The organism is Streptomyces gobitricini, assembly GCF_039532985.1.
Taxonomy (GTDB): domain Bacteria; phylum Actinomycetota; class Actinomycetes; order Streptomycetales; family Streptomycetaceae; genus Streptomyces; species Streptomyces gobitricini.
Window position 1 is genome coordinate 202,240 of sequence record NZ_BAAASR010000021.1, and the last position, 41,754, is coordinate 243,993.

General features: G+C 72.7%; 39 protein-coding genes. 17 read left to right on the forward strand and 22 right to left on the reverse strand.

Annotated elements, in window-relative coordinates; genetic code table 11:
• Positions 1-156: 156 nt before the first annotated feature.
• Positions 157-846, reverse strand: a complete 690-nt coding sequence (locus tag ABD347_RS20345) for a histidine phosphatase family protein (RefSeq protein WP_344363336.1) — start codon at positions 844-846, stop codon at positions 157-159.
• Positions 843-2,150, reverse strand: coding sequence for a glutamate-1-semialdehyde 2,1-aminomutase (hemL, locus tag ABD347_RS20350; protein WP_344363340.1), 1,308 nt, complete (start codon positions 2,148-2,150; stop codon positions 843-845). Before hemL ends, ABD347_RS20345 begins: the two co-directional genes overlap by 4 nt.
• 303 nt (positions 2,151-2,453) lie before the next feature.
• On the opposite strand from hemL, the gene ABD347_RS20355 reads away from it, so the two are divergent.
• From ABD347_RS20355 to ABD347_RS20365, 3 genes are all read left to right on the forward strand, one after another.
• Positions 2,454-3,026: a hypothetical protein gene (locus ABD347_RS20355; RefSeq protein ID WP_344363342.1), complete on the forward strand. Its 573-nt coding sequence runs from the start codon at positions 2,454-2,456 to the stop codon at positions 3,024-3,026.
• 124 nt (positions 3,027-3,150) lie between these two features.
• The gene (locus tag ABD347_RS20360; protein ID WP_344363345.1) at positions 3,151-3,678 is read left to right on the forward strand and encodes a GNAT family N-acetyltransferase; all 528 of its coding nucleotides are present in this window, start codon (positions 3,151-3,153) and stop codon (positions 3,676-3,678) included.
• A 99-nt stretch (positions 3,679-3,777) separates the two neighbouring features.
• Positions 3,778-4,512, forward strand: a complete 735-nt coding sequence (locus tag ABD347_RS20365) for a Mut7-C RNAse domain-containing protein (protein ID WP_344363347.1) — start codon at positions 3,778-3,780, stop codon at positions 4,510-4,512.
• 348 nt (positions 4,513-4,860) lie between these two features.
• Here the strand turns inward: ABD347_RS20365 and ABD347_RS20370 are convergent, their stop codons facing one another.
• Complete coding sequence (locus ABD347_RS20370) at positions 4,861-5,421, reverse strand: TetR/AcrR family transcriptional regulator (RefSeq protein ID WP_344363350.1); 561 nt, start codon at positions 5,419-5,421, stop codon at positions 4,861-4,863.
• 126 nt (positions 5,422-5,547) lie between these two features.
• On the opposite strand from ABD347_RS20370, the gene ABD347_RS20375 reads away from it, so the two are divergent.
• On the forward strand, positions 5,548-6,966 hold the full coding sequence (locus ABD347_RS20375; protein ID WP_344363353.1) for an FAD-dependent oxidoreductase: 1,419 nt from the start codon (positions 5,548-5,550) through the stop codon (positions 6,964-6,966).
• A 357-nt stretch (positions 6,967-7,323) separates the two neighbouring features.
• Here the strand turns inward: ABD347_RS20375 and ABD347_RS20380 are convergent, their stop codons facing one another.
• Positions 7,324-7,800: a hypothetical protein gene (locus ABD347_RS20380; RefSeq protein WP_344363355.1), complete on the reverse strand. Its 477-nt coding sequence runs from the start codon at positions 7,798-7,800 to the stop codon at positions 7,324-7,326.
• 121 nt (positions 7,801-7,921) lie between these two features.
• Here ABD347_RS20380 and ABD347_RS20385 point away from each other — a divergent pair, with 121 nt between their 5' ends.
• Entirely contained in the window at positions 7,922-8,725 is an 804-nt protein-coding gene (locus ABD347_RS20385; protein ID WP_344363358.1) for an SDR family NAD(P)-dependent oxidoreductase, read from the forward strand.
• A gap of 79 nt (positions 8,726-8,804) precedes the next feature.
• Here ABD347_RS20385 and ABD347_RS20390 read toward each other — a convergent pair whose 3' ends face one another.
• A complete protein-coding gene (locus ABD347_RS20390; RefSeq protein WP_344363360.1) occupies positions 8,805-9,998 on the reverse strand; it encodes an RtcB family protein in 1,194 nt (397 codons plus the stop codon).
• Positions 9,999-10,205: 207 nt separating this feature from the next.
• Between ABD347_RS20390 and ABD347_RS20395 the strand changes: the two genes are divergently transcribed.
• The 3 genes from ABD347_RS20395 to ABD347_RS20405 all read left to right on the forward strand — a co-directional run bounded on the left by ABD347_RS20395 (position 10,206) and on the right by ABD347_RS20405 (position 13,480).
• Complete coding sequence (locus ABD347_RS20395) at positions 10,206-11,087, forward strand: DUF3558 domain-containing protein (protein ID WP_344363362.1); 882 nt, start codon at positions 10,206-10,208, stop codon at positions 11,085-11,087.
• 145 nt (positions 11,088-11,232) lie between these two features.
• Positions 11,233-11,970: a DUF3558 family protein gene (locus ABD347_RS20400; RefSeq protein ID WP_344363364.1), complete on the forward strand. Its 738-nt coding sequence runs from the start codon at positions 11,233-11,235 to the stop codon at positions 11,968-11,970.
• Positions 11,971-12,085: 115 nt separating this feature from the next.
• The gene (locus ABD347_RS20405) at positions 12,086-13,480 is read left to right on the forward strand and encodes a DUF2637 domain-containing protein (protein ID WP_344363366.1); all 1,395 of its coding nucleotides are present in this window, start codon (positions 12,086-12,088) and stop codon (positions 13,478-13,480) included.
• A gap of 15 nt (positions 13,481-13,495) precedes the next feature.
• Here ABD347_RS20405 and ABD347_RS20410 read toward each other — a convergent pair whose 3' ends face one another.
• Together ABD347_RS20410 and lysS are read right to left on the reverse strand one after the other, a co-directional pair.
• Complete coding sequence (locus ABD347_RS20410; RefSeq protein ID WP_344363369.1) at positions 13,496-13,699, reverse strand: hypothetical protein; 204 nt, start codon at positions 13,697-13,699, stop codon at positions 13,496-13,498.
• 147 nt (positions 13,700-13,846) lie between these two features.
• Positions 13,847-15,589 (reverse strand): lysine--tRNA ligase, encoded by a 1,743-nt coding sequence (gene lysS, locus ABD347_RS20415; RefSeq protein ID WP_344363372.1) that lies wholly within the window; start codon positions 15,587-15,589, stop codon positions 13,847-13,849.
• Between the two features lie 172 nt (positions 15,590-15,761).
• Between lysS and argS the strand changes: the two genes are divergently transcribed.
• The gene (argS, locus tag ABD347_RS20420) at positions 15,762-17,519 is read left to right on the forward strand and encodes an arginine--tRNA ligase (RefSeq protein WP_344363374.1); all 1,758 of its coding nucleotides are present in this window, start codon (positions 15,762-15,764) and stop codon (positions 17,517-17,519) included.
• Positions 17,520-17,577: 58 nt separating this feature from the next.
• Here argS and ABD347_RS20425 read toward each other — a convergent pair whose 3' ends face one another.
• Positions 17,578-19,083 carry a helix-turn-helix domain-containing protein gene (locus ABD347_RS20425; RefSeq protein WP_344363376.1) on the reverse strand — a complete coding sequence of 502 codons (1,506 nt, stop codon included), beginning with the start codon at positions 19,081-19,083 and terminating at the stop codon, positions 17,578-17,580.
• Positions 19,084-19,377: 294 nt separating this feature from the next.
• Here ABD347_RS20425 and ABD347_RS20430 point away from each other — a divergent pair, with 294 nt between their 5' ends.
• The 4 genes from ABD347_RS20430 (at position 19,378) to ABD347_RS20445 (ending at position 22,838) form a co-directional block, all read left to right on the forward strand.
• Complete coding sequence (locus tag ABD347_RS20430; RefSeq protein WP_344363379.1) at positions 19,378-20,100, forward strand: DUF4232 domain-containing protein; 723 nt, start codon at positions 19,378-19,380, stop codon at positions 20,098-20,100.
• A 211-nt stretch (positions 20,101-20,311) separates the two neighbouring features.
• Positions 20,312-21,199 (forward strand): NAD(P)-dependent oxidoreductase, encoded by an 888-nt coding sequence (locus ABD347_RS20435; protein WP_344363381.1) that lies wholly within the window; start codon positions 20,312-20,314, stop codon positions 21,197-21,199.
• Positions 21,200-21,304: 105 nt separating this feature from the next.
• The gene (locus tag ABD347_RS20440; RefSeq protein ID WP_344363383.1) at positions 21,305-22,084 is read left to right on the forward strand and encodes a hypothetical protein; all 780 of its coding nucleotides are present in this window, start codon (positions 21,305-21,307) and stop codon (positions 22,082-22,084) included.
• 40 nt (positions 22,085-22,124) lie between these two features.
• Positions 22,125-22,838 (forward strand): DUF4253 domain-containing protein, encoded by a 714-nt coding sequence (locus ABD347_RS20445; protein WP_344363385.1) that lies wholly within the window; start codon positions 22,125-22,127, stop codon positions 22,836-22,838.
• A 76-nt stretch (positions 22,839-22,914) separates the two neighbouring features.
• On the opposite strand, the gene hemB is transcribed toward ABD347_RS20445, so the two are convergent.
• Positions 22,915-23,913, reverse strand: a complete 999-nt coding sequence (gene hemB / locus ABD347_RS20450; protein ID WP_344363386.1) for a porphobilinogen synthase — start codon at positions 23,911-23,913, stop codon at positions 22,915-22,917.
• A gap of 433 nt (positions 23,914-24,346) precedes the next feature.
• On the opposite strand from hemB, the gene ABD347_RS20455 reads away from it, so the two are divergent.
• Positions 24,347-24,832, forward strand: a complete 486-nt coding sequence (locus tag ABD347_RS20455) for an SMI1/KNR4 family protein (protein WP_425575718.1) — start codon at positions 24,347-24,349, stop codon at positions 24,830-24,832.
• Between the two features lie 331 nt (positions 24,833-25,163).
• Here the strand turns inward: ABD347_RS20455 and ABD347_RS20460 are convergent, their stop codons facing one another.
• The 5 genes from ABD347_RS20460 to ABD347_RS20480 form a co-directional block, all read right to left on the reverse strand.
• On the reverse strand, positions 25,164-26,831 hold the full coding sequence (locus tag ABD347_RS20460) for a bifunctional uroporphyrinogen-III C-methyltransferase/uroporphyrinogen-III synthase (RefSeq protein ID WP_344363390.1): 1,668 nt from the start codon (positions 26,829-26,831) through the stop codon (positions 25,164-25,166).
• A complete protein-coding gene (gene hemC, locus ABD347_RS20465) occupies positions 26,828-27,787 on the reverse strand; it encodes a hydroxymethylbilane synthase (protein WP_344363391.1) in 960 nt (319 codons plus the stop codon). Before hemC ends, ABD347_RS20460 begins: the two co-directional genes overlap by 4 nt.
• Entirely contained in the window at positions 27,784-29,130 is a 1,347-nt protein-coding gene (locus tag ABD347_RS20470) for a glutamyl-tRNA reductase (RefSeq protein ID WP_344363394.1), read from the reverse strand. The genes hemC and ABD347_RS20470 overlap by 4 nt, the downstream gene beginning before the upstream one ends.
• Complete coding sequence (locus ABD347_RS20475; RefSeq protein WP_344363395.1) at positions 29,127-29,909, reverse strand: redox-sensing transcriptional repressor Rex; 783 nt, start codon at positions 29,907-29,909, stop codon at positions 29,127-29,129. The genes ABD347_RS20470 and ABD347_RS20475 overlap by 4 nt, the downstream gene beginning before the upstream one ends.
• Positions 29,910-30,824: 915 nt before the next feature.
• Positions 30,825-31,091, reverse strand: a complete 267-nt coding sequence (locus ABD347_RS20480; protein WP_344363398.1) for a glutaredoxin family protein — start codon at positions 31,089-31,091, stop codon at positions 30,825-30,827.
• A gap of 101 nt (positions 31,092-31,192) precedes the next feature.
• Here ABD347_RS20480 and ABD347_RS20485 point away from each other — a divergent pair, with 101 nt between their 5' ends.
• The 3 genes from ABD347_RS20485 to ABD347_RS20495 all read left to right on the forward strand — a co-directional run bounded on the left by ABD347_RS20485 (position 31,193) and on the right by ABD347_RS20495 (position 34,667).
• Positions 31,193-32,098 carry an HAD family hydrolase gene (locus ABD347_RS20485; RefSeq protein WP_344363400.1) on the forward strand — a complete coding sequence of 302 codons (906 nt, stop codon included), beginning with the start codon at positions 31,193-31,195 and terminating at the stop codon, positions 32,096-32,098.
• 357 nt (positions 32,099-32,455) lie between these two features.
• Positions 32,456-33,235, forward strand: a complete 780-nt coding sequence (locus tag ABD347_RS20490) for an ECF subfamily RNA polymerase sigma factor, BldN family (RefSeq protein ID WP_344363402.1) — start codon at positions 32,456-32,458, stop codon at positions 33,233-33,235.
• 223 nt (positions 33,236-33,458) lie between these two features.
• Positions 33,459-34,667, forward strand: coding sequence for a DUF5667 domain-containing protein (locus tag ABD347_RS20495; RefSeq protein WP_344363403.1), 1,209 nt, complete (start codon positions 33,459-33,461; stop codon positions 34,665-34,667).
• Positions 34,668-34,722: 55 nt separating this feature from the next.
• Here the strand turns inward: ABD347_RS20495 and ABD347_RS20500 are convergent, their stop codons facing one another.
• From ABD347_RS20500 to ABD347_RS20535, 8 genes are all read right to left on the reverse strand, one after another.
• Entirely contained in the window at positions 34,723-35,781 is a 1,059-nt protein-coding gene (locus ABD347_RS20500; RefSeq protein ID WP_344363406.1) for a lysophospholipid acyltransferase family protein, read from the reverse strand.
• 17 nt (positions 35,782-35,798) lie between these two features.
• Entirely contained in the window at positions 35,799-36,866 is a 1,068-nt protein-coding gene (locus ABD347_RS20505; RefSeq protein ID WP_344363408.1) for an NAD-dependent epimerase/dehydratase family protein, read from the reverse strand.
• A 180-nt stretch (positions 36,867-37,046) separates the two neighbouring features.
• On the reverse strand, positions 37,047-37,145 hold the full coding sequence (locus ABD347_RS20510) for a 30S ribosomal protein bS22 (protein WP_003948845.1): 99 nt from the start codon (positions 37,143-37,145) through the stop codon (positions 37,047-37,049).
• 151 nt (positions 37,146-37,296) lie between these two features.
• On the reverse strand, positions 37,297-37,509 hold the full coding sequence (locus tag ABD347_RS20515; protein ID WP_064070100.1) for a helix-turn-helix domain-containing protein: 213 nt from the start codon (positions 37,507-37,509) through the stop codon (positions 37,297-37,299).
• A 128-nt stretch (positions 37,510-37,637) separates the two neighbouring features.
• A complete protein-coding gene (locus ABD347_RS20520; protein ID WP_344363410.1) occupies positions 37,638-38,453 on the reverse strand; it encodes a phosphatase in 816 nt (271 codons plus the stop codon).
• Between the two features lie 204 nt (positions 38,454-38,657).
• Positions 38,658-39,833 (reverse strand): acetoin utilization protein AcuC, encoded by a 1,176-nt coding sequence (locus tag ABD347_RS20525; RefSeq protein ID WP_344363413.1) that lies wholly within the window; start codon positions 39,831-39,833, stop codon positions 38,658-38,660.
• A complete protein-coding gene (locus tag ABD347_RS20530; protein ID WP_344363414.1) occupies positions 39,802-40,968 on the reverse strand; it encodes an MFS transporter in 1,167 nt (388 codons plus the stop codon). The genes ABD347_RS20525 and ABD347_RS20530 overlap by 32 nt, the downstream gene beginning before the upstream one ends.
• Before the next feature lie 43 nt (positions 40,969-41,011).
• Complete coding sequence (locus ABD347_RS20535) at positions 41,012-41,656, reverse strand: HAD family hydrolase (RefSeq protein WP_344363416.1); 645 nt, start codon at positions 41,654-41,656, stop codon at positions 41,012-41,014.
• Positions 41,657-41,754 lie beyond the last annotated feature (98 nt).

A 41,754-nucleotide genomic window follows, 5' to 3' on the forward strand; every position in this document is an offset into this window, starting at 1 on the left:
GGGTTCGGGGCGGGGGGCGGGGCGGGGCGGGGCGGGGCGGGGGTGCAGGTCGGGGGCCCGGCGGGCGGGTGCGGGCCGGGCCTGAGTGCCGGTCGGGGGCCGGGCCCGACGGGGCCGGGGCGGGACCCGACGGGCCCGGCACCGGCCCCGTCGCGGTCAGGCGCCGAAGGCCTTGGACTTGCCCTTCACGGGCTTGGCACCGGCCAGCAGGTGCGGGGGGACCAGGTCACGGGCGGGCTCGCTGTAGCCGACCGAGACGATCCGGTCGCCGTGGTACGTGAAGGTGGTCAGGGACGCCAGCGTGCACTGCCGGCGGCGCGGGTCGTGCCACAGCCGCCGCCGCTCCACGAAGCTCCGGACGATCCAGATCGGCAGCTGGTGGCTGACACAGACCGCCTCGTGACCCCGCGCCGCGTCACGCGCCGCGTTCAGGGCCCCCATCATCCGTACGACCTGGTCGATGTACGGCTCGCCCCACGACGGCCGGAACGGGTTGGTCAGGTGCCGCCAGTTCGCGGGCCGGCGCAGCGCGCCGTCTCCCACCCCGAACGTCTTGCCCTCGAAGACGTTGCCCGCCTCGATCAGCCGCTCGTCGGTGGCGAGGTCCAGCCCGTGCGACTTGGCGATCGGCTGGGCGGTCTCCTGCGCGCGTTCCAGCGGAGAGGCCACCACGTGCGTGACGTCCCGGCCCGCCAGGTGCTCGGCGACGCGATCGGCCATCTGCCGGCCCAGCTCCGACAGGTGGTAGCCCGCCCGCCGCCCGTACAGGACGCCGTCGGGGTTGTGCACCTCGCCGTGGCGCATGAGGTGGACGACGGTGGTCTCGTCGCTGCCGGTGGTGCTCATGCCGTGGCCTCCGCGGCGGCACGCGCGGCGGCGGGCAGCGCGGCCGCGATCCGCTCCACCGCGCGCTCGTCGTGCGCCGTGGAGACGAACCACGACTCGAACGCGGACGGGGGCAGGTACACGCCCTGCGCCAGCATGGAGTGGAAGAACGCGGTGAAGCGGAACGCCTCCTGCTGCTTCGCGTCGTCGTAGTCCGCGACCTCGGCGTCGGTGAAGAAGACGGAGAACATGTTGCTCGCCGTCTGGAGGCGGTGGGCCACGCCCTCCTTGGCCAGCGCCCCGGTCACCAGCCCCTGGATCTCGCGCGAGACGGCGTTCACCTTCTCGTACGCCGCCTCGTCCAGCAGCCGCAGCTGGGCGAGGCCCGCGGCGGTGGCGACGGGGTTACCGGACAGGGTGCCCGCCTGGTAGACCGGGCCGGCCGGGGCGAGGTGCGCCATGACGTCGGCACGGCCACCGAACGCGGCGGCCGGGAAGCCACCGCCCATGACCTTGCCGAAGGTCATCAGGTCGGGCGTGACGCCGTCGACGCCGTACCAGCCGGCCTTCGACGTACGGAAGCCGGTCATGACCTCGTCGGAGATGTACAGCGCGCCGTTCTCGGCGCACAGGTCCCTCAGCCCCTGGTTGAACCCCTCGCGGGGCGGGACCACGCCCATGTTGCCGGGCGACGCCTCGGTGATCACGCAGGCGATCTCACCGGGCCGCGCGGCGAACGCCCGGCGCACGGCGTCGAGGTCGTTGTACGGCAGGACGATCGTGTCGCCCGCCTGCGCACCGGTGACGCCCGGTGTGTCCGGCAGGCCGAGCGTGGCGACCCCGGAGCCGGCGGCGGCCAGCAGCGCGTCCACGTGCCCGTGGTAGCAGCCGGCGAACTTCACGACCTTGGCGCGGCCGGTGAAGCCCCGGGCCAGCCGGATCGCGGACATGGTGGCCTCGGTGCCCGACGAGACCAGTCGCACCTGCTCGACCGGCGCGATCCGGGCCACGATCTCCTCGGCGAGCGCGACCTCGCCCTCACCGGGCGTGCCGAAGGAGGTGCCCCGGGAGACCGCGTCCTGGACCGCGGAGATCACCTCGGGGTGCGAGTGGCCGAGAATCATCGGCCCCCACGAGCAGACGAGATCGACGTACTCGCGCCCGTCCGCGTCCGTGAGGTACGGACCCGTACCGGACACCATGAACCGGGGCGTACCGCCCACGGCCCGGAAGGCACGTACGGGAGAGTTCACGCCGCCGGGCGTCACGAGGGACGCGCGGTCGAAAAGCGTCTGTGAGACTGGGGCTTCGTATGAATACGGCACGTTGGTCCTGACCTGCGAGAACGAGTTGACGGCAGCAATGCTCGGGCATGGCGGCCGGGGCGAGGGGAGTGGGCCCTCCTTGAACGGCCCGCCTGTCCGCGACGTTGTTTACGACGAGGCGCCGGACCTCCGGGTCTGCGAAACTGGGGCGTCATAGGGAATGCTCACGGAATCCATGGTGTCAGAGGCCCGGACGTTCTTGCGGACAGGTGTTTCACCGCACGTTCGTGGGGGAGGTCACTGTCACGATGATCGGGTTGCGCGGCGGGGGCTGTGTTGCCTAAAAAGCAGTCGGGTGGAGATATGCATCGCGGTGGCGGACTGGGCGAGGGGACCGACGACCTGGGTCCTGAGCGTGCCCGGCGGGGGAAGCACCGGCGCGAGCAGGACAGAGCCTCCCTGGGTCCGGTCGGGAGCGGAAGCGGGGGTGGCCGGGGCATGGGGGTGACCTACAAGTACTTCGGCGCGCCCAACGGCGCCACCGCCGCCCGCGTCCCGATCTCGATGCGGCCCGAGGAACTGGGCGGCGACGAGCTGGGCATGGGCGGCATGTTCACCAAGATCAAGCCGGAGACCATAGCCGCGATGGTGCTCACCGGCATCCAGGGAATGCCGCTGAACAAGGTGCCGCCCCTGGAGCTGGTGGTGCTGCACCCCGACTACGCGGTGGTCAAGCTGCCCACGACGGTGGTCGACCCGCTGCGGGGCGTGGGCGAGGAGTCGGTGGGCGCGGCGGCGTTCATATGGTCGACCGTCCCCGACCGCGGCGGACCGCGGGACGCGTTCAACGTGTACCAGCTGCTGCACGAGTGGCAGGACTTCTCGGTACGCCTGCACGAGGCGGGGCACCAGCCGTACTGCCTGGTGTGGCCCTGAGGCCCGTCCCGCCGCCACCCCGCCCGTCCCACCCCGCCCCGTCCGGTCCCGGGGCTGCGTCGGCTCGCCCCGCGCCCTGAGCGCACGCCGAAGGGCTGTCGGAGGCCCGCCCTAGAGTTCCGGTATGGGACGTGACGTGTCACCGGTGCGGATCGAGGCGTGGTCGGAGCGGGACCTCGGCCTGCTCCGGGCGGTCAACGCGCCGGAGCTGATGGAGCACCTGGGAGGTCCGGAGCCCGAGGAGCAGCTGGTCAAGCGCCACCAGCGGTACGTCGACCTGAGCGGGGACCGGACGGGCGCGGGGCGGATGTTCCGGATCGTCCTGGAGCCGGAGGAGGTGCCGGTGGGGGTGATCGGCTTCTGGGAGCAGACCTGGGACGGCGTACGGGTGTACGAGACCGGCTGGACGGTGCTGGGCGGCTTCCAGGGGCGGGGCGTGGCGACGGCGGCGGCGGCCGCCGTGGCGGCCGGGGCCCGTGCGGCCCGCAAGCACCGGTATCTGCACGCCTTCCCGTCCGTGGACAACGCCGCGTCGAACGCGGTGTGCCGGAAGGGGGGTTTCGAGCTGCTGGGCGAGCGCGACTTCGAGTACCCGCCGGGACGTCTGCTGCGTACCAACGACTGGCGGCTGGACCTGGAAGCCGGCCACTGACGGACGGCGGCGGCCGGCGCCGGGGCGGGCGGTGCCGGGGCGGGCGGGGGCCCGGAAATGTCCTGGCTGGTCCGGCGCGCCCAGTGGCATGCTGACCACGTGAACGGACCGGAGATCCACATCAGCTTCGCGCCCGGCCTGGGGCTGTTCGTCGCCGCCCGGCACCGTGCCGGAGGCTCCGTCGTGGCCACCGACGGGGTGTCCACCCTCGGCCATGTCGTCGAGTCGCTCGGCGTACCTCTCACGGAGGCGGGCCGGTTGCTGGTCGACGGCCGGCCGGTGACGCCCGCGCACATCCCGGCGGCCGGCGAGCACGTCCGGGTGCTGGGCGTCGAGCGGCCGCAGCCGGTGCCGGGGGCGCCGCTCCGGTTCCTGCTCGACGTCCATCTCGGCACCCTGGCCCGCCGGCTGCGGTTGCTCGGCGTGGACGCGGCGTACGAGAGCGAGGACATCGGCGACGCGGCGCTGGCCAGGCGCTCGGCGGAGGAGCGGCGCGTGATGCTCTCGCGCGACCGGGGACTGCTGCGGCGCCGGGAGCTGTGGGCCGGGGCGTACGTCTACAGCGACCGGCCGGACGACCAGTTGCGGGACGTTCTGGAGCGGTTCGCCCCGCCGCTCGCCCCGTGGAAACGCTGCACGGCCTGCAACGGCCCGCTCACGGACGCCGACAAGGACGCGGTGCGCGAACAACTGGAACAGGGCACGCAGCGGACGTACGACGTCTTCGCACGGTGCACGGAGTGCGGCCGGGTGTACTGGCGCGGTGCGCACCACGCCCGCCTGGAGGCGATCGTCGAGGACGCCCTGCGCGAGTTCGGCGGCGCGGCCGCCTAGCCGGGGACGCCTCCGCGCGGAGGCCCCCGATCCGCGCGGCGCCGACCGCGACGGGCGGGGGGCCGACCGCGACAGGGCGCGGCGCCGGCCGCGACGGGCGGGGCGCTCACGCGGACGCATCCGGCGCGCTCTGCGTCGGTCGACGGGCCGGGTCGCGGACCGGGCGGTGAGTCCGGCCGGCTCGGCCGCAGGGCCGGCGGCGGCCGAGGGTGGCCGGTGAGGACCTGCTCCTACCGGGCGGCCGGATGGCGGCGGGTCCCGCCGGACAGGGCGGCCACCAGCCGCTTCCCGTGCGCCGTGCGCCGTGCGCCGTGCGCCGTGCGGGGAGCGTACGGGCGGGCCGGGGGTCTACGGCTCCTCCGCGGTCAGATACCGCTGCACGGTCGGCGCGAGCCAGGCGACCACCTCCTCGCGCGACATCTCGACGGCCGGCGGCAGCCGCAGCACGTACCGGGCCAGCGCCATGCCGAGTATCTGCGAGGCGGCGAGGGCCGCCCGGCGCGGGGCGTCGGCCGGGTCGGGGCAGACCCCGGCCGCGATGGGGCCGAGCTGCGCCCGGAAGACGCTCCGCATCCGCTCGGCGCCCGCTTCGTTGGTGACGCCGACCCGCAGCATGCCGGTCAGCACGTCGTCCTGCTCCCAGCGGTCGAGGAAGTGCGACACCAGAACGGCGCCCATGTGCGTGGCGGGCAGCGCCCCGAGGTCGGGCAGGCGCAGGTCGATCTCGGAGGCGGCGGCGAACAGCCCCTCCTTGTTGCCGTAGTACCGCATCACCATCGACGGGTCGATGCCCGCGTCGCGAGCGATGGAGCGGATGGTGGCGCGCTCGTACCCCTCGGCGGCGAACCGCTCCCGGGCGGCCTCGAGGATGGCGGCGCGGGTGGCGTCCGAGCGGCGGGGCACTGTCATGCCAACAAGTGTAGGCCAACAGGCGTTGACACACCAGCGCCGACCGGGCTACCGTTGCCAACAAGCGTTGACCAACAGATGTTGACCTGGCGCCGCGGCCATGCGCTCGGCACCGAGGAGGCAGCCATGAACGGCACGGCCGGCACGGAGACCGACGTCATCGTCGTGGGCGCGGGGCCCACGGGACTACTGCTCGCCGGAGACCTCGCCTCCGCGGGCCTGAGGGTGACGGTCGTCGAGCGGCGACCGCACGGGATCAGCAACATGACGCGGGCGTTCGGCGTGCATGCCCGCACTCTCGAACTGCTCGACGCCCGGTCCCTCGCCGACGAGCTCGTGCGGACGGGCGCTCCCGTCACCCGGCTGCGGCTCTTCGGCAGGCTGACGCTCGACCTGTCGCGGCTGCGCTCCCGGTTCCCCTTCGTGCTCATCACCCCGCAGTACGAGGTCGAGCGCCTGCTGGAGCGCCGCGCCACCGCCGCGGGCGTGGACTTCCGGTACGGCACGGAGCTGCGCGCCCTGCGCCAGGACGCCGACGCGGTGATCGCCGACGTCACGGCGGCGGACGGCACGGACGCCGCGCTGCGGGCCCGCTACCTCGTCGGCGCCGACGGCCACCGCAGCGCCGTGCGCCGCGAGCTGGCCCTGCCGTTCCCCGGCCGCTCGGTCATCCGCTCGATCGTGCTCGCCGACGTCCGCCTGGCCGAGGAGCCCGAAGAGCTGGTCACGGTCGGCGGCACCGGCGACACCTTCGCCTTCATCGCCCCGTTCGGCGACGGCTGGTACCGGGTCATGGGCTGGAACCGGCACCGTCAGGTGGCCGACAGCGAGCCGGTCGGCCTCGACGAGGTGCGCGAGATCGCCCGCCTCGGCCTCGGCTCGGACTTCGGGATGCGCGACGCCCGGTGGATCTCCCGCTTCCACAGCGACGAGCGCCAGGTCCCCGCCTACCGGACCGGCCGCGTCTTCCTCGCCGGGGACGCGGCGCACGTCCACTCCCCGGCCGGCGGCCAGGGCCTGAACACCGGCCTCCAGGACGCGGCCAACCTCTCCTGGAAGCTCGCCTCCGTACTGCGCGGGGAGGCGCACGACCCCGAGGCGCTGCTCGACAGCTACCACTCCGAGCGGCACCCCGTCGGCGCGACGGTGCTGCGCAGCAGCGGCGCCCTGATCCGCCTCGCCATGGCCCGTGGCCCCCTCCAGCGGGCCGCCCGCGCCCTCGGCGCAGGCTTCCTCGACACGGTCCGGCCGGCGGCCACGAAGGCGATGGGCCAGATCACCGGCATCGGCATCGCCTACGGCGCGGGGCGCGGCGCTCACCGCCTCACCGGGCGACGCGCCCCGGACCTGCGCCTCGCCGAAGGACGGCTCTACGAGCTGCTCCGCCGGGGGGAGTTCGTCCTCGTCGCCCCGCCGGGCGCCGCCCCTCAGGGGCCCCACACCCCCGTTCCGGGCCGCGTCATACGGGCGAGCTGGGCGAACCGCGCCCGCCACGACACCCTTCTGGTCCGCCCCGACGGCTACATCGCCTGGGCCACGGACTGAGCCCGGTCCGTGCCCGTCGCCGATGAGGACCGCCTGCCGGTGACATCGCTCCGGGCACACCGGGGCCCCGGCTTACCGCGCCCGGCGCCCGTCGGCCCACGCCGGGCGGCTCGGGGCGGGGTCCGTCGCGACAAGCGCTCGTCGAGCAGCCGCACCGCGCTGTTCGCCGCCGCCGGCGGGCGGGGGCGAGGGGCGGGTGAGGCCTTCCGGCTCCGGACGGCCCTCCGATCCCGGACGGCCCTCCGATCCCGGGCGGACGGGGGGCCTCCGCCCGGGACCGGGCGCCGGAAAGCCTTCCGCAGGGCAGGGCGGCCGGATCGTCTGCGGGCGTCCTGGTCCCGGTGGGGAGCGCGGACCTCAGAAGGCGTAGGGGTCACCGGTGGCGAGGACCAGCACCCGGTGGTCGTTGTCGGCCGGTTCCGGGTCGGCCGCCCCGCCGTTCCACGCGGTGGCCACCCGCATCGTCAGCTCCTGCGTCACACCGGCGGTCCGCAGGCTCAGCGCCGTCTCACGCAGCGCGCCGTCCGCCCGCAGCGGCCCCGTGGAGCACAGCACCTCCCGGTCACCGCCCCACACGCAGCCGCCCGGCAGCCCGTGTCCCGCGGCCAGCGGCGCCGAGAACGCCAGCCGGACGGTCGTGTCCTCGAGCGCCGACGGCCCCCGGTTCCCGCTCAGCAGCACCACGTCGAGCCGCCCGTCCCAGTAAGTGACGTGGCCGTGGTGCGACACGTCCGCCTCCGGGGCCACCGTTCCCGCGGCGCCACCGCCCGCGCCCCCCACCACCGCCGCCACGGCGACGGCCATCACCAGCAAACCCCTGCACATGGCAAACATGACCAGAACATACCGATATGGCCAGATCTGATTCGTCTCCCCCGCCGCTCGGACGGGATCTTCATGGCCCATATGCTGGCCGCGTACCGGCCGTTCGCCCACCCGCGCGAGGAGTACCGCCATGACCGCCGCCGCCACCCCCGCCGGCCCCCGGGACCTCCCCGGTCGGCCCGTCGCCGTCGTCACCGGGGCGAGCAGCGGAATCGGCGCCGCCACGGCACGGCGGCTCGCCGCGGCCGGCCACCATGTCGTCCTCACCGCCCGCCGCAAGGACCGCGTCGAGACCCTCGCCGCCGAACTCACCGCCGCCGGCCATGAGGCCACGGCGTACGCCCTCGACGTCACCGACCGTGCGGCCGTCGACGCCTTCGCCGGGAGCCTCGACCGCTTCCCCTCCGTCGACGTACTCGTCAACAACGCGGGCGGCGCCCTCGGCGCGGACCCCGTCGCCTCCGGCGACCCCGCCGACTGGCGCCAGATGTACGAGGTCAACGTGATCGGGACGCTCCACATGACCCAGGCCCTGCTCCCCGCCCTCACCGCGAGCGGCGCGGGCACGGTGGTGGTCGTCTCCTCCACCGCCGGCCATGCCACCTACGAGGGCGGCGGGGGTTATGTCGCCGCCAAGAACGGCGCCCGCGTCCTCGCCGAGACGCTCCGCCTCGAAATCGTCGGCACCCCGGTCCGCGTCATCGAGATCGCCCCCGGCATGGTCAAGACCGAGGAGTTCGCGACCACCCGCTTCCGCGGCGATGCCGAGAAGGCCGCCAAGGTCTACGCGGGCGTCCCCGACCCCCTCAGCGCCGACGACGTCGCCGACACCATCACCTGGGCGGTCACCCGTCCCGCCCACGTCAACATCGACCTGCTGGTCGTCCGCCCCCGCGCCCAGGCCTCCAACAGCAAGGTCCACCGGGAGGTGTGAGCCCGCGGCACGGTGGAGGGCCCCGGCGCCGGCCCGCCGGGTCCCTCCGCCTCCGGGGCGCCGCCCCTCATGCCCGTACTCAGCCCTTCACGCACACCACCTGCTTGAGCTTCGCCACCACCCGCACCAGGTCGCGCTGCTGGTCGATGACCTTCTCGATCGGCTTGTACGCGCCCGGGATCTCGTCCACGACACCGGAGTCCTTGCGGCACTCCACACCCCGCGTCTGGTCCTCCAGGTCCCGCGCCGTGAACCGCCGCTTGGCGGCGCTGCGGCTCATCTTCCGGCCGGCGCCGTGCGAGGCCGAGTTGAAGGACGCCTCGTTGCCGAGGCCCTTGACGATGTACGAACCGGTTCCCATCGAGCCCGGGATGATGCCGAAGTCACCTGATCCGGCACGGATCGCGCCCTTCCGCGTGACCAGCAGGTCCATCCCGTCGTACCGCTCCTCCGCCACGTAGTTGTGGTGGCAGGAGATGACACGGTCGAAGGCCACCCTGGCCTTCTTGAACTCCTTGCGGACCACGTCCTGGAAGAGCGCCATCATGATCGCGCGGTTGTACCGGGCGTACTCCTGCGCCCAGAACAGGTCGTTGCGGTACGCCGCCATCTGCGGGGTGTCCGCGACGAAGACGGCGAGATCACGGTCGACCAGCCCCTGGTTGTGCGGCAGCTTCCGCGCCTCGCCGATGTGGTGCTCGGCCAGCTCCTTGCCGATGTTCCGGGATCCGGAGTGCAGCATCAGCCAGACCGATCCCGACTCGTCGAGACAGAACTCGATGAAGTGGTTCCCGCCTCCGAGCGACCCCATCTGCTTCACCGCCCGGTCCCGGCGGAACCTGACCGCGTCGGCCACCCCTTCGAACCGCGACCAGAAGTCGTCCCAGCCCGCCGTCGGGAAGCCGTGCAGCCGGCCGGGGTCGACCATCTCGTCGTGCATGCCGCGACCGACCGGAATGGCCTGCTCGATCTTCGAACGCAGCCGCGAGAGGTCGCCGGGCAGGTCGTTCGCCGTCAGCGACGTCTTCACCGCCGACATGCCACAGCCGATGTCCACCCCGACAGCCGCCGGGCAGACCGCCCCGTGCATCGCGATCACGGAGCCGACCGTCGCGCCCTTGCCGTAGTGCACGTCGGGCATGACGGCCAGGCCCTTGATCCACGGCAGGGTGGCGACGTTCTGCAACTGCCGCATCGCCCCGTCCTCCACCGTCGCGGGATCGGTCCACATCCGGATCGGCACATTCGCCCCCGGCATCTCTACGTACGACATAACCCCTCAATTCCCCCGATAAGCAAGAAAGCGCAAAACCGGCGCCAAGGCCCGCGAAACAGACAGCGGACCGGCATCGACGGCGGCGCGTGCGATACACATTGTGTCCATCGGCCGACGACGAGCGGCAACCTGTTTTCCTCGGGAAGAGCCGACAGCCGGCACCGGCCGTACCGGCCGGCACCAGAGCGAAAGGAGCCCGGGACCGTGCAGCGAAGGGCGTACGTACCCGGTGTGGCCGCACTCCTCGCGGCGCTCACCGCCGGCGTCACCGGCCTCACCGGCTGCAGCGCCGGCTCCGGGCCGGACGGCGCCACCACCGACTCCAAGGCCGGGGGCCCCGCGGGCACCGCCGTCCAGCCGGGCAAGTACCGCACGCTCCTCGAGCCCTGCGGCTCCGTCCTGCGCTCCACCCTCAAGGACCTGCTCCCCGGCGCCGCGCAGTTGCCCGAGCAGCAGCGCGAGGAGGTCTACCGCGGCACCGCCGCCGTCACGTACGACACCGACCGCCGAGCCGGCTGCAGTTGGAAGACCGACGGCCCCGACGCCTCCCACCAGCTGACCGTCGACTTCGAGCGCGTCGTCTCCTACGACCCCACCGTCAGCGACGACGACCGCGCCCAGCAGGTGTACACGGACAAGGAAGCCGCCGCCGACCTCCCCGCGCCCGCCGCGCCCGACGCACCCGACGCGCCCGCCCCGACCGCCACGGCCTCCGCCGGCAAGGCGCCTATGTCCCCGCCCCCGGCCGGCCCCGCCACCGGGGCGACCACCACCGGGGCCCCCGCGTCCGCCACCGGGGCGAGCACCCCCACGCCCGGCGCCACCGGCAGCGTCGCACCCGAGGGCCTGGAACCGCGCGTACTGGCCGACCTCGCCGACGCCGCGTTCCTCGACGACGTCCTCACCCGCGCCGGCTCGACCGCGCAGCACCGCACCGTGAGCGTGGTGTTCCGCACATCGAACGTCATCGTGACCATCCGGTACGGCGAACAGCCCGCCCGCGTCACCGACGTACCCGACAGCAAGGAACTCCAGGAAAAGGCCCAGGGTCTGGCCCGGAACCTCGCCGAGAGGTTCGAGGAGTAGCCACCCCCCGGCGGGCCCCCGGGCCCGGTGGCGACCGCCCGTCCGTCGCCGGGGGGCACCCCCGCGGACGTATCGACTCGGGCTACCGTGTCGGGACCGTAGACCGTAGGACCGCCGGACCGTACGACAAGCGACTGAAGGAACCATGCACCGATCAGCCCCGCGACTCACCCGCATACTCGCCTGCGCAGCCGTACCGGTGATGCTCGTCGTCGCCGGCTGCTCGTCGGACTCCGACAGCAAGGGCGGCAAGAGCGACGACGCGACCGCGCAGTCGCCGTCCGCCGCCTCCTCACCGCAGGCGCCCGTGAAGCCCACCCCGACCGTCGCTCCCGCGAAGTACACCAAGCTCCCCGACGCCTGCAAGGCGATCACCGCGGAGACCGTCGAGGACCTGGTGCCGGAGGTGAAGAACGAGAAGGGCACGCCCGGCAAGTCCAGCGACACCGACAGCCGCGGCAGTTGCGCGTGGAACGGCCTGGACGACAACGGCGTCAAGGGCTCGCAGTACCGCTGGCTCGACGTCTCCCTCCTGCGGTACGAGTCCGACCCCTCGCTCGGCAGCGGCGAGCAGCGCGCCCGGGGCAACTACGACAAGGAGGTCGCCAAGGTGAAGGCGACCGAGGGCGCCACCAGCATCAAGACCTCGGGTGCCGGGGGCGTCGGCGACGAGGCGACGGCCGTCAGCTACGGCCTCAAGAAGACCGACGAGGACTTCAAGTACGCGGCGATCGTGACCCGTACGGAGAACGTGCTGATCACCGTCTCCTACAACGGCGCGGGCTACGCGGGCGCCAAGACCCCGACCCCGTCCGACCTGATGGACGACGCGGTCAAGGCCGCCAAGGAAGCGGTGGCCGCGGTCGCGGCGGCCAACAAGTAGCCGTTCCCCGACCGTTTGCGGAGTCCGGGCCTCCCCCGCGATCCGGGCTCCGCACACGTGTGCCAGGCTTTGCCCGCTCGGATTCGTCAACGTGAGGGGGCCGCGGGTGGCCGCGATGCAGCTGACACGCACGCACCGCATACTCATCGGCGTCGTCATCGCCGGTGCGGTGATCATCGCCGCCATCGGTTTCGCCGGCTCCTACGCGGCGGTGCGCGAGCTCGCCGAGGAGAAAGGATTCGGCGACTTCTCGCTCGTCTTCCCCATCGGCATCGACGCCGGCATCTGTGTCCTGCTCGCCCTGGACCTGCTGCTGACCTGGCTGCGCATCCCCTTCCCCCTGCTGCGCCAGACGGCATGGCTGCTGACCGCCGCCACGATCGCCTTCAACGGCGCGGCCTCCTGGCCCGACCCCCTCGGCGTGGGCATGCACGCCGTGATCCCGGTCCTGTTCGTGGTCGCGGTGGAGGCGGCACGGCACGCGATCGGCCGGATCGCCGACATCACGGCCGACAAGCACATGGAGGGTGTACGGCTCACCCGGTGGCTGCTCTCCCCCGTCCCCACCTTCCGGCTCTGGCGCCGGATGAAGCTGTGGGAGCTGCGCTCCTACGAGCAGGTCATCAAGCTCGAACAGGACCGGCTGATCTACCAGGCGCGCCTCCAGGCCCGCTTCGGCCGGGCCTGGCGCCGCAAGGCACCGGTGGAGGCGCTGATGCCGCTGCGGCTGGCCAAGTACGGCGTGCCGCTCGCCGAGACGGCCCCGGCGGGCCTGGCCGCGGCGGGCATCGACCCGGTCCTGCTGCCGCCGAACCCCGCCCAGCAGGCGAAGGCCACGCCCGAGCTGCCCCAGCCCGTGCCCCAGTCCTTGCCGCAGTCCCAGGCCCAGCCCCACACCCGGCGCCGGACCCCCGACGAGCACGACCCGCTGCAGGCACAGGAGCACCCGCGGCTCCAGCCGGACGACCCGGACCCGGAGCCGCAGCCGAAACAGCAGCCCCACCAGCCCGAACCGGAACGTCAGGCCCAGCCGGAACAGCATCCCCACCAGGCCCAACAGGACCAGCAACCCCAGCCGGACCAGCAGCTCCAGCCCGAACTCCCCATCCCCGCCAACCACGTGAGCCCCTGGTTCACCGCCCCTCAGCTGCCACAGGACACCCACACGCACGAACGGGCCTACGCCCCCACCTACGCCGAGGGCCCGGTGCACGTCGTCCCGCCCGGCACCGGCGGCCCCGGCCCCGGCGAGCAGCCGCTGTCCGCGGAGCCGGCCGGCCCGGCCGACCCCGCCGACCCGGACGCCGAGGAGTTCGGCCGCCTCGCGTACCCGGTGTTCAAGCAGTACGTCGACGAGTACAACGACTGGCCGAGCGTGGAGGTCCTCGACATCCACCTCGCCGACGCCCACGGCATCCGCCACCCGCTCAGCGCCGTCCTGCTGCGCCGCCTGCTGCCCGAGTTCAAGAACAGCTACCAGGCACAGCTGGCCGCCGACCACATCGCGTGACGACGGCCGCCGGCCTCACCGCTTCGCGCGGAGCTTCGCCGTCTCCCCGTACACGGCGAGGGCGGCTCCGAGGACCGCGATCACGGCGTACCCCGCCGTAGGGATCTCCCACCACTGGTGCAGCAGACCCCAGGGCCCGTCCCCGAAGGTCCGTCCCGCCACGCCGAGCGCGCCCTGGATGCCGGTGACCCAACCGATGATCGCCACGATCTCCCTCATGGCTCCACGGTCCCGCGCCCGGCGCCCGGAGTCGTCCTGCTCCGGACCGAGACCGGGGTCGTCCGAAGGATGCAGAGAAGCATCCGGAGAACGCCCGGAGGGCTCCCCCCTCCTGGGAAGAGCCCTCCGTCCGTCACACGGCACGCACTACGCGCCGAGCAGCTTGCGCACCCGGTCGGCACCGACCGCCAGCAGCAGGGTGGGCAGCCGCGGCCCGGTGTCCCGGCCCACGAGCAACCGGTACAGCAGCGCGAAGAAGGTGCGCTGGGCGACCTTCAGCTCCGGCGTCGGCCTGGCCTCCGGGTCGAGGCCGGCCATCACCTTCGGCACGCCGTAGACCAGCGTGGTGAGCCCGTCCAGCGACCAGTGGCTGTCCAGTCCCTCCAGCAGCAGGCGCAGCGACTCGCGCCCCTCGTCGTCCAGGGAGCCGAGCAGCTCGGTGTCGGGCTTGGAGCGGACGATGGTGCGCTGGTCGGCCGGGACCTGGGTGGAGATCCAGCTCTCGGCGCGGTCCAGTCGCGGCCGGGCCTCGTCGAGCGAGGAGAGCGGGTTCGCCGGGTCCAGCTCGCTCAGGATCCGCAGCGTCTGCTCGTCGTGCCCCGCGGTGATGTCGACCACCGAGGCGAGCGTCCGGTACGGCAGCGGGCGCGGGGTACGCGGCAGCTCACCGGCGGCCGTGCGCACCGCGCGGGAGTGGGCGGCGGCGTCGGCGGGCAGGACGCTGCCGTCGGCGACCTTCGCCTCCAGCTTGTCCCACTCGTCGTACAGCCGCTGGATCTCCTGGTCGAAGGCGATCTTGAAGGCCTGGTTGGGCCTGCGGCGCGCGTACAGCCAGCGCAGCAGCGGAGCCTCCATGATCTGCAGCGCGTCGGCCGGGGTCGGCACGCCGCCCTTGGAGGACGACATCTTCGCCATGCCGGAGATGCCCACGAACGCGTACATGGGACCGATCGGCTGGACGCCGTCGAACACCTCGCGCACGATCTGCCCGCCCACCACGAACGACGAACCGGGCGAGGAGTGGTCGACGCCGCTGGGCTCGAAGATCACGCCCTCGTACGCCCAGCGCATCGGCCAGTCGACCTTCCAGACCAGCTTGCCGCGGTTGAACTCGCCGAGCTTCACCGTCTCGGAGAAACCGCAGGCGCAGGTGTAGGCCATCTCCGTCGACCCGTCGTCGTAGGAGGTGACGGTGGTCAGGTCCTTGCCGCACTGCCCGCAGTACGGCTTGTACGGGAAGTAGCCCCCGGCGCCGCCGGAGCCGTCGTCCTCGCCGGCCGCGCCGGAGCCCTCGGCGGCCTCCAGCTCGGCCTCGTCGACCGGCTTCTGCTGCTGCTTCTTCGGCTTGCCGGTCGCCTTGTCCTTCGTCCGGTACCGGTCGAGGATCGCGTCGATCGCCCCGCGGTGCCGCATCGCGTGCAGGATCTGCTCGCGGTACGCGCCGGACGTGTACTGCTCGGTCTGGCTGATGCCGTCGTACTCGACGCCCAGCTCGGCCAGCGACTCGATCATCCCGGCCTTGAAGTGCTCCGCCCAGTTCGGGTGCGAGGAGCCGGCCGGGGCGGGGACCGAGGTCAGCGGCTTGCCGATGTGCTCGCCCCACGACTCGTCAACACCCGGGATGCCGACCGGCACCTTGCGGTAGCGGTCGTAGTCGTCCCAGGAGATCAGGTGACGGACCTCGTACCCCCGGCGCCGGATCTCGTCGGCGACCAGGTGCGGGGTCATGACCTCACGGAGGTTGCCCAGGTGGATGGGGCCCGAGGGCGACAGGCCGGAGGCGACCACGACCGGTTTCCCAGGCGCACGTCGCTCCGATTCGGCGATGACCTCGTCCGCGAAACGGGAGACCCAGTCGGTCTCGGTGCTGCTCTGAGCCACGATCGGCACGTCCTTGATTCCTTGGGATTCTCGAAGGCTGGCGTAAGACATTCTCCCAGACGGAACAACGTCCCCCGAGGTTGTCCACAGGCCGGGCGAAGCCACGACAAAGAGCTTGCTGACCCATGGGACACTTGACAACCGGAATAGGCATTCACCACCTCGACAGGAACGGAAGCTCATGGCCTCGGTCCCTTCCCTCGCTTCGACCGTGCAGCAGCGCCTCGCGGACGCCCTCTCGGCAGCCCTGCCGGAGGCCGGCTCCGCCGACCCGCTGCTGCGACGAAGCGACCGGGCCGACTTCCAGGCCAACGGCATCCTGGCGCTGGCCAAGAAGCTCAAGGGCAACCCGCGCGAGCTGGCGGCCAAGGTCGTCGAGGCGATCGGCGCCGACGACGTGCTGAAGGACATCGAGGTCTCCGGCCCCGGCTTCCTCAACGTCACGATCAGCGACAAGGCGATCGTCGAGACCCTCGCCGCCCGCGCCGCCGACGACCGCCTCGGCGTTCCGTACGCCGCCAACGCCGGCACGACGGTCATCGACTACGCCCAGCCCAACGTGGCGAAGGAGATGCACGTCGGGCACCTCCGCTCCGCCGTCATCGGCGACGCCATGGTCAAGATCATGGAGTTCGCGGGCGAGAAGGTGATCCGCCGCCACCACATCGGCGACTGGGGCACCCAGTTCGGCATGCTCATCCAGTACCTGATCGAGCACCCGCACGAGCTGGACCACGAGGACGCGGACGTCTCCGGCGAGGAGGCGATGTCCAACCTCAACCGCCTCTACAAGGCGGCCCGCGCCCTGTTCGACTCCGACGAGGAGTTCAAGGCCCGCTCGCGCGACCGCGTGGTGGCCCTCCAGTCCGGCGACGAGGAGACCCTCGCGCTCTGGCAGCGGTTCGTCGACGAGTCGAAGATCTACTTCTACTCGGTCTTCAACAAGCTCGACATGGACATCGACGACCCCGACGTGGTCGGCGAGTCCGGATACAACGACATGCTCGACGAGACGTGCCGCCTGCTGGAGGAGTCCGGCGTCGCGGTCCGCTCCGAGGGCGCCCTGTGCGTGTTCTTCGACGACGTGAAGGGCCCGGACGGCAACCCGGTCCCGCTGATCGTCAGGAAGTCCAACGGCGGCTACGGCTACGCGGCCACCGACCTGTCGGCCATCCGCGACCGCGTCCAGAAGCTGGGCGCCGACACGTTGGTGTACGTCGTGGACGCCCGCCAGTCGCTGCACTTCAAGATGGTCTTCGAGACCGCCCGCCGCGCGGGCTGGCTGAACGACCGGGTCCACGCCGTCCAGCTCGCCTTCGGCACGGTCCTCGGCAAGGACGGCAAGCCCTTCAAGACCCGTGAGGGCGAGACGGTCCGGCTGGTCGACCTGCTGGACGAGGCGATCGACCGGGCGGCCGCCGTGGTCCGCGAGAAGGCCCAGGACCTGACGGAGGACGAGATCGCCGAGCGCGCCGCCCAGGTCGGCATCGGCGCCATCAAGTACGCGGACCTGTCCACGTCCGCGTCCCGGGACTACAAGTTCGACCTGGACCAGATGGTGTCGCTCAACGGCGACACGTCCGTCTACCTCCAGTACGCGTACGCCCGTATCAAGTCGATCATCCGCAAGGCGGGCGACACCCGGCCCGCCGCCCACCCGGAGCTGGCCCTGGCGCCGGCCGAGCGCGCCCTGGGCCTGCACCTCGACCAGTTCGCGGAGGTGCTGACCGAGGTCGCCTCCTCGTACGAACCGCACAAGCTGGCCGCCTACCTGTACCAGTTGGCGTCCCACTACACGACGTTCTACTCGGAGTGCCCGGTCCTCAAGGCGGACACCCCGGAACAGGTCGAGAACCGCCTCTTCCTGTGCGAACTCACCGCGCGCACCCTGCACAAGGGCATGGCGCTGCTCGGCATCCGCACCCCCGAGCGCCTCTGACCCGGGCCGCACCCGGTCGCCGCACCGCACGGGTGCGGCGACCGGAACAGCCCGGCGCTCAGCCCCCGTCCGGCACGTGCGGGATCCACCCGCTGCCGCCGAGGGGGTAGTCGTAGGCCGGCCGGCCGGCGACGGCGCTCGTGGCGAACGGCCGCCCGTGGTCGTCGACCCGCAGCGTCCCGTGCCGGCCCCCGCTGCTCCACTCCAGCTCCAGGTACCAGCGCACGGCGTGCCCGGCCGTGTGCGCGGTGACCCGCAGCATCTGCGGATCGCTCGCGGACACCTTGTACGGGAAGTCGACCGCCGGGATCTCCCGGTCGCCCTGCCGCCCCGCGACCGGTACGGTGCGCGGCCGCGCCGCGTCCAGGTTGACGTCGAAACTCCGTGGCGTCATCTCGCCACCGCACCCCACGCCCATCGTGTACGCGTTCCACGCCAGCGGCGGGTCCTTCGCCACCACCCGTACGCGCAGCGCGTGGAGCACCACCGTCTCCTCGCCGGTGCCCTGCACCGCGAGGTCCATCATCATGTCGCCGCCGGGCGCCCCGCCCAGCGCGGTCACCCAGCCCCGCGCCTCCTGCTCCGACGGCGGCGGCGGCACCCGCTCGGGCGGCCGGTCCACCACGTACACCTGACTGCACGGGTCCCGCCAGACGTACGGGCGTACGTCCACGGTCAGCGGTACGCCTCCGCCGCGCCGGCCGGGTGGGGCCCCCTCGGGCGGCGCGGCCCCGGACGGCGCGGCGGAGGGCGGAGCGGGCGCCCCGGCGGTCGCGGCAGGCTCGCCGGGCGGGGCGGACGGTAACGGTGCCGCGGGGGTGGACGTACCGGGGCTCGGTCCCGGGCGCGGGGAGCCGGACGGGCCCGCGGCACCGGACGCCGCGGCACGCTCGGCCGGGCGCGCCGCGGCGTCGGGGCTCTGCGGGCGGCCGGCGTTCAGGGTCACGGCGAGCGCGGTGGAGCCGATCAGCACGACGACGGCAGCCGCGGCGGCGACGAGCCTGCCCCGCAGCCGCGAACGGTTCGCACCGGGTGCCTCGGGATGCCCGGGTGCGAGCACGGCCACGGGGCGGTCACCGGGCTCCTCGGCCCGCCGCTCCCCCGGACCGCCCCCGTCCGCCGAACCCTCCAGACCGACCGGGTCGGCCCCGTCCGCCGAACCAGCCCCGTCCGCCCGACCAGCCCCGTCCGCCGGACCGGCCCCGTCCCCCTCCACCGAACCCGCCTTCCCGGCCGCCGCCGGCTCGGCCCGTACGGAACCCACCCGGCCCGGTCGCCGCTCCACGGGCGAGGCCTCCGGCACGGTGGCGCGTCCGCGCCGGCGGGCGTCGTCGGCGACGATCCAGCACCGGTGCAGCGCCACCATCTCCTCCCGCGACGCCCGGCAGATCCGCGCGAGCCGGTCCACAGGGGCGAACTCCGTCGGCACGGCGTCCCCGTTGCAGTACCGGTGCAGCGTCGAGGTGCTCATGTGCGCCCGCTTGGCGAGCGCGCCGTAACTGAGCCCGGAGCGCTCCTTGAGCCCGCGCAGCGCCTCCGCGAAGCCTTCCGTCCCGGTCCCCATCCAGCCGTCCCTCCACCGAACCGTCCCAGGAAGGCGTTCCAGGGACCCAACGAACCGGCAGGCCAGAGCTGTTCCGGCATTCCAGCGTTCCTCATTGTCCCGTGCCGATTGCCCGTGGATCACGCCGCCCGGCACGGTGTGTCCGGCACCACCGGAGAGGGGAAAGCCGATGCGGCCCCGCCGCCTCCACCTCATCGACGCCTGCGCCGTCGCCGTGCTGATCGCCTGCGCGGCGGTCGTCATCGCACTGATCCACCGTCAATGACCGCACATCCACGGGGAGAACGAACCACCATGGGCACCTTCCGCACCCGCACCACCACCGTCGCCGTGACCGCCCTCCTGGCCGCGCTGTCGCTCACCGCCTGCCAGAACGACGACACCTCCGGCGCAGCCGGCCCCTCCGCCCCCGCCTCGGCCGCGCTGGCGGCCGCGACCCCCGACCGCGCGACCAGCGGTACGACCGGCCGGCCGGCCACGCACGACCCCGGCTCCGCGACCGGCGGCACGACGGGCAGCACCGACTCCACCTCGACGCCCACCCGCAGCCCCGCCAAGAGCACCCCGGCGGCCCCGTCCGACGACGTCCCCGTCACCGAGCCCTGCGGAGCCCACGTCAAGGTCACCCACACCCCCGTGACCCGCCCCCTGAACCACGCCCTGCTCACCCTGACCAACACCGGCTCCCAGGCCTGCAACGCCTACCACGCGCCGCTGCTCCGCTTCGACGACGGGCAGGCGGCCACGCCCGTCGACGACAGCAGCAGGCCGCAGGCCGTGGTCACCCTCTCGCCCGGTGAGTCGGCCTACGCCTCCGTCACGCTGTCCGCCGCCGACGGAAGCGGCAGCGACGGGCGCACGGCCCGCAAGCTCGCGGTGCACTTCGCCCCGCGCAGCGGCGAGGGCTCGACGGACGCCGCCCCGGCCGTGATCGCACTGCCGGCCGGCACGTACACCGACACGTCGGCGACCGTCACCCACTGGCAGAGCTCCATGGACGACGCCCTCACGCACTGAACCCGCCCCACGCGACGCGGGCCACGCGACCCGGGCCACGGGCGCCGGGCCACGCGACCCCGGCCACGTGCGCCGGCGCGCGGCAGGACCTCGCGGCGCCCAATACTCACCATGAGGTAAGTACCTGACCAAATAGTGGGTACTTGCCGACAGTTCAGCGGCGGACGAGGATCAGGACATCCCACCGGACAGCCCTTCCAGGAGCACACTCATGTCCACGTCCTCCCCTCCCTCGTCCGCCGCCCCCGTCTCCGTGCTGGGCCTCGGCATGATGGGCACCGCCCTCGCCACCGCGCTCCTCGACGCCGGACACCCGGTCACCGTCTGGAACCGCACACCCGCCAAGGCGGGGCCGCTCGTCGCCCGGGGCGCCCTCCCGGCCGGGACACCCGCCGACGCGGTCGCCGCGAACCCCCTCGTCGTCCTGTGCCTCCTCGGCAACACCCACGTCCAGGAGGTCTTCGACACCCTCGGCGACGCGGTCGCCGGCCGGACCGTCGTCAACCTCACCAACGGCACCCCGGCCCAGGCCCGCGAACTGGCCGCGTGGGCTTCCGAACACGGCGCCCACTACATCGACGGCGGCATCATGGCCGTACCCCAGATGATCGCCGGACCGCACGCGTACGTCGTCTACAGCGGCGACGAGCAGGCCTTCCGGACCCACCGGCCCACCCTCGCCGCCTTCGGCGGCACCAAGTGGACCGGTACGGACCCCGGCCTCGCCGCCGTCCACGACCTCGCCCTGCTCACCGGCATGTACGGCATGGTCATCGGCGTCCTCCAGGCCTTCGCCCTCGTCCGTACGGAGAACATCCCGGCCACCGGCTTCGCCGAGCCGCTCGTCGCCTGGATCCAGGCCATGCTCACCGGCGTCCCCGAGTGGGCCGGGGCCGTCGACTCCGGTGAGCACCTCACCGACGTCTCCAGCATCGCCGTCAACCAGTCCGCCTTCCCCAACTTCCTCACCGCCTACCGCGACCAGGGCATCAGCGGCGAACTCTTCGAGCCGTTCCAGGCGCTCCTCGACCGGGCCATGGCCGAGGGCCACGCCTCCGACGGCCTCTCCCGCCTCGCGGACCTGCTCCGCGCAAACTGAGCCACCTGTGCCCCGCCTGCCCCCATGCGCCCCCGCCGCGCCCACCGCCGGGGGCGCCGGGCAGGACAGGATGCCTGCGGCGAACCCGGCCGGCAGGAGGAACTGATGAAGGGCATGACCAGCTTCGGCGACATCTACGACCGCCCCGACCCGCGCGCGTACTTCACCCGCCTGGCGCCGCTGTCGTACGAGATCCCCCACCACGCCCAGGCGGTCTTCCGCCGCACCGTCGCCGAACGCGCGGAGGCCGACCCCACCGTCCTCGACCTGTGCTGCTCGTACGGCATCAACGCCGCCCTGCTCAACCACGACCTGACCCTCGCCGACCTCTACGCCCACTACACCGGCCCCGAGGCGGCGAACCTGACGACCGCCGAACTCATCGAGCGGGACAAGGAGTTCTACGCTGCCAGGCGCCGCCCCGACGCGGTGCGCGTCATCGGTCTCGACATCGCCCGCAACGCCTTGGACTACGCCCGGGCCGTCGGTCTCCTCGACGCCGTCCACCCCGACAACCTCGAAGAGCACACGCCCTCCCCGGCGCTGAGCGCCGCGATGGCCGACGTCGGCCTCATCACCCTCACCGGCGGCAGCTCCTTCCTCAGCCGCCGCACCTTCGCCGCGCTGCTGGAATGCGCCCGCCGCCCGGTCGGGGTCAGCGCGTTCGTCCTGCGCACCGTGCCCTACGCGCCCATCGCCTCCTGTCTGGCGGGCTTCGGCCTCACCACCCGCTCGGACCCGGAACGCACCTACCCGCAAAGGGCCTTCACGGGCGCACAGGAGCGTCGCGCCACCGTCTCCGCCGTACGTCTCGCGGGCCTGGACCCCACCGGCCGTGAGGCGGACGGCCGTCTTCACGCCGTCCTGTACGAGTCGCGTCCCTGAGTCCCTGAGCGTTGTCAGTGGCGGCACCTAAGGTCGTTCCATGGTCATCAACCCGAACGCGCTGGGCCTGGACCTGCCACCCGGCACCCCGCGCGTCCAGCCGTCGCTCTGGTACGCGGACGAGCCCGCCACGCCCGGCACCTGGGCCCGCCTCCTCCCCGCCCGGGAAGCCACCGGGATGCTGCCGGTGCTGCTCACCGAGACCCAGTACTTCCACCCGAGCCAGGTGGCCGACCCCGACGACCACGACCCGGCCACGACGCTGTCCGACCTGTGGCGGCTCGTCCAGGAGGAGGACGACGGGACCCCGCCCGATCCGTGGCCGGGCCTCGCCCCGCCCGCCGAGGGCGGCATCGACCCCGACGACGCCGCCGCCCGCACGGCGGCCGAACTCGCCGGGAACGAGGACTGGTTGAAGGGCGCTCGTGGGGCCCTGGTCCCGGCCCGCCGCAGCGCCGACATCCCGGCGGTCCTCGGCTGGGGCGGCGCCGCCGACCACGCCGACGCCGTCCAGCTCTCCACCGTCCTGCGCTCCTGGGAGGACCGGTTCGGCATACGGGTCGTCGGCCTCGGCCCCGACCTCCTCACCGTCTCCGTCGCGGCCCCGCCCCGCACCCCGGAGGACGCCCTCGCGGTGGCGGCCGAGCACTGCGCCTTCTGCCCCGACACCGTCTGGGACGGCTACGAAACGCTCCGCGCCTACGCCGCCGAGGAGGTGCTCGACCGTCAGGACTGGACGTTCTGGTGGGACTGACCCGCCCGTGGTGTCATCCGGGCCCGCCGGCGAGGCCGCCGGGACCGCCCGGCCGGGGCGCCGGCGGTGCGGGCCTCTAGCCCCGGCCGAGCCGCTGGGCGACCTCGGTCGCCCAGTAGGTGAGGATCATCTGAGCGCCCGCCCGCTTGATGCCGGTCAGGGACTCCAGGATCGCCTTGTCGCGCTCGATCCAGCCCCTCTCCGCGGCGGCCTCGATCATCGCGTACTCACCGCTGATCTGGTACGCCGCGACCGGCACGTCCACCGCGTCCGCGACCTTCGCCAGCACGTCCAGGTAGGGCCCGGCGGGCTTGACCATCACCATGTCGGCGCCCTCCTCCAGGTCCAGCGCCAGCTCCCGCATCGACTCGCGCGTGTTGGCCGCGTCCTGCTGGTACGTCTTGCGGTCGCCCCTCAACGACGACCCGACCGCCTCACGGAACGGCCCGTAGAACGCGGAGGCGTACTTCGCCGTGTAGGCGAGCACCGCCACGTCCTCCTTGCCGATGGTGTCCAGGGCGTCCCGGATCACCCCGACCTGCCCGTCCATCATCCCGCTGGGCCCCACCACGTGGACGCCCGCGTCCGCCTGGACCTGCGCCATCTCGGCGTACCGCTCCAGGGTCGCGTCATTGTCGACGCGCCCCTCCTGGTCCAGCACACCGCAGTGCCCGTGATCGGTGTACTCGTCGAGACACAGATCGGACATCACCACGAGATCGTCCCCGACCTCGGCCCGCACGTCACGGATGGCGACCTGCAGAATCCCGTCCGGATCGGTACCCGCGGTCCCGGCGGCGTCCTTCTTCGCGTCCTCCGGCACACCGAAGAGCATGATCCCGGACACCCCGGCCTCGGCCGCCTCCACGGCCGCCTTCCGCAGCGTGTCCCGGCTGTGCTGCACGACGCCCGGCATCGCCGAGATCGGCACCGGCTCGCTCACGCCCTCCCGCACGAACGCGGGCAGGATCAGGTCGGCCGGGTGGAGCCGCGTCTCCGCGACCATCCGCCGCATCACGGGGGTCGTCCGCAGCCGCCGCGGCCGCGCACCGGGGAAGGATCCGTACGAAGTCATACGCCCACGCTACGCCCGCGCCGCACGTGCCTTTGCCGACGCCGAGTCGGTGCGCCACCGCGCTCCGCCGCCCCGGGGCCTTCGCCCGGGCAGGCCCCTCGTGCGCCCCGCCGCACCCCCGCCCCCGCGCACGCCGCCCGCACCACCGCGCGGGCCCCCACCGGCCGGGGCCGCCGCCGGATACCGTGTCCCGGCCGCGACCACAGCGCCGTCGGGAGAGACAGACCGTGCGCAGCGCGGCCGTGACGGCCGCCGGGGTGGCGGCGGTCCCCGCCCGCGGCCACCACCTCATGCTGGACAGCCCCGGGGCGTTCGCCCGGGACGTGGCGGAGGCGCTGCCCGCGTGAGGCGGTTGTCGGTGCGGGTGGTTAGCCTGGCGCGGGTGACGCAGACGCCCGACAACGACCGCGGTCTTCCGCCCGCCCTCGCCGACATGGCCCGCGTGGGCTTCGACTACGACGGGGGCGACGGCGTCGACTTCGAGCCGTACGACGCCTTCGACTCCGCCGAGGAGACCACCGACTGGTTCCGCCACTGGACGGGCAACCACGACCTGGACGGTGACGCCTACCGCGTCTTCGGCCAGGACGGCTCCGGCGGTCTCGCGGCCGTCTGGTACGGGCGGCCGGGGCGCCCCCTCGCCGAGCAGCCGGTGGTGTTCCTGGGCTCGGAGGGCGAGAGCGGCGTGGTCGCCGGGAACGTCTCCGACTTCCTGTGGGTGCTGGCCGACGGCGTCGGACCGCTGGAGTCCGTGCTGTACGGGGTCCCCGAGCCCCGTCCGAGCGCGCCCCGCACCGCGCTGACGGAGGTCGCCGAGCGGCATGCGACCACCCCGCGCCGCCCGGCCCGCGACATCATCGCCGAGGCTCGCGCGGAGTTCCCCACCTTCACCGAGGACATCGACACCCTGTGCCGCTGATGTCCCGCTGACGGCCTTCGGCCCTCAGGCCGCGCGGGCGCCGACGCCGACGCCGACCCGCCGAATCCCGCGAACACCGGCGCCGGTTGCGGTCACTCAGCCGGCCGGACGTCCAGCACGGCCCACACCGCGCCGGGCAGCGACCGCCCTGCGCCCAGGAGGGAACGCGAGCCGGCCGCACCAGACCCGCTCCGCCCTGTTTGCGCCCCCGTCTCACCCTCGACCCGCCACCTGGGGACCTTCCCGCCGTACGCCTCCGGCGCCTCACGGCGGCAGGAACGCGTGTGGCCCGCACCCGACTGCGCGGGTGCGGGCCGACGTGACAGGCCGATCAGGTCGTCGTACGCCTCCGGCGCGCGCCCGGACGGCGCTCGCTGGGCCGCGTGACCGGGTCGCCGGCCTCCAGCGCGGCCGTGCGGCGCCGGAGCCCGAACTCGGCCAGCGCCTCGGCCAGCTTGTGCACGGACGGCTCGGGCGACAGGACGTCCACCCGCAGCCCGTGCTCCTCCGCCGTCTTCGCGGTGGCGGGCCCGATGCAGGCGATGACCGTCACGTTGTGCGGCTTGCCCGCGATGCCCACCAGATTCCGCACCGTCGACGACGACGTGAACAGCACCGCGTCGAACCCACCGCCCTTGATGGCCTCCCGCGTCTCGGCCGGCGGCGGCGACGCCCGCACGGTCCGGTAGGCGGTGACGTCGTCCACCTCCCACCCGAGCTCGATCAGCCCGGCCACCAGCGTCTCGGTGGCGATGTCGGCGCGCGGCAGGAACACCCGGTCGATCGGGTCGAAGACCGGGTCGTACGGCGGCCAGTCCTCCAGCAGCCCCGCGGCCGACTGCTCACCGCTCGGCACGAGGTCGGGCTTCACGCCGAACTCGACCAGCGCGGCAGCGGTCTGCTCGCCCACCGCCGCGACCTTGATCCCGGCGAAGGCGCGGGCGTCGAGTCCGTACTCCTCGAACTTCTCCCGCACCGCCTTCACCGCGTTCACCGAGGTGAAGGCGATCCACTCGTACCGCCCGGTCACGAGCCCCTTGACGGCCCGCTCCATCTGCTGCGGCGTACGCGGCGGCTCGACGGCGATGGTCGGGACCTCGCTCGGCACCGCCCCGTAGGACCGCAGCTGGTCGGAGAGCGACGCCGCCTGCTCCTTGGTGCGCGGCACGAGGACCTTCCAGCCGAACAGCGGCTTGGACTCGAACCACGCGAGCTGGTCGCGCTGGGCGGCGGCGCTGCGCTCACCGACCACGGCTATGACCGGCCGGTGCCCCTCGGGCGACGGCAGGACCTTCGCCTGCTTCAGCACCTGCGCGATGGAGCCCAGCGTCGCGGTCCAGGTCCGCTGCCGGGTCGTGGTACCGGCGACCGTGACGGTCAGCGGGGTGTCGGGCTTACGGCCCGCCGACACCAGCTCACCGGCGGCGGCGGCCACGGAGTCCAGGGTCGTCGACACGACCACCGTCCCGTCCGACGCCCCCACCTCCGTCCAGCACCGCTCGCTCGCGGTCCGGGCGTCCACGAAGCGCACGTCCGCGCCCTCCGCGTCCCGCAGCGGCACACCCGCGTATGCGGGCACACCGACAGCCGCGGCGATACCGGGCACGACCTCGAAGGGGATCCCCTCGGCGGCGCACGCGAGCATCTCGGCGCCCGCGTTGCCGTCGAGTCCCGGGTCACCGCTCACCGCACGGACGACCCGCTTGCCGCCCCGCGCGGCCTCCATGACAAGATTGGTCGCATCCCTCAACACGGGGACCCCGGCGGGCATTGACGCATCGTCAACGACCGTCAGCTCAGGCGTGCTCACGCCCGCCCGCGCATGGCCGCGCACGACGTCGAGCACATCCGGCTCGGCGATCAGTACGTCAGCGCCCGACAGGGCCTCGACGGCGCGCAGTGTCAGCAGCCCCGGGTCACCGGGCCCGGCGCCCAGGAAGGTGACGTGCCCGCACGCGGAGTACGCGGAGGAAGCCTTGGATGCAGTGGTGGGGCTCAAAGTGCTCGCTCCCCCATAAGACCGGCCGCACCCTTGGCGAGCATCTCGGACGCGAGCTCGCGACCGAGCGCGACAGCGTCGCCGCGCGACGTGGGTACGGGACCGGTGGTGGACAACTGCACCAGCGTGGAGCCGTCGGTCGAGCCGACGACGCCCCGCAGGCGCATCTCATGAACAACCTGCCCATCGGCCTGGAGGTCGGCCAGGGCACCCACGGGTGCGCTGCAGCCGGCCTCCAGGGCGGCGAGCAGGGACCGCTCGGCGGTCACGGCGGCCCGGGTGTACGGGTCGTCGAGCTCGGCGAGCGCGGCGGCGAGATCGGTGTTCGCCGCCGTGCACTCGACCGCCAGGGCTCCCTGACCGGGAGCGGGCAGAACCGTGTCGACCGACAGGAAGTCGGTGACCTCCTCACCACGTCCGATGCGGTTGAGTCCGGCCGCGGCGAGTACCACCGCGTCCAGCTCCCCGTTCCGTACGTAGCCGATGCGCGTGTCGACGTTCCCCCGAATGGCGACGCACTCGATCTCCATGCCGTGGGCGCGCGCGTACGCGTTGAGCTGCGCCATGCGCCGCGGCGAACCGGTGCCCACGCGGGACCCGGCCGGAAGCTCCTCGAACCGCAGCCCGTCGCGGGCGACCAGCACGTCGCGCGGGTCCTCGCGCCGCGGGATCGCCGCGACCACCAGGTCGTCGGGCTGCGCGGTCGGCAGGTCCTTCAGCGAGTGCACCGCGAAGTCGACCTCACCCGCGAGCAGCGCGTCGCGCAGCGCCGTGACGAACACGCCGGTGCCCCCGATCTGCGCGAGGTGCTCGCGGGAGGTGTCACCGTACGTGGTGATCTCCACGAGCTCCACCGGCCGCCCGGTCACCCGCCGCACCGCCTCCGCGACATGCCCGGACTGGGCCATGGCGAGCTTGCTGCGCCTGGTCCCGAGCCTCAATGCCCTCTCGGTCATACTCGCCCTCTATTCGGGTCGTTCATGTCGGCCCGGCTGACGGAGGCGACCGTCTCCGGGTCGAGGTCGAAGAGTGTGCGCAGCGCGTCCGCGTACCCGGCGCCGCCGGGCTCGCTGGCGAGCTGCTTGACCCGCACGGTCGGCGCGTGGAGGAGCTTGTCCACCACACGGCGCACGGTCTGGGTGATCTCGGCGCGCTCCTTGTCGTCGAGGCCGGGCAGCCGCCCCTCCAGCCGGGCCATCTCCCCCGCGACGACATCGGCGGCCATGGTGCGCAGCGCGACGACGGTGGGGGTGATGTGCGCGGCGCGCTGGGCGGCACCGAAGGCGGCGACCTCGTCGGCGACGATGGCGCGCACCTGGTCCACGTCGGCGGCCATCGGCGCGTCGGCGGGGGCTTCGGCGAGCGACTCGATGTCGACGAGCCGGACGCCCGCCAGCCGGTGCGCGGCGGCGTCGATGTCGCGGGGCATGGCGAGGTCGAGCAGCGCGAGCGGAGCCGTACGGCCGGCCGTCGCGGCCTCGACCGCGACGCCCGTCAGCACCAGCCCCGTGGCGCCGGTGCAGGACACGACCACGTCGGCACGTGTCAGTTCTTCGGTCACGGAGGTCATGGCCACCGCGCGTGCGGCCACGCCCGTGCCGCCGGGCTCGGTCAGGATCTGTACGAGCCGTTCGGCGCGTTCGAGGGTCCGGTTGGCGACGACGATCTCGCCGACCCCGGACCGCGCGAGCGTGGCGGCCGCCAGCGAGGACATCGACCCGGCGCCGATCACGAGCGCCCGCTTGCCCCGGGCCCAGGCGGCGACGTCCTCACCGGCCGCCAGCTGCTCCAGCCCGAAGGTGACCAGCGACTGGCCGGCCCGGTCGATGCCGGTCTCGCTGTGGGCCCGCTTGCCGACCCGCAGCGCCTGCTGGAACAGGTCGTTCAGCAGCCGGCCGGCGGTGTGCAGCTCCTGTCCGCGCGCGAGGGCGTCCTTGATCTGGCCGAGGATCTGGCCCTCACCGACGACCATGGAGTCGAGTCCGCAGGCCACCGAGAACAGGTGGTGGACGGCGCGGTCCTCGTAGTGCACGTACAGGTGGGGGGTGAGCTCTTCGAGCCCGACCCCGCTGTGCTGGGCGAGCAGGGTGGACAGCTCGGCGACACCCGCGTGGAACTTGTCCACGTCGGCGTACAGCTCGATGCGGTTGCAGGTGGCCAGGACGGCGGCCTCGGCGGCCGGTTCGGCGGCGAGGGCGTCCTGGAGCAGCTTGCCGCGCGTCTCGGGATCGAGGGAGGCCCGCTCCAGCACGCTGACGGGAGCGCTGCGGTGGCTGAGGCCGACGACGAGGAGACTCATGCCGGCATCACGGCGGGCATGTCCCCGTCAGGTCCCTTCCGCCCCTCGGCCGCCGCGGCGGCCCCGGCGTCGCGCACGACGGGCGGCAGCACCGCCTCGGCGCCCGCACCCGGCTCCTCGCCCGCCTTGCGCTGCTCGTGGAAGGCGAGGATCTGCAGCTCGATGGAGAGGTCGACCTTGCGCACGTCCACGCCGTCGGGCACGGACAGCACGGTCGGCGCGAAGTTCAGGATGGAGGTCACTCCCGCCGCGACGAGCCGGTCGCAGACCTGCTGCGCGGCGCCGGCGGGCGTGGCGATGACGCCGATGGAGACGCCGTTCTCATCGACGATCTTCTCGAGGTCGTCGATGAACTGGACGGGCATGCCCGCGACCGGCCTGCCGACCATCGAGGGGTCGGCGTCGATCAGCGCGGCGACGCGGAAGCCTCGGGAGGCGAACCCGCCGTAGTTGGCGAGGGCGGCGCCGAGGTTACCGATACCGACCATGACGATCGGCCAGTCCTGGGTGAGCCCGAGCTCGCGGGAGATCTGGTAGACGAGGTACTCGACGTCGTACCCGACGCCACGGGTGCCGTACGAGCCGAGGTACGAGAAGTCCTTGCGCAGCTTCGCGGAATTGACCCCCGCCGCCGCCGCGAGCTCCTCGGAGGAGACCGTGGGTACGGAGCGCTCCGACAGTGCGGTGAGCGCCCGCAGATACAGCGGAAGCCTGGCGACGGTGGCCTCGGGGATTCCTCGGCTACGGGTCGCCGGTCGGTGTGTTCGGCCAGTTGCCACGGTGCTCCTGCGGGATGAGCGGGGCTGCAGGCGGCCATGCGTACCAAGACCGCCCCGTCGACAGCAGGCTATGTCTTTGTGAACGCGTGCACAAAGATGGTGTCCATTTTGTCCGCGCAAAGTGACCGGGCTCACGCGAATCGATCGCGCCATCCCGGAACCGGGGCACACCTCGGTCCGTTCGCGAGCCTCAGGGGACAAAGCGGCACACACTCCTCATGACCACGCCCCCGAAGCGCAACAAAACGCACACGATGGTAACCGTCTTTCCCGGTCACCCCCCGCCCTCGCGCCCGCCCTCGCGCCCACCCGCACGCCCGGCCCCCCGGGCGCCCACGCACCCGGCGGCCCGGCGGTCCGTGACCGTCGGCTCGGTGGCCCGTCGGTGGGCGGCTGACCGGCTGGTCGGGCGGGCCGGTTCGGGGCCGAGGGCCCGGCTGCGGGTCTGTGGGGCCGGGTGGGTTGCGGCCGATGGGCAACGGTCGGGGCCCCTGCGGGCTCACCTCCTCGCGGCCGGCGGGGCAACCACCCGCACTCGTCGCCGTCACTCGCCGCCGATCCTCCACGGCCCCTCCTCGCCGTACGCCACACAGTTCCTCGCCGTGGCGAGATCCGGCCCGCAGACGGCATACGACCGGGGTGGGGCCGTGCAGGGTCGCCCCCGCAGGGGTTGACGGCAACGGACGGGCTCCCTTTCTCGTACCCAAGGCCGTCGGCCCCGAGGAGGCGAGCCCGGAGGGGCCACACCCCACCACCCACCGGCAGCCACCGCCCCGCACACAAACCAACACCGAACCACCCGGAACCACCCCGAGCACGACCGGCCACACGGCGGGACCGCGCCGAAGACCCGACACCCGCCGGCGGCCCAGCGGCCCAGCGGCCGGACAGCACGGCGACGCCGCCCCCGACGGGTCAGGCCTCCAGCGCGCGGCGCAGACGCGCCGGGTCCACCTTCCAAAAGGTGTGCTGCTCGCCGTCCACCAGGACAACCGGAATCTGCTCCCAGTAGGCCCGGTGGAGTTCCTCGTCCTGGAGGATGTCCTTCTCCTCCCACACCGCACCGGTCTCGGCGCACACCTCGCGGATGACCGTCCGCGCGTCGTCGCACAGGTGACAGCCGGGCTTGCCGATGAGCGTCACGGTCCGCGGGCCGGTCTTCTTCTTCGTACGTCCGAACATGCACCCATTCTCCGCCCGCGTCACACCGGCGCCGCACAGAGTTCACGCCATGGCATCCCCGCCGGTCGGGAAGTTCCGAACACAATGGCTATGCTCACCGCATGGCCGCTCTGGGATGGCTCACCCCTCATAGGCGCTCCGCCACCGCACGCAGCGTGCTGGCGGGCGAGGCGTCGGCCGAGGCAGCCCGCAAGACCTCGCAGCCGGCGCCCGAACCCCAGTTCCCCGTGCCCGGCGACGACCGCGCCGCCGCCTTCTTCGACCTCGACAACACGGTCATGCAGGGCGCCGCGATCTTCCACTTCGGCCGCGGGCTGTACAAGCGGAAGTTCTTCCAGCGCCGCGAGCTCGCCCGGTTCGCCTGGCAGCAGGCCTGGTTCCGGCTCGCCGGGGTCGAGGACCCCGAGCACATGCAGGACGCCCGCGAGAGCGCGCTGTCCATCGTCAAGGGCCACCGTGTCTCCGAGCTGATGACCATCGGCGAGGAGATCTACGACGAGTACATGGCCGACCGCATCTGGCCCGGCACCCGCGCCCTCGCCCAGGCCCATCTCGACGCCGGCCAGAGGGTCTGGCTGGTCACGGCCGCGCCCGTCGAGACGGCGACCATCATCGCCCGCCGCCTCGGCCTGACCGGCGCTCTCGGCACGGTCGCCGAGTCCGTCGACGGGGTCTACACCGGCAAGCTCGTCGGCGAGCCCCTGCACGGCCCGGCCAAGGCGGAGGCGGTCCGCGCGCTGGCCGCCGCCGAGGGACTGGACCTGTCGCGCTGCGCCGCGTACAGCGACAGCCACAACGACATCCCCATGCTGACCCTGGTGGGCCACCCGTACGCCATCAACCCGGACACCAAGCTGCGGCGGTACGCGCGCGAGCGCGAGTGGCGGCTGCGCGACTACCGTACGGGCCGCAAGGCCGCCAAGGTCGGCATCCCGGCCGCCGCGGGCGTCGGCGCCATCGCCGGCGGCACGGCCGCCGCCGTGGCCCTCCACCGCCGCCGCCGCTGACGCCGCGGCCCCTCGACCACGCACCGGCCACCGGTCACCGGCAGGCCACCCATGGCCAAACCTGGCTCTTACCCTCCTCCGGCCCGCGCCAGTCGCGCCGCGCGGACTCGGGCACAAGAGAACCCGCACGCAAGCACTTCTCGAAGTAATCCGATCAATACCTGGTCACGAAGTGCGACTTGATCAGCCGCGTAGACGCAACAGAAGCGACTGAATCGATGATTTGAGCAACTCGGCGTAGCGCTCCCTGCACTAAGCGTTATTCTCCTCAAACGCATACGGGAACCACCACGCGTCGCTACGACGGGTGAAAGGTTCCGTACTGCACGTGATGGAAGCTCTGCCTCTGGGAGTCCCGTGTACCCACACGTCGGGGTTGACGCCTCGGGCCTGGCTACGCTCCGCGCGACGGTCCTCGACCATCTGCGCGGCTTCGTCCCCACCGCGTACGCCGTCCCGGCCTTCGCCTCACCGGCACTGGCCGGTCCTTGCTATGCCCTCGCCGACGGCGGTGCAGCCGTCGGGAGACGCGGCGGCCGGGGCGGTTCGGGCACCTCGACCACCGCCCGCCGGCCCACCGCCGACAGCGACAGCGCGCGCATGATGGATCTGGTCGAGCGCGCCCAGGCCGGTGAGGCCGATGCCTTCGGTCGTCTGTACGACCAGTACAGCGACACCGTCTACCGCTACATCTACTACCGCGTCGGCGGGAAGGCGACGGCCGAGGACCTGACCAGTGAGACGTTCCTGCGCGCCCTGCGCCGCATCTCCACCTTCACCTGGCAGGGACGCGACTTCGGCGCCTGGCTGGTCACCATCGCTCGCAACCTGGTCGCCGACCACTTCAAATCGAGCCGGTTCCGGCTGGAAGTGACCACCGGCGAAATGCTCGACGCCAACGAGGTCGAGCGGAGCCCGGAGGACTCGGTCCTGGAGTCCCTCTCCAACGCCGCCCTCCTGGAAGCGGTACGCAAGCTCAATCCACAGCAGCAGGAGTGCGTGACCCTGCGCTTCCTCCAAGGCCTGTCCGTCGCGGAGACCGCCCGCGTCATGGGCAAGAACGAAGGTGCGATCAAGACCCTCCAGTACCGGGCGGTCCGCACCCTGGCGCGTCTCCTCCCCGAAGACGCCCGCTGACCCCATACCCTCAACCAACCGTCAGTGACGCCTCGGTGACGCTCTGGTCCGATCATCTTTCGTGCGTAACCCAAGTGCCGAGCCGCTCGTTGTGCGGGATGCAGGCTCCCTGTGGTCACACGCTGGACCCAGCCACTCACTCGTTCGTGTGGATGTGTTCAAGGTGTGCAACCTTCCGGACCCCCCGGGGAGTCGACCGTCATGACGAGAGGAGGTGCCGCCAGTGATCGCGAACGTATCGGCGCACCGGCGGGCGAACGCCTTCGCCCAGGCCCTGGAAGAACAGGCGGCCGAGCAGCCCGGAGCCTCGGTCGAACCGACCGAGCAGGGTCGGCTGTTGGCCCTGGCGAACGGTCTCGGCGAATTGCCGAAGCCGGAGTTGGACCCCGACGTGAAGGTGGTGCAGCGAGCCCAGCTCGTCGCCGCCATGGAAGCACTGTTCCTGGAGGGCGCGGCCCCCGAGGGAAGTGCGTCCGGGGGCCCTACGGTGCCGGAGCAGCGGGCGGCGAGCGGGCGGGGCGCCCACCGGGCGACCGCGCTCCGGAAGTTGCGGCCCCGCTCCCGCTGGTCGAAGGGGCTCGCCGCCGGCGGCCTCACGGTCGGGGTGGCGGCGGGCGCGTTCAGCGGGGTGGCCGCTGCCAGTTCCGACGCCCTCCCCGGTGACTCGCTCTACGGGCTGAAGCGCGGTATGGAGGATCTCAAGCTCGGGATGGCGGACGACGACGCCGACCGTGGTGAGATCTACCTCGACCAGGCTTCCACCCGGCTCAGCGAGGCCCGCCGCCTCATGGAGCGCGACCGGTCCGGGGCGTTGGACCACGAATCCCTGGGCGAGATCCGGCGGGCGCTGAACGGCATGAGACACGACGCCACCGAGGGCCACCGGCTGCTCCGCCTGGCGTACCAGCGGGACGGCACCATCGCCCCGTTGGCGACGCTCGACTCCTTCGCCCGGAACCACCGGGAGGTCTGGAACGGCCTCCGTGACCGGCTGCCCGTCCAGCTGACCGACGTCGGGGACGAGGTGAGCGACGTCTTCGCCGCCATAGACGAAGAGGTCGGTCCGCTCCAGTCCCAGCTGCCGCAGCCCCCCGAGCGGAGCGACGGCCGGGGATCCGGCCGCCCGGGCGCCACCCAGGACTCCTCCGAGTCCGGGCCGTCCCACCAGGCGCCGTCCAGCCCGGAGAGCCGCCCATCGGGCAGCAGCGGCAAGCCGGGACCCTCCGGCTCGGGGTCGGGCGCGGCGAAGGACGAAGGCCTGCTCGGCGGCAACACCGGCGGGCTGCTCGAACCGGACCCCTCGTCGCCCCCACCGGCCACGGACAGCGACGACGGCCGGTCCACTCCGCAGCCGGCCCCGGACGTCACGATCCCGCCGATCCTCCCGGGCATCATCCCCGGCCTCGGGATCGACGAGGAAGACGCCGGGTAGACGTGCGCAAGGGTGGGTGTTCCTCCTCGGAGGGACACCCACCCTTCGCCGTCCGTCAGAAGAACACCGACCGCCGCTGCACCAGCAGCTTGTACAGCGTGTGCTGGATCTGCTCCCGCACCTGGTCCGTCAGGTTGAACATCAGCATCGGGTCCTCCGCCGCCTCCAGCGGAAATCCGTCCGTCGGGATCGGTTCCCCGAACTGGATCGTCCACTTCGTCGGCAGCGGCAGCGCCCCGAGCGGCCCCAGCCAGGGGAACGTCGGCGTGACCGGGAAGTACGGGATGCCCAGTACCCGCGCGAGGGTCTTCACGTTCCCGATCATGGGGTAGATCTCCTCCGCCCCCACGATCGAGCACGGCACGATCGGCGCGCCCGCCCGCAGCGCGGTCGACACGAACCCTCCGCGGCCGAACCGCTGGAGCTTGTAGCGCTCGCTGAAGGGCTTCCCGATGCCCTTGAAGCCCTCGGGCATCACCCCGACGACCTCACCGCGCTGGAGCAGCCGCTCGGCGTCCTCCGCGCACGCCAGCGTGTGCCCCGCCTTCCGCGCCAGCTCGTTGACGACCGGCAGCATGAAGACGAGGTCCGCGGCGAGCAGCCGCAGGTGCCGCCCGGCCGGATGGTTGTCGTGCACCGCGACCTGCATCATCAGCCCGTCCAGCGGCAGCACCCCCGAATGGTTCGCCACCACCAGCGCCCCGCCCTCGGACGGGATGTTCTCGATGCCCTTCACCTCGACGCGGAAGTACTTCTCGTACAGCGGCCGCAGCAGCGACATCAGGACCTGGTCGGTGAGCTCCTCGTCGTAGCCGAACTCGTCGACCTGGTACTCGCCGGTGACCCGCCGCCGCAGGAACGCCAGTCCGCCGGCGATCCGCCGCTCCCAGTCGCCGCCGCCCACGGCCGCCCGGGCCCCGTCCATGCCGGACGCGCCCGGGGCGGGCGTCTCGTCGGCGGCCTGCGGCCCCGGCAGCGGGCTCACCGCGCCGCCCTCGCCGTTCCGCCGCCGAGCGCCGCCGCCCGCGGGGGGCCGTCGGCGTCCGGGTCGCGGAGTGGCCGCACCCGAGCGCGACCGGTCGTCGTCGAACGGAATGACCTTGGCGTCCGCCATCGTTGAATCGCGCTCCCTCATCCGGCGCTGTGAGTCGTCTTCGCCCCGCCGCCCGGGAGCGGCGGCCGCCGCGCGGCGATCTTGTCGACCGCCCCCGCGAGGGCCTCCGGCGGCAGCAGGCCGGGCCCGCGACTGCGCGCGAAGTCCGCGAACGTCTCCGCGGTCGTGTATTTCGGCTCGAACCCGAGCGTCTCCCGCATCTGCGCCGTGCTGACCACCCGCCCGTGCATCAGCAACCTGATCTGCTCGGGCGAGAAGTCGGTCACACCGACCGTACGCAGCGCCGTGCCGACCCAGGTGACCGCCGGCAGCGGCACCGGCACCGTCGGCCGCCCCAGCCGCCGCGAACACTGCGACAGCGTCAGCACACCGTCACCCGCCACGTTGAACGTGCCGCTGTTGAGCGTGCCGCGCCGCGGCTCGTGGGAGCTGATCCGGAGCACCTCGATGACGTCGTCCTCGTGGACGAACTGCAGCCGCGGGTCGTAGCCGAACACCGTCGGCAGCACGGGCAGTGAGAGGTACTCGGCGAGCGGGGAGTCCGCGGTCGGCCCGAGGATGTTGGCGAAACGCAGCACGCAGACCGCCACATCGGGCCGCCGACGCGCGAAGCCCCGTACGTACCCCTCGACCTCGACCGCGTCCTTCGCGAAGCCGCCGCTGGGCAGGGACTTCGGCGAGGTCGTCTCCATGAAGACGGCCGGGTCACGGGGCGCGGAGCCGTACACGTTCGTGCTGGACTTCACCACCAGGCGGCTGACCGTCGGCGACTTCTGGCAGGCACCGAGCAGCTGCATGGTGCCGATGACGTTGGTCTCCTTGACGGCCGTCCGGCCGCCGGCGCCCAGCGGTGTCCCCGTGACGTCCAGGTGGACGACGGTGTCGACCTCGTACTCCGCCAGGACCCGCCCTATGGCGGGCTGCCGGATGTCGGCACGGACGAACTCCGCGGTGCCGAGCCGGTGCGAGGGCGGGACGGCGTCCACGCCGATCACCCGCTCCACTCCGGGGTCCTGCTGGATACGGCGGACGAACCTGCCGCCGAGCTGCCGGGCCACGCCGGTGACGAGCACGACCTTTCCCAAGATCAGCGCCTTCCGTTCGGTCCCTCGCCTATGCGCCACCGTAGCGGGTGGATGGAGCGCTGTGACGACCGCCGCACCCCCGGAGGCACCGCGGCGGCCCCGGAGGAGCCGGAGAAACACCGCGGCCCTCCCACCGGAAACCGGTGGGAGGGCCGCGGAACGCGCACGTACAGCCGTCGCCTACTTCTTGTTGCGACGCTGAACGCGGGTGCGCTTGAGCAGCTTGCGGTGCTTCTTCTTGGCCATCCGCTTGCGCCGCTTCTTGATAACAGAGCCCACGACTACCCTCGCTCACTTCTCGGAACACCCCCGCATCAGCGGGGGATCTCGGTGCGGGGCGTCTGGGCCCACACGACCTACGTCGGCCTAGCCTACCGGCCAGAGCGCCGTGCTTGTAACCGAGGGGTACGTGGGACTCTCCCGACGACCGCTAGGCGGTCTCCACCCCCACGAAGGACTCCCGGAGGTACTCGTGAACCGCTTGCTCCGGAACCCGGAATGACCTGCCCACCCGGATCGCCGGCAGATGACCGCTGTGCACCAAGCGGTACACGGTCATCTTCGACACTCGCATCACCGAGGCGACTTCCGCCACGGTCAGGAACTTGACCTCGTTGAGAGGCCTCTCGCCAGCAGCAGCCATGACCCACCTGTACCTTCCGCCCACAACGCCCACCGGCTTCCCCTCCGGTGACTCTTCGTCGCGGTGCGCTCACTCACCAGACTAGGGGCGGGTGATACGAGTGGGGAAGAGGAGCTGCCACCGGCCGCCTACCGTGACAGACACGCCCGATTGAGTACATAGCGAGTAAGCGGTCGGTAGTAATCGGACCGCACAGCGTCATCCAGCGGGACGGCGACGGACACGCGCCCCTCGGCCTCCCCGACGAAGAGCGCGGGGTCGTCCGTGTCGGCCAGGCCGACAGCCTCAATACCCAGCTGACCTGCCCCGCAGACCCATCCATGGTCCCCGACGACGAGCTCCGGCAGGGGTCCTCCGACATCCGCGAGACCCTCCAGAGCGGCCCTGACCGGCAGGGGGGAATGGGTGTGTGCGCCGGTCTCACAACCGGCGCCTTTCCGCCCCGGCTCCCGCACCAGCGCGACTCCCCGTACGTAGTCAATGCTGTACGTACGTACGCCGAACCGGGTCGTTATGTCGACACATCGGCCCTTCGCGGGTGTGAGAACGAGACATCCGGCCGCCGACAAAGCGTCTGCGAGTCCGGCGTAGAAACCGAGCAGACGGTGCGGATGACCCGTGCCGAGCAGCACCGGCGCCCGCCGCCGGGCCGCCTCCGCCAGCCGCGCGGCGAACGCGCCGAGCGCGGCCAGGGTCCGTTCGGGATCGATGACATCGGGCCCGGACCGGTACGCGGGGTCACCGGAGACCCCGCACTTGTCGGCCATCAGGCGTAACAGGTCCCCTTCGTCCCACGACCACCGCGGATGGAGCCCGAGGGTCACCCGAGGGTCCCGGGCCGCGAAGAGGCGATAGCTCCGGAGGCTGTCCTCCCGCGAGGTGGCCACGGGGCCGGCCAGCCTGGCCGCCAGCAGATGCGCGCGCAGTGCACCGGTACTCAACACCCTGCCGATGCTGCCGCAGCCGGCCCTGCACGGCGCCGGAACGGCCCGGACACCCCACCGTTGGCGTAACCCCACCGCTGGCGTGACCGCCCCGCCGGCGAGGTCGCCCCGCCGACGTGACCCGCCGCGGCGTGCGCCACCGCCATGCGCCGCTGACGCTCCGCGCGACCGGCGTGACCCGCCGTCGGCGTGACCGCGCCCGCCCTACGGCAGCAGCCCGCGCAGCGGGAAGGCCGCCCGCCGCGCCGCCAGCACCGCCTGGTCCAGCCGGTCCGCGGGGTCGTACCCTTCGTCCCAGCCCCGCCACGACACCGGCCACCGCCCGTCGGTCATCCGCCCCGGCGCCAGTTGCCGCGTCAGCGCGTACACCTCGTCCCGCCACGACGGCGGGATCACCGACTCCGGAGCCACCGGAGCACCGGCCGCGATGCCCACCAGGTGCGTCCACGAGCGCGGTACGACGTCCACGACCGCGTAACCACCGCCACCCAGGGCGACCCAGCGCCCCTCGGCGTACTCGTGCGCCAGCTCGTGGCAGGCCGCCTGGACCGCGCGCTGGGCGTCCAGGGAGACCGCCAGGTGGGCCAGCGGGTCCTCGAAGTGGGTGTCCGCCCCGTGCTGCGTCACGAGCACCTGCGGCCGGAAGTCCGCCAGCAGCTCGGGCACCACCGCGTGGAACGCCCGCAGCCACCCCGCGTCGCCGGTCCCGGCCGGCAGCGCCACGTTCACCGCACCACCCTCGGCAGGCCCCGCCGCACCCGTCTCCTCCGGCCACCCGGTCCCCGGGAACAGCGTGCGCGGGTGCTCGTGCAGCGACACGGTCAGGACCCTCGGGTCCTCCCAGAACGCCGCCTGCACACCATCCCCGTGGTGCACGTCCACGTCCACGTACGCCACCCGCTCCACGCCGAGCTCCAGCAGCCGCGCGATCGCCAGCGACGCGTCGTTGTAGACGCAGAACCCGGCCGCGGACCCCGGCATCGCGTGGTGCAGCCCGCCCGCGAAGTTCACCGCGTGCGTCGCCTCCCCGCGCCAGACCGCCTCGGCCGCGCCCACCGACTGACCCGCGATCAACGCCGATGCCTCGTGCATCCCGGCGAACGCGGGATCGTCCATGGTCCCCAGCCCGTACGCCTGGTCCGCCGCCCCGGGGTCGGCCGACGCCGCCCGTACGGCCGCCACGTAGTCCTCGCGGTGCACCAGCCGTAGCGTCGACTCCCCGGCCGGCTTGGCGGCCACCACGTCGACGGCCCGGTCCAGGTCGTACGCCCGCACCAACCGCATGGTCAGCTCGAGCCGCACCGGATCCATCGGGTGCCCCGCCCCGAAGTCGTACCCGGTGAGTGCGTCATCCCACATCAACAGTGCGCGGCCGCTCATGCCCGCCACCGTATCGGTCCGGTTCAACGGCGAACGACCGGGCGTATCGCAACGTCAGCAGCACCAGCACCAGAGGCACCACCATCGCCCACCGGTAGCTCCACGCGTCACCGACAGCCCCGACCAACGGCGACCCGACCAGAAAGCCCACGTAGGTGAAGACATTGAGGCGGGCCACCTCGGCGTCACCGCGCGCCGCCGCGAAGGTCTGCGGCACCACCACGCTCAGCCCGAAGCCCAGCACCGTGAACCCCGCCACCCCGGCCCCCGCCCCCGGAGCCCACGCCACCACCCCGAACCCGACCGCCGCCAGCCCCGCACCACCCCGCACCACGGCCACCGCCCCGAACCGCCGCACCCCGACGTCCCCCACCACCCGCCCCAGAAGGGTGGTGACCATATAGGCGTTGTACGGAACCGTCGCCAGCTCCTCCGAACCACCCAGCACGTCCGTCACATACTTCGCGCTCCAGTTCGACACCGTCGAATCGCCGATGTACGCGAAGGCCATCACCAGGCCCAGCGGCACCAGCGCCCCCACCGCACGCCCCGCCGGCCCTTCCGCCGTCCGCCTCTCCCCGTCCACGTACCACCGGCTCCCCAGCAACACCGCCGGCAGCGTCACCACGACGACCGCCAGGTACGAGACGTCCAGCGCCACACCCCGGTGCACCGCCACCCACGCCAGCGACGCCCCCGCGATCCCGCCCAGGCTGTACGCGGCGTGGAACCCGAGCATGATGCTGCGCCCGTACGCCCGCTGGAGGCTCACCCCGAGCATGTTCATCGCCGCGTCCAACGCCCCGACGGCCAGCCCGAACGACCCGAGCGCCACGGCCACCTGCCACAGCCGCTCCCCGGTGCCCACGCCGAGCAGGGCCAGCAGTACGACGGGCTGGGCCCACCTGAGCACGACGCTGGGCGCCACCCGCCGAACCAGCTTCCCGGCGCACACGCTTCCCACTCCGGCGAGGACCGGGACGGCCGCCAAGAAGACCGGCAGCAACGCGTCGGACAGCCCGTACCGGTCCTGTACGGCGGGGATACGCGTCACCAGGAGCGCGAAAGCCGTCCCCTGGACGAGAAAGGAGGCCGCCAGCGAGCCACGCCCACGCCGCAACCGCGCATCCGTCATGGCGGCACAGCGTAGGACCCTCACCCACCGCTGGGTAGATCACTCAGGCGAGCAACCCGAGCAACTGCCCCATGTCGTCGAAGCACCCGTTCACCCCGGCCAGCTTCCCGGCCGGTGTCATCGCCGTGAACCCGTACACGTCCATCCCGGCCGTCCGGGCGGCCTGAACCCCGAGCGGGCTGTCCTCCACGACGACGCACCGTTCCGGCACCACTCCCATCCGCTCGGCGGCGTACAGGAACAGGTCCGGCGCCGGCTTCCCCCGGCCCACGTCCTGCGCGCTGTAGACGTTGCCCTCCCGGAACCACCGGTCGAGCCCGGTCTTCCGGTGGCCCACGCGGATCCGCTCATGGCTCCCGGACGACGCGACGCAGTACGGCACGCCTTCCGCGACGAGCTTCGCCAGCATCTCGGGTACTCCGGTGACCACCTTCAGCTCCCGCGCGAAGGCCGCGAACACCCGCCGGTGGAACTCCGCGTCGAACCCCTCGGGCAACCGCTGCCCGGTCCGCTCCATGACCAGGTCGTGCACCCGGTGCACAGCGGCACCCATGTAGTCGCGCAGGGAGGCCTCGTACGAGGTGGGGTGCCCGAGCTCGGTCAGGTACGCCGCCAGGATGGTGTTGGACAGCGGCTCGCTGTCGACAAGGACGCCGTCGTTGTCGAAGATCACCAGTTCGTATCGCATACGACTACCCTAAAAGCCGGGTGTTGCCCTGAACGCAGAAAAGCCTCAGTCCCCGGACATAAATGTCCGGGGACTGAGGCTAATAATTGTTCGGCGGT

Coding starts and splice junctions, on each gene's coding strand:
- ABD347_RS20345 (WP_344363336.1), bottom strand. CDS start 846: ATGAGCACCACCGGCAGCGACGAGACCACCGTCGTCCACCTCATGCGC.
- ABD347_RS20355 (WP_344363342.1), top strand. CDS start 2,454: ATGCATCGCGGTGGCGGACTGGGCGAGGGGACCGACGACCTGGGTCCT.
- ABD347_RS20360 (WP_344363345.1), top strand. CDS start 3,151: ATGGGACGTGACGTGTCACCGGTGCGGATCGAGGCGTGGTCGGAGCGG.
- ABD347_RS20370 (WP_344363350.1), bottom strand. CDS start 5,421: ATGACAGTGCCCCGCCGCTCGGACGCCACCCGCGCCGCCATCCTCGAG.
- ABD347_RS20375 (WP_344363353.1), top strand. CDS start 5,548: ATGAACGGCACGGCCGGCACGGAGACCGACGTCATCGTCGTGGGCGCG.
- ABD347_RS20380 (WP_344363355.1), bottom strand. CDS start 7,800: ATGTTTGCCATGTGCAGGGGTTTGCTGGTGATGGCCGTCGCCGTGGCG.
- ABD347_RS20385 (WP_344363358.1), top strand. CDS start 7,922: ATGACCGCCGCCGCCACCCCCGCCGGCCCCCGGGACCTCCCCGGTCGG.
- ABD347_RS20390 (WP_344363360.1), bottom strand. CDS start 9,998: ATGTCGTACGTAGAGATGCCGGGGGCGAATGTGCCGATCCGGATGTGG.
- ABD347_RS20400 (WP_344363364.1), top strand. CDS start 11,233: ATGCACCGATCAGCCCCGCGACTCACCCGCATACTCGCCTGCGCAGCC.
- ABD347_RS20405 (WP_344363366.1), top strand. CDS start 12,086: ATGCAGCTGACACGCACGCACCGCATACTCATCGGCGTCGTCATCGCC.
- ABD347_RS20410 (WP_344363369.1), bottom strand. CDS start 13,699: ATGAGGGAGATCGTGGCGATCATCGGTTGGGTCACCGGCATCCAGGGC.
- argS (WP_344363374.1), top strand. CDS start 15,762: ATGGCCTCGGTCCCTTCCCTCGCTTCGACCGTGCAGCAGCGCCTCGCG.
- ABD347_RS20425 (WP_344363376.1), bottom strand. CDS start 19,083: ATGGGGACCGGGACGGAAGGCTTCGCGGAGGCGCTGCGCGGGCTCAAG.
- ABD347_RS20430 (WP_344363379.1), top strand. CDS start 19,378: ATGGGCACCTTCCGCACCCGCACCACCACCGTCGCCGTGACCGCCCTC.
- ABD347_RS20435 (WP_344363381.1), top strand. CDS start 20,312: ATGTCCACGTCCTCCCCTCCCTCGTCCGCCGCCCCCGTCTCCGTGCTG.
- ABD347_RS20440 (WP_344363383.1), top strand. CDS start 21,305: ATGAAGGGCATGACCAGCTTCGGCGACATCTACGACCGCCCCGACCCG.
- ABD347_RS20445 (WP_344363385.1), top strand. CDS start 22,125: ATGGTCATCAACCCGAACGCGCTGGGCCTGGACCTGCCACCCGGCACC.
- hemB (WP_344363386.1), bottom strand. CDS start 23,913: ATGACTTCGTACGGATCCTTCCCCGGTGCGCGGCCGCGGCGGCTGCGG.
- ABD347_RS20455 (WP_425575718.1), top strand. CDS start 24,347: ATGGCCCGCGTGGGCTTCGACTACGACGGGGGCGACGGCGTCGACTTC.
- hemC (WP_344363391.1), bottom strand. CDS start 27,787: ATGACCGAGAGGGCATTGAGGCTCGGGACCAGGCGCAGCAAGCTCGCC.
- ABD347_RS20470 (WP_344363394.1), bottom strand. CDS start 29,130: ATGAGTCTCCTCGTCGTCGGCCTCAGCCACCGCAGCGCTCCCGTCAGC.
- ABD347_RS20480 (WP_344363398.1), bottom strand. CDS start 31,091: ATGTTCGGACGTACGAAGAAGAAGACCGGCCCGCGGACCGTGACGCTC.
- ABD347_RS20485 (WP_344363400.1), top strand. CDS start 31,193: ATGGCCGCTCTGGGATGGCTCACCCCTCATAGGCGCTCCGCCACCGCA.
- ABD347_RS20500 (WP_344363406.1), bottom strand. CDS start 35,781: ATGGCGGACGCCAAGGTCATTCCGTTCGACGACGACCGGTCGCGCTCG.
- ABD347_RS20515 (WP_064070100.1), bottom strand. CDS start 37,509: ATGGCTGCTGCTGGCGAGAGGCCTCTCAACGAGGTCAAGTTCCTGACC.
- ABD347_RS20525 (WP_344363413.1), bottom strand. CDS start 39,833: ATGAGCGGCCGCGCACTGTTGATGTGGGATGACGCACTCACCGGGTAC.
- ABD347_RS20530 (WP_344363414.1), bottom strand. CDS start 40,968: ATGACGGATGCGCGGTTGCGGCGTGGGCGTGGCTCGCTGGCGGCCTCC.
- ABD347_RS20535 (WP_344363416.1), bottom strand. CDS start 41,656: ATGCGATACGAACTGGTGATCTTCGACAACGACGGCGTCCTTGTCGAC.